The sequence below is a fragment of the Sporosarcina contaminans genome, assembly GCF_042679045.1.
Taxonomy (GTDB): domain Bacteria; phylum Bacillota; class Bacilli; order Bacillales_A; family Planococcaceae; genus Sporosarcina; species Sporosarcina contaminans.
The window spans coordinates 1-49,515 of the sequence record NZ_JBHTLT010000019.1; the positions used below are offsets into that span (position 1 = coordinate 1).

The window sequence follows — 49,515 nt, forward strand, 5'->3', positions numbered from 1 at the left end:
TAAAAGAGAAATTCGAATAGCTCGAGTTTCTTGCTGGCATCTTGTTAAGATGTCAATTTTGAATCCGAAGATTCGTTTTGTCTCTTCCGCCGACGGGGTCGGCTTCGAGACTTTATTTGTTGACGTTTTGCTGTTCAGTTTTCAAGGTTCATTTCGTTACCTCTCAGAGAAGCAACTCTTATATAATACCATCTTGCGTTTTTCGTGTCAACAACTTTTCTAAAAAACTTTTAAAGTTGTTTGCGTTTGTTTCGTTTATCGGAAACGCAACATTATTTACTTTAACAGCTAACTGACTATATTGCAATACTTTATTTCATCTTTTTTAATTTTATCTCCCAAAAAGAAGCCTAACTATATAAATAAGGCTTCTCATCAATACTATTCAATGATTTTTTCTATCGCTATAGATCGATTATTCGTTAAATCAAGGGTAGAACCGCTATATAATATCTTGACTATCGGACGTAAAGGCGTATCTCGATGGAGGAACATAACTTCTCCTATTTCGCCGGATGTCAATTTCACTCGCATTCCTATAGATAAATTACCAATCAATTTGTGGAGTGCTTCAACTACTTTTATGTCGAATTTGCCAAATTCCTCTTCTTTTATCATTTCAATCACTTTATATGGAGAGTGTTTGGATCGATAAAGTCGTTCAGATGTCATGGCATGAAACACATCCGCTACTGCTAAGATTTGAGCATAAGTTGAAATTGTATCCAGTTTATCTCCACGAGGATACCCGCTTCCATCTAAACGTTCATGGTGTTGCAAAATCGCCATTTTCATTTCTTGCCTAAGCAACGGTGAACTTTGAATCATTTTTACACTAAATAAAGTATGTTTTTTTACTTCGTTATACTCTTCTTTCGTTAAAAATGCTGTTTTTTCTATAATCTCAGGATTTATTTTTGCCATTCCGCAATCCGCCAGTGTTCCTGCTAAGCCGATTTGAAGGTTTTCTCCTTTAGAATTGCCCATTTGATTGCTTATGGCAGCTGATAGAATGCCAACTGCAATAGAATGATGATATATATAGTCCTCAGGGTCAGATAATTCGTTCAGCATTGTTAACATCCGTTTATTCGAAATGAATTTTTCTAATAAAGGAATGATGAGCTCCCGAATTTTTGTAATGTCTGGTTGCTTTCCCGCACGCCAAGCTATAAATTCCTTTTTATATTCACGAACTGTTTCATTATATTGCTTCCGCAAGATGTACATATTGACCGGAATATGATCAAGCACCGCATCAACATCAAGATGGGGAATTTGCTCGTCTTTTGGCATTACCTTCTTGGACACACGTTCTTCCACTTTGACCCTTTTGACACTGAATGCTTGGAGTACTTCCAAATGTTCAGGTGAAAGTTCGGTATCTTTTCGTATGAGCGGATATTTTGTATTCACAAATACATCTTCCTTCAGTAAAATACCAGCACGCAAGTCACTAACATTTTTATATACTTCCATCCTGAGACCCACCGCTTTCTAAATTATCGTAGAACTATTATACTCCATTTCTTTCGGATAGACGATAAAAAAAGTTATTGGAACCGCAATTATGCCGTCCCAATAACTTTTATCATTCTTCGATATCTGTTTCTTCTATTTCAACTGATGTGGTTGTTTCTTCAGCTTTTTCAACCGTTTCCTCTTCAGTCTCTTTTTCGACCTTCGCAACTGTAGCAACCAATTCGTCCTCTCCTAACCGGATAAGGCGAACGCCTTGCGTTGTACGGCCAATTGAAGAAATATCTTCGATGTCCATACGGATTAATATGCCATGAATCGTGATCAGCATTAAATCTTCAGTTCCATCTACTGTTTTCATGGCGACAAGCGGTCCATTGCGGTCTGTTACATTCAATGTTTTCAAGCCATATCCGCCACGAGATTGGACTCGGTATTCATCTTCGGGCGTTCGTTTACCGAAGCCTTTCTCAGTAACGACAAGCACTTCATCGCCTTCTGAAACAGTATCCATTCCGATAGCATAGTCTCCTTCTCGCAAACGGATCCCACGCACGCCACTGGCAACTCTGCCCATTGCGCGGATTTCCTGCTCATCAAACTTAATGAGCATGCCGTTTCTCGTACCAATCGCTATCTTCTCTTCTCCGCTCGTCATTTTTACGCCAATCAATTCATCATCGTCACGTAATGTCAATGCAATCAAGCCATTCGACCGGATATTGGCAAATTCAGATACGGAAGTTCGCTTGACGACACCACCGCGTGTAGCAAAGAAAAGGAATTTATCTTCCTCAAAGCCCTTCACTGGAATCATTGCTGTCACTTTTTCTTCCTTATCGAAGTCCAATAGGTTGATGAGTGGCAATCCTTTTGCAGTCCGATTATATTCCGGAACCTCATATCCTTTTTTACGGAATACCCGTCCCTTGCTCGTAAAGAATAAAATCGTATCATGTGTAGACGTGTTTAATAGATGTTCAACAAAGTCGTCATCATTTGTTCCCATTCCTTGGATGCCTCGTCCGCCGCGGCGTTGGCTACGGTACGTATTTGCAGGCAGGCGCTTAATATAGCCATTATGCGTTAACGTCAATACAGAGTTCTCTTCTGGAATGAGGTCTTCGTCTTCCAGCATTTCAGTGCCGCCGATTGTGATTTCTGTCCGGCGTTTATCCGAAAATCGCTCCTTCACTTCAAGCAATTCTTCTTTAATAATATTCAACACTTTTTGATCATCTGCCAAGATTTCTCGCAGTTCGGCAATAAGCTTGAGCAGTTCTTGATATTCATCTTCGATTTTATCTCTTTCGAGTCCTGTCAACCTTTGCAAACGCATATCCAAGATCGCCTGTGCTTGCCGTTCTGACAAGCTGAAACGCTCCATTAGGCCACTTTTTGCTTCATCGGTTGTTTTAGAAGAACGAATTAAAGTAATGATTTCATCAATATGATCAAGAGCGGTCCGCAAACCTTCCAAAATATGTGCACGATCTTCTGCTTTATTCAATTCGAATTGTGTTCTGCGCCGAATGACCACTTTTTGATGTTCCAAGTAATGATACAAAATCTCTTTCAAAGAAAGGATTTTCGGCTGGCCATCAACAAGAGCAAGCATATTAATGCCGAAGCTCGATTGCAATGCAGTATGTTTGTATAAATTATTTAAAATGACATGAGCATTTGCATCTCTGCGAACTTCGATGACGATTCTCATGCCTGTACGGTCAGACTCATCCGCCAAATGTGTAATCCCATCAATCCGCTTGTCTCGTACAAGCTCAGCTATTTTCTCGATCAATCTTGCCTTATTCACCTGATACGGTAATTCTGTAACAATAATTGTCTCTTTGCCGTTGGAATGCGTCTCAATTTCCACTTTTCCTCGGATGATGATGGAGCCTTTCCCTGTTTCATAGGCCCTACGAATGCCACTGCGGCCTAAAATGATCCCGCCAGTCGGAAAATCAGGGCCAGGTACGATTTCCATCAGTTCTTCTGTCGTAATCGCAGCATTGTCAGCCAATGCCAAGACCGCATCAATTGTTTCACCTAAATGATGTGGGGGTACATTAGTAGCCATACCGACTGCAATACCTGAAGTACCGTTCACAAGCAAATTCGGAAAACGGCTCGGAAGAACGACGGGCTCTTTTTCTTGGCCATCATAGTTATCTTGATAATCAATTGTATCCTTGTTTATATCACGCAATAATTCCATAGCAATGCGGGACATGCGTGATTCAGTGTAACGCATTGCCGCAGCTGCATCACCATCAACGGAACCAAAATTCCCGTGGCCATCAACTAACATATAGCGATAGTTGAAATCTTGCGCCATCCGCACCATCGTATCGTAAACAGCGCTATCGCCATGCGGATGATATTTACCGATGACATCTCCGACGATACGAGCAGATTTCTTATGAGGCTTATCCGCAGTATTCCCAAGATCCTGCATCGCATAAAGGATACGGCGGTGTACCGGCTTCAATCCATCCCTTACGTCAGGCAACGCACGTGAAACGATAACACTCATGGCATAATCCAAGAAGGACGTTTTCATTTCTTGACTGATATTGATCCCTTGGACACCACGTTTCGACATATCTGCCATTAGGTATAGCTCCTTTCAACTCTGTTGCATCAGCTTGCATTACATGTGCAAGTCTTATAAAAACATCAACTGGATTGATCTGTTCGATTAAGTATCCAAGTTTTTCACATACATCGCATTTTCTTCGATAAATTTACGGCGTGGTTCAACTTCATCACCCATCAACTGTTCAAATGTTGCATCCGCATCAAAAGCGTCTTCAAGATGAACTTGCAGTAAGGTCCGCTGTTCAGGGTCCATCGTTGTATCCCATAATTGTGTCGCATCCATCTCACCAAGCCCTTTGTAGCGAGTAATGACCGGTTTTGGATTCGGCGACAGCCGTTCAAGTATTTCTTGTAGCTCTTCTTCATCGAAACAATATTCCTCATGCTTTCCTTGTTTCACGCGATAAAGAGGTGGCTGTGCAATATAGACGTAGCCTGCTTCAATCAAAGGGCGCATGAAACGGAAGAAAAATGTAAGCAACAATGTACGTATATGGGCTCCATCAACGTCCGCATCCGTCATGATGACAATCTTATGATATCGGGCTTTTGAAAGGTCGAATTCCTCTCCAATTCCCGTACCTAAGGCTGTAATCATCATACGAATTTCCGCGTTTCCTAAAATACGGTCTAAGCGTGCCTTCTCGACGTTCAAAATTTTACCGCGCAATGGTAGAATCGCTTGGAAATGGCGATCACGACCACTTTTTGCGGATCCTCCCGCTGAGTCTCCCTCAACAATATATAATTCGCTAATTTCAGGGTTCCGCGAAGAACAGTCAGCTAATTTGCCTGGAAGGCTGGAAACTTCAAGCGCAGATTTACGGCGTGTGAGTTCCCTTGCATTTTTTGCAGCAACCCGTGCGCGAGCAGCCATTAAGCTTTTATCTACAATCAATCGTGATGTTGTTGGATTCTCAAGCAGGAATCTTTGAAAACCTTCAGCAAATAAAGAATTCGTAATGGTACTCACTTCAGAGTTTCCTAATTTCGTTTTCGTTTGTCCTTCGAATTGAGGATCCGGATGCTTGACAGAAACGATAGCTGTCAGCCCTTCTCGAACATCATCGCCAGATAAGTTCGGCTCGGATTCCTTCACCAAACCGTTTTTTCGAGCATAATCATTCACAACGCGGGTAAGTGCCGTTTTAAAGCCAGCTTCATGAGTTCCGCCTTCATACGTATTAATATTATTCGCAAAAGAAAGCAGGTTTTCGGCATAGCCAGCATTGTATTGCATCGCAATTTCAATTGAAATGCCGTCTTTTTCTCCTTCAATGAATATCGGATCTTCATGAATTGGTTCTTTGTTTTGATTTAAATGCTCAACATATGATTTAATGCCGCCTTCATAATAAAACGTGTCGGTGCGCTGCTCTTCTTCACGCTCATCTGTAATAGAGATACGCAATCCACGGTTCAAATAGGCAAGTTCCCGAAGACGATGTGCTAAAATCCCATAATCATAAACAGTTGTTTCTGTAAAAATTTCGGGATCTGCTTTGAACCGTGTACGCGTACCAGTTTCATCCGTTTCTCCGATTACTTGCAGCTCCTGTGTCAAAATACCGCGCTCAAACTCTATGAAGTAGATTTTGCCATCCCGTTTTACATACACTTGGGTTTTCTCGGAAAGCGCGTTGACGACGGACGCACCTACACCGTGCAATCCGCCCGAAACTTTATAACCTCCGCCTCCGAACTTACCGCCTGCATGAAGTACAGTCATAATGACCTCAACAGCCGGTCTTCCCGTAGATTCCTGGATGCCTACTGGAATGCCTCGTCCATTATCGTCCACACGAATCCAGTTATCTTTCTCGATAGCAACTTCTATATGATCACAGTATCCAGCTAAAGCTTCGTCGATACTGTTATCTACAATTTCCCATACTAAGTGATGAAGTCCGCGCGCACTTGTCGTTCCGATATACATGCCGGGACGTTTACGGACAGCTTCTAAACCTTCCAATACTTGTATCTGATTGGCATCATAAGCTGTCTGCAATTCTTTCTCTTCCATCGCCAAAGTATTCACCTTTCCTTTCTGAACATCTATCCTTTTTCAAGGCATGTGTAACTTACCTGAAAGTCCAATGCGGTTACCTAAAGCACAATTATAAATTAGGCACCATCATTCGATCGCAATGGCTATTTGTCAATCTTCTTTTACTACATGGCCAGCAGACACCTCGAACATCTTTGCTTTCCGGATCGTCTCGTGATCGATCCCTGCGATATTCGTCGTTGTGACAAATGTCTGCACTTGGCCTTGCATCGTATTTAGCAAGTGAGATTGACGGTAATCATCAAGTTCAGAAAGAACATCATCCAACAGAAGTACAGGCGTTTCTCCGACTTCTTGTTTAACCAGTTCAATCTCCGCTAATTTCAAGGACAGGGCCGTTGTCCGTTGTTGTCCTTGAGAGCCGTATGTTTGAATATCATACCCATTCACAAAAAAATGGAGATCGTCACGGTGCGGGCCAATCAATGTCATTCCCCGCTCCAGTTCACGACGTCTCACTTCATGCAATCTCCGGCTGAGTATTTCTTCCATTTGCTCCACAGTCTGCCCAGATTTTAGGTCTTTTAAAGTACCATAAGTGATTTTAAGTTGCTCCAATCCTCTTGAAATTCCTTCGTGGATCGGCTCGGCCCATTTCTGCAGCAATTCTATGAAATGGAATCGTTTACGGATAATTTGCACAGATAGTTGGATATATTGTTCTGTATATATATCGAACATGACGTCCGTTAACTCTAATTTGCCGCGATTATCTTTTAAAATCGCATTGCGTTGCTTTAAAATTTTTTGGAAGGTCAGCAAGTCATGTAGATAGACAGGGGAAATCTGACCAATTTCCATATCTAAAAATCTCCGTCTCACTTGCGGACTTCCTTTAACAAGATTCAAGTCTTCAGGCGCAAACATGACAACATTCAGCTGACCGATATAATGACTTAATCGGTTCTGTTCCAAATGATTGACTTTCGCTTTCTTGCCCTTTTTTGAAATAATCAATTCAAGTGGTAGTTTTCCAAATTTGCGTTGAATGTCCCCTTCTATTTTACCATACTCTTGTTCCCAACGTATCAATTCACGATCATTTGATGTTCGATGAGATTTCGCCATCGAAAGCACATAGATCGATTCCATGATATTTGTTTTCCCTTGTGCGTTTTCACCGATTAAAACATTGATTTGAGGAGAGAAGGAAAGGTCAAGCGCTGCATAATTACGATAATCCGTCAGTGATAACCGCTCAATATACATCCGCTTGACCGTCTAAAGATGTGGATATTTTAAATCTTCCTATTCCGGGGATGTTGATAATATCGCCATCAACAAGTTTTTTGCCTCTACGATTTTCTTGCTCCCCATTCACAAAAACGGCATTTTCACTTAAAAACCATTTTGCCATGCCCCCTGAGCTAATTGCATCGGTCATTTTCAAGAGCTGGCCTAATGTGACGAATTCCGTATCTATTTTCAGAATTTCCATCTGCTTCAACCCTTCACAAATTAGTCTGTCCTTCTATTTTACCGAACTTTAGGCATTAAGTAAAAAGGATAGTCCGTTATAGACTATCCTTTCACCATCCATTGTTAAAAAGTTCGAACCGGCAAAATGAGCTGCAAGATTGCCTCGCTGTCGACTGCTTTCAAGATGAAAGGTCTCATAGCGCCAGTAAATTGGATAACAATGTTTTGACCTTCAATGGCCTTTAATGCATCCATCATATATTTTGCACTAAATGATATTTTTAAATCTTCACCAACTACTTCAATCGCTTCAATTGACTCTTCAACTTTACCAATTTCTGGTGAATTAGACGTAATTTCGATGATGTTACCTTCATTTGCAGAAAAACGGACAATATTGTTTCTTTCATCTCTCGCGAGCAATGAAGCCCGGTCAATCGCTTGCAACAGCTGTTTTCCATTTACTGTTACTGAGGTTTTATGTTCTGCTGGTATCAATCTTGAAGTATCAGGATAATTCCCTTCTAAAAGACGTGAGTAAAATTGAACATTGGCCGTTTTAAACAAAATTTGCTGATCGGCAATAACAATTTCAATTAAGTTGGAGTTGTCAGCGAGAATTTTATTTAATTCTTGAAGGCTTTTTCCTGGAATGACAACGCTAAATGGAATTTCAGACATCACTTCTGGTGTGATTTCCCTTTTTGCAAGCCTATGGCTGTCTGTAGCTACGCAAATAAGTTTATCATCTACTGTTTCCCAATGAACACCTGTCAAAATTGGTCTAGTTTCAGCTTGAGATACGGCAAATACGGTCTCTCTAATCACTGATTTTAAAAGATCTGCCGGCAATGAAAAGCTATGATCATCTTTTACAGATGGCAAAATCGGATAATCATCTGCATTTGAACCGATCAAATGGAATTCGGATTTTCCAGAACTAATATGTGCATGTGTTCCATTTTCAACTACAATTGTCACTTCGTTTGTTGGTAGTTTCCGAACAATTTCATTAAACATTTTCGCTTGCAGGATGATGGAACCTGTTTGTTTAACATTGATAATTTGTTCGCCGTCTTTTTCACTTGGAATGAACGTACAGATTGTTATGTCTGAATCACTTCCTGTCATCGTCATTCCTTTATCTTCAACTGCAATTTTCACACCAGTTAATATAGGGTTCGCTACTTTTTGGCTAATTGCTTTCATCACATCATTCAATCCATCAAGCAAACTATCCCTCGTGATTTCAAAATTCATTTTGGATCCTCTCTTCCCTCGCTTATATAATAATAATTAATAAAGATTTATAGTAATAATAGTAATAGGGGCTGTGGATATGTTAATAACGCTGAAAAAGCCTTATCTAACAAAGATATACACATGTGCATAACGTGTTTGTAAGCTGTATTTTTTATTCATAGCTATTCACAGCTTCAATTTATCCACGGCCTAACGCATTTCGGATTTCTTGGATATCTTGCTGCAAATTTGGATCTTCCTTTAATTGCATGGAAATTTTCTCATGCGCATGAATGACTGTTGAATGGTCTCGACCGCCAAATTCAGATCCGATTTTCGGCAATGAAGCATCCGTAAGCTCTCTTGATAAATACATTGCAATTTGGCGAGGGAATGCGATAGCCCTCGTCCTTTTTTTTGCAGAAAAATCCTCTAACCGGATATTGAAATGCTCCCCAACTGATTTTTGAATATCTAAAATCGTCACGGTGCGTGGCCTTGAATTCGGAATGATATCTTTTAACGCTTCTGCAGCTAAATCTGTCGTAATATCCATATTGACTAGTGAGGAATAGGCGACCACTCGAATAAGCGCACCTTCTAACTCTCTAATGTTCGTATCAATTTGATTGGCAATATAGAGCATCACTTCATCCGATATATCAACTAATCCATCTGCCTTTGCCTTTTTACGCAAAATAGCTATTCGCGTTTCCAAGTCAGGCGGCGCGATATCTGTTATGAGTCCCCATTCGAAGCGAGATCTTAGACGATCCTCCAATGTAGGAATTTCTTTTGGGGGACGGTCGCTTGAGATAATAATTTGCTTTGATGCTTCATGCAGCGTGTTAAATGTATGGAAAAATTCTTCTTGAGTCTGTTCTTTCCCAGCGATGAATTGAATATCGTCTATTAAAAGCACGTCAACATTGCGGTATTGATTTCTAAAATCGCCCGCTTTGTTATTCATGATCGAATTAATAAATTCATTTGTAAACTTTTCGGAAGATAGATAGACAACCTTTGCATTAGGGTTTTGTTCCAAAATATAATGTCCGATTGCATGCATTAGATGCGTCTTTCCTAAACCGACTCCACCATAGATGAACAGCGGGTTGTAGGACTTCGCTGGTGCCTCTGCGACAGCTAACGACGCTGCGTGGGCAAAGCGATTGCCAGATCCAATGACGAATGTGTCGAATGTATACTTTGGATTCAGCATGACAGATGCTGAAGGGACTTGAATTTTTTCCGATTGCTGGACAGCTGGTTTTGGAAGCTGGAAATCATTCTCTTCCATTTCTTTAGGAACGACGAATTGGATAAGCCGGTCTTCCCCCGTTAATTCGGATAGAATGCCAGTTATCAAATGAACGTAATGATTTTCAAGCCAATCTTTGGCGAATGAATTCGGGACGGCAATCGTCACATTTTCATTGCCATAGGACATGAGCTTTGTCGATTTTAGCCATGTTTCAAAACTGGGCTTGGAAATGCGTTCTTCAACTTTCGACAAAACTTCATTCCATAAATTACTTAGCTGATCCACTTTTTTCCCTCCTTTACACATAAAAAATAAGACATGGAAATATGTATTATACACAGAATCCAGCCATGTGGATATCTTATATCCAAAAGTGTTGAAAAAATTATCCACAATATATCAACAATTGTGGATAAGAATTTTATCTCTTAAATTTATTCACAGCAAAATCTTTTTAATTGTAACAGGAAACTATTATAATGACAAGGGATTCTATGAGTTATAAACAGGACCCGCAACTGTGGAAAACTGTTTTATCCACAGGTTTTCATATGTGTAGAAGCTGTAGATAAGACTTGTGAATAAAAAAATGAGCGCTATTTCCTATGAACAAGATATACATGTCGAATGTTGTTCAATTGTGGATAAGAATTTTGTCGAAACGAGATAGATAAAGCTGTAGACGATCAAAGGATGGCGAGTTTGTCTTTATAAAAAAGATTGACATTCATGAAAATGACCTTTATACTGTTCAAGACTGTCACATAGCAAAGGGACAATGCAGGAGGTGTCTTTAACATGAAACGTACATTCCAACCAAATAAACGTAAACGTAGTAAAGTTCACGGCTTCCGCGCGAGAATGAGCTCAAAAAGTGGTCGTAAAGTTTTAGCGGCTCGTCGACGCAAAGGAAGAAAAGTGCTTTCAGCATAAGGCCACTGTACCTCAGTGGTCTTTTTTTTCGTTAAGAGATAGTCATATTGCTGAGAGACGGAAACAAAGTATGAAATAAAGCGGGTGAGCTACTTGAAAAAAAGTCAAAGAATCAAAAAGAATGCTGATTTCCAAAAAGTATTTAAAAGTGGTAAATCCGTCGCCAATCGGCAATTCGTTGTTTATTCCTATATAAAAGAAGACCAACAGGAGTTCAGGATCGGATTGTCCGTTGGCAAAAAAATCGGGAACGCTGTGACGAGAAACCAAGTGAAACGCTATATTCGGCAAGCCTTTTTAGAAATGAAGGACGAGTTACGCAATGATAGGGATTTTGTTATTATCGCCAGACATCAGGCGGCCACAATGAATTTTCATGAAACGAAAAAAAGTCTGCAACATGTTTTAAGAATTGCAAGGGCATTCAAGAAGAGTGAAATGAAGAGAAAAAAGACAGACTGAATGTATATTTTGCCTATCCAACCAATTAAGAAGTAGAACGTACTAAATGTTCGTGATAAACTGACAGTAATGCTTTCTTCACGGAACAGAACAGATTTGGGGGAAACAAATTGAAGAGAAAAGCCGGAATACTATTTATGCTGACAATCTTGACAGTATTTTTGTCAGGGTGCTCACAGTTCAATGAACCAATTTATTCAACGAGTGAAGGATTTTGGAATAAATATATCGTTTGGCCGATTGTTTCCTTAATCAGCACGTTCAAAGAACTGTTAGGAACATACGGACTCGGTATTATTGCGGTAACGATTATTATCCGCCTCATTTTATTGCCACTCATGATCAAGCAGGCACAAAGCTCGAAGCGCATGCAAGAGATCCAGCCGGTCCTGAACCAATTAAAAGAGAAATATAAGTCAAAAGACGCGGTTACTCAGCAAAAGTATCGTGAAGAAATGCAAAGAATTATAACAGAAGAAAAAATCAACCCTGCGGCCGGATGTTTGCCTGTTATTATTCAAATGCCGATTATCATTGGCCTTTACCATGCGATCAGCAGAATGAACGCAACCCCTGAAATTGAAATTGGGAATTTCCTTATTTTCGAACTTGCAACGCCAAGCATCACATTAGCGATCATTGCAGGCTTAATGCAATTTATCGTCTTGCGTACAGGCCCTGCGATGGACAACCCACAAATGAAAGTAATGATGTATATCATGCCTTTCATGATTATGATTTTCGGTACATTCTTACCTGCAGCACTTGCGCTTTACTGGGTTATCGGTAACATCATTTCAATTATCCAAAACATTTTCATTTACAAACCATTTAAGAAAAAAGAAGCCACACCTGCAAAAGTGGGAGGGAAAAGAAAATGAACAAGATAACGCGAAAGGGAGCGACTGTAGAAATTGCGATCTCCAAAGCGCTGCAAGAGCTCAATGTAACGCGTGATGAAGTGGAAATTGATATCGTGGATGAAGGTAAAAAAGGATTTTTAGGAATTGGTGCTCGGGATGCTGAAGTAAGCGTTTCGCTTAAGCAGCAAAATAGTTTATTAAAAAATGAAGAGATGCAGCCAGAGGAGCCTGTTCAACCTTCCGATCCGGTCATAGCAGAGCCTATTGAAGAGAGCAATCCTTTAGAAGAAACGATAGAGGAAGATAGGTCAGCCGGAGAGATGAACGTTAACGGTGATGAGGAAGCGATCCGTGACACTGAAGCTTATTTGACGGCAATTGCAAAAGATATGGGTATTCATGATTTAAAAATCGAACATGAAATGGAAGGGAAATATATTTCATTTCAAATGCAAAGTGAAAAGGCAGCATTTCTAATTGGCAAGAGAGGGCAAACGTTAAACGCGTTACAGCAATTGGCTCAGCTTGTAACAAATAAAAAAGCAGGTCAATTTAAAGTTGTTCGTCTCGATGTCGGTGACTATAGACAGCGACGCGAACAGTCGTTGGAGCAGCTTGCAGAAAGAATGGCTGATCAAGCTGTCAGAACAGGCAGGAAGGTACAGCTTGAACCGATGCCATCTTACGAACGTAAAGTCATTCATAATGCCTTATCAAACCGTTTAGATATTGAAACGTATTCAGAAGGAACGGATCCAAATCGCTATTTAGTTATTGAACCGCTCTACTGAAACAAATAGTTGGCCCCGAATGTTATGCAAAACATTCGGGGTTTTTTAGTATGTTTTCATGAAATTTTGCTTTCAATATTTGCAGAAAACAATTTAAGGAAGTCCCACGTATACATCATTAGGGCCATCGAACGTCGAAGGATGGACTTGGCTAGTCCGTTTGATTGCCAGTCAATCGCTAAACGCTTCTCTAAAAAACTTTTATACGTATTCAAAAAGTTATCCACATTTTTAGTTCCCTGTGCTATGAGAATAGGATGATTTATGTTATTATATGTTGTCAGATAGTCAAGTCAAAACGGTTATCCACATGTGGGTAACAAATTAGGAAGGATGAACGAACGTGCATGAAGATACAATAGCTGCCATTTCCACTCCCATAGGGGAAGGGGCTATCGCCATTGTCCGGCTAAGTGGTGACAAGGCTATCGACGTTGCAGACCGCATTTTTCGTTCTCCGTCGGGCAAACGCCTTGCGGATGAACAATCACATACAATCCATTATGGACATTTAGTCGATCCCTCGACGGATGAAGTCGTTGAAGAAGTTATGGTTTCAATTATGAAGGCACCGAAAACATTCACAAGGGAAGATGTTGTGGAAATCAATTGCCACGGGGGACTTGTGGCGGTTAACAGGGTGTTAAGTTTAACACTTCGAATGGGTGCACGACTTGCAGAGCCAGGCGAATTCTCTAAACGAGCTTTTATGAATGGAAGAATCGATTTATCGCAAGCTGAAGCCGTCATGGATTTAATTCGTGCAAAAACGGACCGTGCCATGAATGTTGCACTCAACCAAATGGAAGGAAAGCTTTCCAGATTGATTGGTGATTTAAGACAAGCGCTTTTGGAAACATTGGCCCAAGTCGAAGTCAATATCGATTACCCAGAATACGATGATGTTGAGGAAGTAACGATTCCCCTTATGACGGAAAAATGTACGTGGGTGAAGAGAGAAATCGAAAAGCTGCTTCGTACATCTTCTCAAGGGAAAATTTTGCGCGAAGGACTTTCCACCGTCATTATCGGTAGGCCGAATGTCGGTAAATCTTCATTGTTAAACAGTTTGGTTCAAGAGAATAAGGCAATCGTAACAGAGATTGCAGGAACGACCCGTGATATTATAGAAGAATACGTTAATGTCAGAGGTGTACCACTTCGTCTAATAGACACAGCTGGTATCCGGGAAACAGAAGATATTGTGGAACGGATCGGTGTCGAAAGATCAAGACAAGTTTTAAAAGAAGCTGATTTGATTTTATTAGTGTTAAACCATTCAGAGGAACTATCGGATGAAGATATTCGTTTATTTGAAGCAACTGAAGGAATGGACCGAATCGTCATCGTCAATAAAACGGATCTACCTCGTAGAATTGATATACAGCAAGTAGAGAACATCGTTGGCGAAGGGCAAATTGTCACAACTTCCTTACTGAAAGATGAAGGAGTTGAAGAGTTAGAAGAAGCCATTGCTAAGCTGTTCTTCGAAGGAACGATTGACTCTGGAGATATGACATACGTCTCGAATGCAAGACATATCGCATTGCTTCACAAAGCGCACCAAGCAATTGAAGATGCGCTGGCCGCTGCAGAAGCAGGCGTCCCAGTAGACATGATCCAAATCGACCTAACCCGTTCTTGGGAATTATTAGGCGAAATCATCGGAGACACCGTCCAAGACAGCCTCATCAACCAACTATTTTCCCAGTTCTGTTTAGGGAAGTAATAAAAGCGGAAAGCGCCGATAAGCTCCGACAGGCGTTGGAAGATAAGAAACTAAGGCGCATTATGCCTTAGCTTCTTATCTGAAACGACCCAAGGAGCTGGCGCTTGGAGTCTGGATAGTAATAAAAGCGAAGCCCGTAACGAAGAACGGGCTTTGCGAGCAAAAGCGCAGCGTTGGGAGCACATTTTAGCCTTAGCCCGTAACGAAGAACGGGCTTTGCGAGCAAAAGCGCAGCGTTGGGAGCACATTTTAGCCTTAGCCCGTAACGAAGAACGGGCTTTGCGAGCGAAAGCGTTAGCGCTGCGAGCACTAAGCGCCGTAAAGCTCCGACAGGCGTTGGAAGATAAGAAACTAAGGCGCATTATGCCTTAGCTTCTTATCAGAAACGACCCGAGGAGCTGGCGCTTGGAGTCTGGATAGTAATAAAAGCGAAGCCCGTAATGAAGAACGGGCTTTGCGAGCAAAAGCGCAGCGTTGGGAGCACATTTTAGCCTTAGCCCGTAACGAAGAACGGGCTTTGCGAGCAAAAGCGCAGCGTTGGGAGCACATTTTAGCCTTAGCCCGTAACGAAGAACGGGCTTTGCGAGCAAAAGCGTTAGCGCTGCGAGCACATTTTAGCCTTAGCCCGTAACGAAGAACGGGCTTTGCGAGCAAAAGCACAGCGTTGGGAGCACATTTTAGCCTTAGCCCGTAACGAAGAACGGGCTTTGCGAGCACTAAGCGCCGATAAGCTCCGACAGGCACTGGAGGCATGAAACCTAAGGCGCATATTGCCTTAGATTTCATGCCGAAGTGACCAGAGGAGCTGGCGCCCGGAATCTGAAGTAATAAAAGCGAAGCGTTGGAAGCGGAGAATACCTTTTAGCTCATACGTTGGAAATCATTGTCCAACAAAAACCGATTAGTTGAAACAGTATCATGAAATTGACTTCATAGACACGGAATAAAGCAACATCATTCATAAAATAGGAAGGATGAACGAACATGCCACAATTTGAAGCAGGCACGTTCGATTGTATAGTCATCGGAGCAGGGCATGCTGGCGTTGAAGCGGCTCTCGCCTCTGCAAAGATGGGTGCATCGACATTGGTGCTGACAATGAATTTGGATATGATTGCTTTCATGCCATGCAACCCTTCTCTTGGAGGTCCTGCGAAAGGGATCGTCGTCAGGGAAATAGACGCACTCGGCGGAGCAATGGGGAAAGTAATCGACAAAACGCATATTCAAATGCGGATGTTGAACACAGGGAAAGGGCCTGCAGTTCGCGCATTACGTGCGCAAGCGGATAAAGTCCTTTATCAACAAGAAATGAAACGCATTTTGGAAGAACAAGACAACTTGACACTTCGTCAAGGTGTTGTAGAAGAATTGATCATCGAAGAGAATGAAGTAAAAGGTGTTATTACACAAATTGGCGCGATTTATCGTGCTAAAACGGTAATCATTACTACCGGAACATTCCTCCGAGGGGAAGTCATTATCGGTGATTTAAAATATTCAAGTGGACCTAATAACCAAATGCCAGCCATTAAATTAGCTGAAAATCTTAGAGAACTTGGTTTTGATATGGTTCGTTTTAAAACGGGGACACCTCCACGCATCAATAGCAAAACGATCGATTACAGCAAAACGGAAATTCAGCCGGGTGATGAAGAGCCAAGAGCATTCAGTTATGAAACTACAGAGTTCATTACAGATCAATTGCCTTGCTGGTTAACGTATACGACACCTAAAACACATGAAATCATTAATGAAAATCTTCACCTTTCTCCGATGTATTCAGGCATGATCAAAGGGAAAGGGCCAAGTTATTGCCCATCCATCGAGGATAAAATCGTCCGCTTTGCCGATAAATCACGACACCAAATATTCTTGGAGCCAGAAGGCCGCAATACGAAAGAAGTATATGTGCAAGGTTTGTCAACAAGCTTGCCTGAACATGTACAAAGAAGATTGATTGAAAGTGTACCTGGACTTGAAAAAGCGGAAATGATGAGAGCTGGTTATGCGATTGAATATGACGCTGTCGTTCCGACTCAGCTTTGGCCCACTTTGGAAACGAAGAAAATTAAAAATCTGTACACTGCAGGTCAAATTAACGGAACTTCAGGCTATGAGGAAGCAGCGGCTCAAGGCATTATGGCGGGCATTAACGCTGCATGTAATGTATTAGGCAAAGAAGAGGTCGTTTTAGGCCGTGCAGATGCATATATCGGTGTACTGATTGATGACTTAGTTACAAAAGGGACGAGCGAACCATATCGTCTGCTAACTTCAAGAGCGGAATATCGTTTATTGCTGCGCCATGATAATGCCGATTTGAGATTAACGGAAATTGGCCATTCATTGCAAATGATCAGCGATGAAAGATATGAAAAATTCCTCGTGAAAAAACAACAGATTGAAGAGGAAATTGAACGACTACGAAAAGTGACGATTAAACCTAATGAAGCAGTTCAAGAAATTATTCGTGAATCAGGCGGAACAGAGCTTCGTGAACCGATGAAAGCTGCAGATCTTCTAAAACGACCAGAAATGAAATACAGCCAAATTATTCGTGTCGTTCCTCCTAAAGAGGAAAAATCCGATGAAGTTGCGGAGCAAGTTGAGATTTTCATTAAATATGAAGGTTATATCGAAAAATCGATGCAACAAGTCGAGCGTATGAAAAAGATGGAGAACAAAAAAATACCGGAAAACATCGATTACGATGCAATCTCCGGCATTGCCAAAGAAGCGAAAGCTAATTTGAATGCAGTTCGCCCACTATCCATTGCGCAAGCATCCCGTATTTCAGGTGTGAACCCTGCCGACATTTCAATTTTGCTCGTCTACATCGAGCAAGGAAAAATAGCTAAAATATCTGGATAATACTAAGTGACTGATGTGGCGATAGTCCGCATCAGTCTTTTTACTAAGGAGGATTTACTTGAACGAAGAACAATTTATTCAAGCAATGAATGAGATGGGCATTCAATTGACTGAATTACAGATTGCACAATTTAGGGATTACTACCAAATGTTGGTTGAATGGAATGAAAAAATGAATTTAACGGCGATCACTGATGAGCCATCTGTTTATTTAAAGCATTTTTATGATTCCATTACTGCTGCTTTCTATGTTGATTTATTAGGAGAAAAATCACTTTGTGACGTTGGAGCAGGGGCAGGGTTCCCAAGTATCCCATTAAAAATTTGTTTTCCGGATTTGTCTGTTACGATTGTTGATTCATTAAACAAAAGAATTACTTTTTTAAATGAACTATCAAAAAAACTACAGCTAAAAAATGTTCATTTTGTCCATGACAGAGCAGAAGATTTTGGTCAAAATCCTTTGTACAGAGAAAAATTTGATATTGTAACGGCAAGAGCAGTTGCAAGATTATCGGTACTTTCGGAGTTATGTGTTCCTCTTGTTAAAGTAGGGGGCACTTTTGTTGCTATGAAAGGGGCAGCTGCTAAAGAAGAACTATCCGATGCCAAAAAAGCTATTCAAGTTTTAGGCATTGAAATGAAAGAAAAGCATTCATTTCATTTACCAATCGAAGAAAGTGAACGTAATATTTTTGTCTTTGCAAAAAAGAAAACAACACCAAAGAAGTATCCCCGCAAAGTTGGCGTTCCAAATAAATCGCCAATTCAATAAATGTTTCACGTGAAACAAAATAAAGTTCGTATTTGGTTATTCGACATACGTTTGTAATCCATTTGTAATGAACCCTTTCATAAGTAATCGAGAGGATATATAATGGATATAACGAAAGAGAAGATTACAGACGAGCAGTTTTGTAAAGGTGGTGCCGGGATGAAAAATACGTTTTCGCGTTTTTTTGGTAATGCTGAAAAGGAGCCTGCTTTAGATATAGAGGAAACGAGCCCGCAAGAGAAAGTAGAGCAAGTTCAAATAGAATTAATTAAGCCGAATAAATATCAACCTCGTACAATTTTTTCTGAAGAGAAGATTGAGGAATTAGCGCGGACAATTCATACGCATGGTGTCATTCAACCAATTGTTGTTCGCAAGTCTGAAGAAGGATATGAAATTATTGCAGGGGAACGAAGATACCGTGCGATGAAAAAATTAGGTTGGGAAGAAGTACCAGCCATTATCCGAAATTTGGATGACAAGGAAACTGCCTCAATTGCACTTATTGAAAACTTGCAACGAGAAGAATTGACAGCTATAGAGGAAGCGTATGCATATGAGCAATTGTTGGAGCTGCACTCGTTGACGCAGGAAGCGTTGGCGCAACGTTTAGGGAAAGGGCAGTCCACGATCGCAAATAAGCTACGTTTATTAAAATTGCCGGAACCAATAAAAGAAAAGATTTTATCGAAAGAGCTTTCGGAAAGACATGCTAGGGCGCTCATACCGATAAAAGATAGTGAGATTCAAATGAAAGTGTTCCAAGAAGCGTTAGATGAGCAACTTAATGTAAAACAACTTGAGGAACGAATTCATGAAATAATGAATCCTGTCGTTGAAGAAGAAAAAGAGAAGAAGAAACCTGTTCGTCGCAAATCCGTCAGTAAAGATGTAAGAATTGCAGTTAATACGATTAGGCAGTCTTTAGCTCTTGTATCTAAAAGTGGAATCAACGTAAAAACTGAAGAAGAAGATTCGGATGATTTTTATACGATCACGGTAAAAATACCGAAAAAAAAATAATGAACTAGTCAATAACAGTTTAACAAAGAAGCTCCATCCCATGTGAGTCGACTCTTGCTTTACCCAGCAGGAGTTTTTTGTGCTATAACGATACCATGCAACTTCTTTTTTTGATAAAATAGAAGTGTGTAAAAAGCATGGCTGAAATTGTTATAACAAGATTAATAGTTACCCGGTATGTATATGCATGGCGGTGAACAAGTTCGATTGAAATAAAAGCAGTACAAAGAGTGAGAAAGCAGGTGCAAGCGTGGGTAAAATTATTGCGATCGCCAATCAAAAAGGAGGCGTCGGGAAAACAACAACTTCAGTTAATTTAAGTGCTTGCCTTGCACATATTGGCAAAAAGGTTCTTTTGATCGATGCAGACCCGCAAGGAAACGCAACGAGCGGGGTAGGGGTCAATAAGGGCGATGTCCATCAGTGCATTTACGATATGTTAATAGATGACGTGAATATTAACGAAGTAATCCATAAAACAAAAATGGAAAACTTAGATATCGTTCCAGCTACTATTTCATTAGCAGGTGCAGAAATTGAATTGGTTTCGACAATTTCAAGAGAAGTCCGTATGAAACATGCGATACAGGATGCTAAAGATTCGTATGATTATATTATAATTGATTGCCCTCCGTCATTAGGATTACTGACAATCAATTCCTTAACAGCAGCCAATTCAGTAATTATACCTGTGCAATGTGAGTACTATGCATTAGAAGGTTTAAGTCAACTACTGAGCACCATCCGGCTCGTCCAAAAACATTTAAATGAAAATTTAATGATAGATGGTGTGTTGCTGACAATGTTCGATGCAAGGACAAACTTAGGGATTCAAGTGATTGAAGAAGTTAAAAAATATTTTCAAGATAAAGTGTACAGTACGATTGTTCCAAGGAATGTACGGTTGAGTGAGGCACCAAGTCACGGCGAGCCAATCATTCTTTATGATGCGAGATCCAGAGGTGCTGAAGTATATTTAGAGCTGGCAAAGGAAGTGGTGCATAATGGCTAAAGGCCTTGGTAAAGGGTTGAACGCTTTATTTCCTGACGAGTCTTTAACAAAAGCGGAAGCAATTGAACATGTACGATTAAAAAGTATTAAAGTAAATCCGTATCAACCGAGGAAGATATTTGATGAAAATGCGATTCAAGAATTGAGCGAGTCTATTAAGGAACATGGAATTTTACAGCCGATTATTGTCCGTAAAGTCGGTACAATGTATGAAATTGTAGTTGGAGAAAGGCGTTTCCGAGCTGCGAAGTTAGCAGGGTTGGTGGAGATTCCTGCAGTGGTTCGTCAATTGACTGATGAAGAGTCAATGGAAATGGCTATTTTGGAAAACTTGCAACGTGAAGATTTAACACCAATTGAAGAAGCAGAAGCTTACCAAAAACTAATGGATAACTTAAATTTAACTCAGGAGCAATTGGCATTCCGGTTAGGAAAGAGTAGACCACATATTGCCAATCATATTCGTTTGCTAACTCTTCCCGAAAAAATTAGAGGTCTTATTACAGATGGTAAACTTTCAATGGGGCATGGACGTACATTATTAGGGCTTCGAAAAAAAGAACAAATTATTGCAGTTGCAGAAAGAACAATTAAAGAAAACTTGAATGTTAGACAACTCGAAAAATTAGTACAAAAATTGAACGAAGATGTTCCACGTGAAACAAAGAAAGAAAAGAAAAGCATCTTTATCGAAGAACAAGAGTCGAATTTGCGTGAATACTTCGGCACGAATGTAACGATTAAAAAGAGTAAAAACAAAGGTAAAATAGAAATTGAATTCTTTACCGAAGAAGACTTAGAAAGAATATTAGAGTTGTTAAATGAATAATTTGACTCCCTCTTGTAGTAAGTGATCACAAGTGAAAAGAAGTATAGATAACTTACACATTGCATGAAAAACAGTTAATCGGGGAATTTACGCACAGCTATAGACGTACAGTATGTCTTAGTGAACATTTCTATAAAATTGATCTACCGAAAAGTTTTTATCTACAGTAGAGAAATTCGCCGTATAGGAAATAAAACTGCATATTTTGCAACCTATTAAGAAATGTTTTTAGGTGGCGCTTGCTTACAGTATAAAAGTATTTGCTAAATAAAGATGATACCTATTTTGCTAAAGCGTGCAAAATAGGTATTATTTTTAGTGATTGGAAGTGAAGGAAAATGATATTATTCGGCTCGATTGTCAATTTCCTTTTAATCATAATGGGTTCATTGACAGGCAGGTTTTTAAAAGAAATACCGGAAAAAATGAAAGAAACCGTTATGTACGGAATAGGTTTAGCTATTGTAGCGATTGGCATTCAAATGACATTCGACAGCACCCAATTGTTAATCGTCATTATTAGTATTGTGGTAGGTGCTGTCATTGGCGAATGGTTGGATATCGAACATAAAATTAATGCGTTAGGAATGTGGATTGAAAAAAAGATGCCCGCCCAAAAAGAACAGCAAGGAATTGCTCAAGGATTTGTCACTGCAACGCTCATATTTGCAGTAGGGTCGATGGCTATCATTGGAGCGATTGACAGTGGCTTGAGAAATGATCATGATGTGCTGATCATGAAAGGAATTGTTGATGGCTTCACTTCAATCATTCTTAGTTCAACATTGGGAATCGGTGTGCTATTTGCTGCATTTCCTGTTCTGATATATCAAGGACTTATTAGTTTATTAGCTACACAGATTAATAAATTTGTCCCAGATGATCTTATCCAATTATTCATAACGGAAATGACCGCAACCGGCGGTTTAATGATTATCGGAATCGGATTAAATTTGATTGGCTTAACGAAAATTAGGGTGGCTAACCTTATACCGGCTATTTTTGTTGTAGGGATTATCGTTACGATTGTTCATTTATTTTGAAATCTGCTATAGCTTAGCTGCAAAGCACGAGAAATTACACGGCTCATTTCGAATGAAAGATGAAGACGAGTGCTTTGCAAGACAGCTTGCTCCATGAAACCTGCTACATTGACTACACCTTTTATTGAAATATCTCCAATAGGAGGCAAGTCTTTTCCGACAGCTTTACCGGGGTATAGAGGACCGCTTTGGATAAGTAAATCTCCAATTGAATCACTTTTTCCTAAACATGCATCAATTGCAACGATATATGTTGATGGATTGATCGTTAACGTATCGTCTAATCGTTGTTGCAAGTTTAATGCATGCAAAGGATCTTCCAATGTGCCGATAACCGGAAATGGAAACAAAATTGATTCTGATAAAAGAGAACCTGTCAAAGGACCCAACGCATCTCCAGTAGAACGATCCGTCCCAATGCAGAAAAAGGAAATTGCCTCTTTTTCAAAAGGGATATTTTCTAAGAGGTAAGTGCTTAATTTCCATACGGCTCCTAAATCTTTATGATGCATACGAAATTCATAGTCATTTAATAAAGTAGATTGCATGCACAATGCTCCATTCTATTAGTATTGATCCTATAGAGTTGTAATAAGGCATCGCTGTTGTTTTGAACTGATTGCATTTAGACCGGCATAGATGTTGTGGTAGAAAGAAACACTAGTTTGGTTTGATTTCGCCAAAGTTCAAAGGGGATACATTGTTAAGCAGTATACGCTTAAGCCGAAGGATTTATACGACATGAAAGGAGATTGCAAGTGACAACGAAAATTGTGGAAAAGCTGAAGGAAATCGTGTTGAATGAAGATACCGAGAAAATAGAGAAGTTCATTTTCAATAATGAAACATGGATTGAAATCGCTGTCGTCGGAGTACGAATCGTTTTTATTATTTTGCTGTCCATGTTTTTGGTGAAGCTTGGGAAATCAGTTATTCGTAAGGTCTTTAAAATTAAATTCAAAGGGCCGCTACGAAAAGAGGAACGGCGTGAGCGTACACTACTGAAGCTTTTGGAAAATACATTGACGTACGTCATTTACTTTTCAGCCATGCTTTCAATCCTCTCGGAGTTTTCAATAAATGTGCGAGGTTTATTGGCTGGGGCGGGAGTATTAGGGCTTGCGGTTGGCTTCGGTGCCCAAAGCCTTGTAAAAGACGTCATATCCGGTTTTTTCATTTTATTTGAGGACCAATTTTCAGTAGGTGATTACGTCCAAATCGGTACGGCAGAAGGTATAGTAGATGAAATTGGTTTAAGGACAACAAAAATAAAAAGTTCGACCGGCGAGCTGTTCATCCTTCCAAACGGAACAATCGGGCAAGTTGTTAATTTTTCAGTGAAAAACTCCTTGGCAATTGTAGACGTCACGATCCCATTTGAAATAAAATTAGAAGATGCTGAAAAAGCGATCGATGAATTTTTAGAAAAAATGAAAGATGAGGACCCTGATTTAATGGGTGTTCCTAAATTAGTTGGAGCAAGGGATTTTACTGATACAGCGGCAATTGAACGTGTGATAGCAGAAACGAAACCGATGAGGCATTTTGACGTTGCGCGTAAAATTAGTATAGGGTTAAAGCAATATTTAACGGAGAGAGATTTGGCAATTCCGTATCCGACAATTGTGTCCAAATCATTGGATAATAAATGATGGAGAAAGGGAAGATGCATGATGGTGGGGAAAGAATTTCATTTGCATGATATTGTAGAGATGAAAAAACCGCATCCATGCGGATCAAATGCTTGGAAAATCATCCGAATGGGTGCAGATATTCGCATTAAATGTGAAGGCTGCGGCCATAGCGTCATGATTCCAAGAAATGAATTTGCGAAGAAAATGAAAAAAGTCATCGTATCTGCCGAATCGGAACAGTAAATAGACAGATGACCGAACTATTCCTATAATGGAAGAGTTGAAATTGTTATGGATGAAGTACATCGATCGTAATATGATTGGAAAATGGACCTATAATGAAAGGTTGGGAAATAAATGGCGTTAACGGCTGGGATTGTCGGTCTTCCGAACGTAGGGAAATCGACTTTATTTAATGCAATTACGAAAGCAGGAGCGGAAGCGGCAAACTATCCATTTTGTACAATTGACCCGAACGTCGGGATCGTTGAAGTACCGGATGAGCGTTTGCAAAAATTAACTGAATTGGTTGTTCCGAAAAAGACAGTGCCAACTGCGTTCGAATTTACAGATATCGCAGGGATTGTTGAAGGGGCAAGCAAAGGTGAAGGGTTAGGAAATAAATTCTTATCTCATATTCGTGAAGTGGATGCGATTTGCCAAGTTGTCCGTTGCTTCAACGATGACAACATTACGCATGTTTCTGGTAAAGTTGATCCGATTTCAGATATTGAAGTCATCAATTTGGAACTGATTTTGGCAGACATGGAAAGTGTTGAAAAGCGGCTTACTCGCGTTTCGAAAATGGCGAAGCAGAAAGACAAAGATGCAATGGCTGAAGAACCTGTGCTGCTGAAGCTGAAAGAAGCGTTTGAAAATGAAAAGCCGGCACGATCAGTAGAATTGACGCCAGAGGAATACAGCTTGATTAAAGGCATGCATTTATTAACAATTAAACCGATGCTGTATGTCGCAAACGTATCTGAAGACGAAATCGCCAATGCAGATGAAAATGAATATGTGAAAACGGTTCGGGATTTCGCAGTGCAAGACAATGCAGAAGTTATTGTCGTTTGTGCGAAAATCGAAGAAGAAATGGCTGAACTTGATGACGAGGAAAAAGCAATGTTCCTTGAAGAGTTAGGAATTAAAGAATCAGGGTTAGATCAGCTGATTAAAGCAGCATATCAATTATTAGGCCTCGCTACATACTTTACGGCAGGCGTTCAGGAAGTGCGTGCTTGGACATTCCGTAAAGGGATGAAGGCACCTCAATGTGCTGGCATCATCCATACGGATTTCGAACGTGGTTTTATCCGAGCGGAAACTGTTTCTTATGATGCGCTTGTAGAGGCTGGTTCGATGGCAGCAGCTAAAGAGGCGGGGAAAGTGCGTCTGGAAGGTAAAGACTATGTCGTCCAAGATGGAGACGTTATGCTGTTTAGATTTAACGTATAAGGTGAATAGATGTAAGAAGATGCGGTAGGCGATTGTATATTGCCTGCTGCATTTTTCAGTTATACGAGAGTTCGATCAACATTGTTCACTGCAACTGAAGTGAGAAAATAAAAAAGCCATTTGCACGAGGCATGGCTCTTCAAATTCGATTTGGCTTGTACATATATAACTTTGGCGCTTCTGGGTCATCTTTTACCATCCAATCATCCGGAAGCTCCTTCAGCTCTTTGTACATTGCAAAATCACCTGCCGCACCGCCGATTAGAAAGGCAGCTAACCCTAATACTATTCCGTTGTCTAACAACAAACCAACAAGAGCCGGGAAAATACCGGTCGTCCAAAATGGCAGTAGTAAAGCTTTTCGAATCGCTTTATTCGTCATTGGCTTATCCGTCGTAGCGTAGGCGACACCCATTTTTAAGTTCACGCCTACAATCATACTCTTCCACGGAACATTGCCAAATACTCGGAAGCCAAGTAAATGAAAAAGTTCGTGCAGTACGATGAGAAGCAAATAACCTACAATGAATAAAATGACCGATGTAATAGAGAATGAAACACGAAGTTCGCCAGCAATTAAAGATTTGATTACCATAAGAAAGACAAGGCTACCGATTGAAAGATAGATGCTTGTCAATGATACTTTGCGCAAATCGATTTCGATGATTTTATCGGGTTCTCTCTGAATTTCCATGCAACCACCCTTTCGTTGTTATTATACACAATAAAATTGTTGTATGTTGGGAATCACTGTGATAAAATATGATGATGTGAGTAATAGAAATTTACTTACTCCTTGCCCGCAGTTATGTGGGCCAAAGTCCATAAGGAGGTGACTGAAGATGAGAAAGTACGAAATCATGTACATTATCCGTCCAACATTGGAAGATGAAGCTAAAAAAGCATTGATCGAACGTTTCGATGGGATCCTTACTTCTAACGGAGCGGAAATCATCGAGTCGAAAGAGTGGGGCAAGCGCCGTCTTGCATACGAAATCGACGATCTGCGCGAAGGCTATTACCAATTGGTGACAGCTAACGCAAGTGCTGAAGCAATCGATGAATTCAATCGTCTAGCGAACATCAACGAAGATATCATTCGTCATATGGCTGTTCGTCTTGACAACTAATCTATATAGAACGAAAAGATGAGGGAGGTTGCATTCTGATGATTAACCGTGTCGTTTTAGTTGGCCGATTGACAAAAGATCCTGAACTCAAATACACGCAGAGCGGAATTGCCGTTACACGTTTCACATTAGCTGTAAACAGAACATTCTCTAACCAGCAAGGTGAACGTGAAGCGGATTTCATCAACTGTGTGACTTGGAGAAAACAAGCGGAAAACACTGCGAACTTTTTACGTAAAGGAAGTCTTGCAGGCATCGAAGGCCGTATTCAGACGAGCAGTTTCGATGGACAAGACGGCAAGCGTGTCTTCATGACGGAAGTCGTGGCAGACAGTGTACAATTCCTTGAGCCGCGTAGTGCTAATTCCGAAAGATCCGGAGCTGCTTACGGTGCACCGCGGAACGAACAGCCTTATTATCAGAACCAGCAGCCTAACCAACAATATCAACAACCAAGCCAACAAAATTATTCACGTACTGATGAGGATCCATTCTCAGTAGGCAGCGGTCCAATCGAAGTATCGGATGACGATTTGCCGTTCTGAAAGGTCCAATCATACGTAAAAAGTAAGGAGGGGAATCATTATGGCACCACGTCGTGGAGGACGCAGACGTCGTAAAGTTTGCTATTTTACATCAAATAACATTACACATATCGACTATAAAGATACAGATCTACTTAAGAAATTTATTTCTGAACGTGGAAAAATCTTGCCTCGCCGTGTAACTGGTACAAGCGCGAAATATCAACGTAAATTAACGACTGCTATTAAACGTGCGCGTATTATGGCACTTCTTCCGTTCGTTTCGGAAGAAAGATAATGTAAATAACATGTAACCGCCTTGTGATACCGGGTTTCCGGAGAATCAAGGCGGTTTTTTCATTGTAGACGCTGCTGTGTTTTTGGTTAATCGGGGGCAATCATGATACAATTGTAACAACTATTTATTTAAATTCTGTAGTTGCGTTAGACTTCTATAAGTGACGGGATCGAGCCGATATCCTTCATAAGTTAGGAGGGGGAATTTAAATAATGCTTCCGGCGGATGTCATGTATTGAATGAGGTGAAGGAGTAAAATCGTTCACACAACATATAATCTCAAAAAAACTGACGCAATTACGCCGAGGAGTAATTGATGGATAAGGAAATTGTCCATTATCCGGATGGAGGAACTGAAAGATGCAAGACCCTACTAAGAAAATAACCTACGGTGCAATGATGAGTGCGTTGTTCACAATACTGCTTGTAGGTTCTTTTTATTTACCGGTAATTGGTGTACTGATGATGCTTTTCGTCCCGATTCCAATGATCCTATATCGTTTGAAGCATGACCGGACATCGTCAATATTTGTTGTATTGATTGCCATAGTGCTTTCTCTCATTCCGGGTGGGTTGCTCATATTGCCGACAGCAATCATATTTGGCTTCTTAGGATTCATTATCGGTGAACTTATCGTATTGAAAAAAACGAAGCTCTACATTTATATGGCTTCAGGTTTGTTCATGCTCGTGTCTCTGATCCTGTTATATATCGGATCGATATTCCTTTTCAACATAAATCCGATTGATGGATTAATGGCGTCAATGGATTCTGTCCAGCAACGTATGATGGAGATTTTCACTCTATATGGTGAGCTTCCAAAGGACTATGAGGAAGTCATTGAATCGGCATTTCAAACCTATAAGGCTGCTATACCAGCTCTATTCATTACATCTACCTATGTTTTTACATTCATGATCATTATGCCAAGTCTCGAGGTCGTTCGAAGAATGGGATTCGATGTACCGAAATTCCCACCTTTCAGAGAAATGAAGTTGCCTGTAGTAACAATTTTTGTTTATGGATTGCTTATATTATTGCCGTTTATAATGGATATGAAGGTCGAATCAACTATTTATTTGATCTACATTAATGCGACAATCATATTAAGATTACTTTTTTTACTGCAAGGGATTGCGCTCATCCATTACTTCATGCATAAGATGAAATTACCGGGTGTTGTCACGTTCTTTACAACTGTATTGGCGATACTTTTAAATCCCATTACTACTTTGTTAGGGATTGTTGACATAGGAATGAATATTCGTGCATGGATCGGAAAAGACAACTTGAAGTAAGGGGATGAGACAATGAGGTCATTTTTCAGAAAAAGAGCGATTCGCTACCCATTGGCTGTTTTATCTCTCCTTGGAATGATTGCAGCTGTCCTTTTATTTCTATCGAATTTTTGGGCGGGGCTTTTTTTTACAGTTCCATTCATAATGGCTATGGGGATTGCTTGGAAGCTTGAAGATCAGACCTATGTAGAAACAGAAAAACATATTGAATCGTTATCCTACCGCATGAAAAAGGTAGGGGAAGAAGCGTTATTAGAATTGCCGATTGCAATCATATTGGTAAATGAAAAGAATGTGATTGAATGGGCAAACCCATATGCAGTCGGGATTTTTGAAAAAGAAACATTGATTGGGGAAGAGTTGTTTCAGCTTTCCGAAACGTTTCAAGAAATTATAAACAAAGAAGAGGGAGAATTACCGCTTTTGAAAGTTGGTGATTTTTCTTATAAAGTGATTTATAGATCGGAAGAGCGATTGTTCTATCTATTCGATGTAACTGAAAAAGTAGAGATGGAATCACTTTATTATGAAGATCGGACCGTATTAGGCATTTTGCTTATCGACAACTACGATGAAATTGTCCAAACGATGGATGACCAGACAAGAAGCCAAATCAATTCGTTAGTAACGTCTCTCGTTAATGGTTGGGCGAACGAAAATGGCATTTTTGTTAAAAGGGTTGCATCGGACCGATTTTTAGCCGTTCTTAATGAGGCAATCCTTTCGAAATTAGAAGCGTCGAAATTCACCATTTTGGATGATATGCGTGAAAAAACAAATAAGCAAAGCACTGGCTTGACTTTGAGCATCGGGATAGGGACCGGTTCAGAACAGTTAACCGAATTAGGCGAATTGGCTCAGTCGAGTTTGGATCTTGTCTTAGGGCGTGGGGGCGACCAAGTTGCCATTAAACGTCCAGATGGCAAGCTGAAGTTTTTCGGCGGTAAAACGAATCCAGTCGAGAAAAGGACGCGCGTACGAGCACGTGTCATTTCACATGCCTTGCGCGATTTGATTCGCGGCAGCGATAAGGTTTTTGTTATGGGTCATAAGATGCCGGATATGGATGCAATTGGTGCTGCTATCGGCGTTCGTAAAATGGCCCGCATGAACAATGTGGAAGGCTATGTAGTGATTAATCCTGACGAGCTCGATGGAAGCGTTACAAGGCTAATGGATGAAATTAAGTCTGAGCCTGAATTATTTGAGCAATTCATTGATCCGGAAACCGCTATGGGCATGGTGACAGACAAATCGCTTCTTATTATCGTTGATACGCATAAGCCGAGCTTGGTGATTGATGAAAGATTGATCGGCAAAGCCGACAAGATAGTCGTCATCGACCACCATAGGAGAGGCGAGGAGTTTATTAACAATACAGTTTTAGTCTATATGGAACCGTATGCATCTTCGACAGCTGAATTAGTTACCGAACTGATCGAGTATCAGCCGAAGCATAAGAAGCTGACGATGTTAGAGTCGACTGCGTTGCTTGCCGGCATAGTTGTCGATACGAAAAGCTTCACGCTTAGAACGGGGGCAAGGACGTTTGAGGCGGCATCCTATTTGCGAACAAATGGAGCAGATACAGTATTAGTTCAACGGCTCTTGAAAGAGGATATTGAAACGTATATTGCTCGTTCGAAATTAGTGGAGACGGTAGAGTTATCACCTTCCGGCGTGGCAATTGTTAAAGGGGAGAATGACGTCGTATATAACCCAGTTCTAATTGCGCAAACCGCCGATATTTTATTGACAATGCAAGGCGTCATCGCTTCATTCGTCATTGCTCCACGTTTGGATGGCAAAATAGGCATCAGTGCGAGGTCATTAGGTGAATTGAATGTTCAGCTCATTATGGAGGAGTTGAGCGGTGGAGGTCATTTGACGAACGCAGCTTGCCAGTTAGACGTCGATACTGTAGAAGAGGCAGAAGAAAAACTGAAAGCAGTCATAGCAGATAAATTGGAAAGGGGAAATTGAAGATGAAAGTAATCTTTTTGAAGGACGTCAAAGGAAAAGGCAAAAAAGGCGAAGTGAAAGATGTATCTGTAGGATATGCACAAAACTACCTTTTGAAAAATAAATTGGCTGTTGAAGCAACACCAGGTAATTTGAGCCAATTGGAAGGACAGAAAAAACGTGCTGAAAAAGATGCTGCTGAAGAGCTAGCATCTGCGAAAAAACTAAAAGAGCAAATTGATAACATTACGGTTGAGATGAAAGCGAAGTCAGGCGAAGGCGGACGTCTATTTGGATCGATTACGACGAAGCAAATTGCCGATGCATTGGAGAAAAGCGAGAAGATTAAAGTGGACCGCAGAAAAATGGAATTACCGGATGCCATTCGATCTTTAGGCTATACAAATGTGCCAATTAAATTACACCCGGACGTTACAGCAACATTAAAAGTGCATGTGACGGAAGAGTAATGGGAAGCAGGGGCATAAATGGAACAAAGTTTTGATCGGGTTCCGCCGCATAATAACGAAGCGGAACAGTCTGTCATTGGTGCGATCTTTTTAGAGCCGCAAGCTTTGATTACGGCATCGGAAATTCTTTTGCCGGATGATTTCTATAGAACGGCCCACCGTAAGATTTTTGATACGATGCTCATTTTAAGCGATCGGGGACAAGCGATTGACGTTGTCACCGTAACGGAAGAGCTATCCGCCAAGAAAGAGCTTGAAGACGTAGGAGGCATTTCCTATTTGACGGAAATTGCCAATGCAGTGCCGACTGCGGCGAATATTGAATACTACGCTAAAATTGTTGAAGAGAAGTCGCTGCTAAGACGGCTCATTCAGGTGGCAACTTCCATAGTCGAAGATGGCTTTACAAGAGAAGATGAAGTAGAAGCTGTCTTATCCGAAGCGGAAAAAAAGATGATGGAAGTATCCAATCGAAAAAATGCCGGTGACTTCAAGCATATTAAAGACGTGTTGGTCGAAACGTATGACAATATTGAGCTTCTTCATACACGCAAAGGTGAAGTGACAGGAGTTCCGACAGGATTCCGTGATTTGGATAAAATTACTGCGGGTTTTCAACGCAATGATTTGATCATCGTTGCAGCCCGTCCTTCTGTCGGTAAAACGGCATTTGCATTGAATGTAGCACAAAACGTCGCAACGAAGACGGATGAAAATGTTGCGATTTTCAGTTTGGAGATGGGTGCTGAACAGCTTGTCATGCGGATGCTTTGTGCGGAAGGCAATATTGACGCACAAGTATTGCGGACAGGTAATTTGGAAGCTGAGGATTGGCGTAAGCTGACGATGGCGATGGGCAGTCTATCCAACGCTGGCATTTTCATTGATGACTCGCCAGGGATCCGCATTAACGAAATTCGTTCGAAATGCAGACGGCTCCAACAAGAGCACGGCCTTGGAATGATTATGATCGACTATTTGCAGCTCATTATGGGAAGCGGGCGCTCCGGCGAGAACAGGCAACAGGAAGTATCTGAAATCTCCCGTTCCCTTAAAGCGCTTGCCCGTGAACTAAAAGTACCTGTCATCGCACTTTCACAGCTTTCTAGGGGCGTTGAGCAGCGACAAGACAAGCGGCCAATGATGTCGGACTTACGTGAGTCGGGAAGTATTGAGCAAGATGCGGATATCGTTTCCTTCCTATATCGTGAGGACTATTACGATAAGGAAACAGAAAACCAAAATATGATTGAAATTATTATTGCGAAGCAACGTAACGGCCCGACAGGAACTGTAACATTAGCGTTTGCGAAAGAGTATAATAAATTCTTAAATATCGATTGGAGCCAACATCAAGCTCCTGTTCATGCATAAAGTAAAAGGCCTTCTCAACGGAAGTAAGTTATCCGTTCAGAAGGCTTATTATTTTGTTGAAAATTGTTTACTTTATACCAACATATGTAAGTTTTTTAAAATAATTGGTTGCAATACTACAAGTTTATTACAAATAGTTACAAAGCGCCAAGTAGGTATATAGATATGTTAAATTAAAGAGGCGTGAAAAAGCAGAAACATTGATAAACTGCTCTAATGATGTAGAACAGAAGGAGTCTTTAATCATGTCTTTCAACAAGGAAGTAAAAGAAGGAAACAGGAAGAGATGTAACTTCTATAGCACTATAAAAAAAATAGGGGTCGCTTCGGTATTATTTGCCGGTCTTGGCATTAGCTCTGGTTTTTCCGGTGAACAGGAAGGCATCCAAACGATCTATCATATCTATTCAGACGGGCAATATGTTGGTGAATTGGCAAACATTGATGATCTTGAAAAAATAAAAGAAGAGAAGATGAAAGAAGCGGTCTCCGAATATAAGAATCTTCCTCTGACAATCGGTTCGGATTTGTCTGTCGTCGAGGAAAAGGTGTTTTCAGTCGGAACGGATGACAGCCAAGTTCTTGGACAACTTCAAGATATGCTATCCGTGGAGGCGGAAGCAATGGGCATTAACATCGGCGGAGAAAGTGTACTTTACGTTAAAGACAAAGCCGCCTATGATGAAGTGATCAAAGAACTCAAATTGCAAACCGTTTCAGAAGAAGAACTAACTGAATTCGAAGCCCGCAAGCAATCTACTGAATCTTTACCACCTTTGAAAGAAAATGAAACACGTTTAGTCAATATTGAATTCAGTAAAGAACTACAAGCCGAGGAAGGCAAAACAGCGCCAGATGAAGTATTAGGCGTAGAAGATGCGTTGACTTTACTCAATAAAGGAACGCTGGAAGAAAAGAAGTATACAGTGCAGGCTGGGGATGTACTTGGGAAAATCGCCTCTGCACATAATATGAAGACGCAGCAATTGTTGGATTTGAATCCGAACATTACAGAAGACACACTTCTGCAAATCGGCGATGAATTGAATGTAACTGTTTTGGAGCCTTTCGTTGAAGTCGAAGCTCATTATGAAACGAAGAAAATAGAGCCGATTCAATATAAAAAGCTTACCGAGAAAGACGAAACAAAGTTTAAAGGTGAACAACGGGTTAAGCAGGAAGGAACAGACGGCAAAAAAGCAGTCACCCAAATTGTAAGGAAGAAAAACGGGACTGTAATCGGGAAGTCTGTTGCAGAGGAGCATGTCATAGTTGAACCTGTGCATGAAGTGACAGTGGTAGGGACAAAAGTAATTCCATCAAGAGGGACAGGCAACTTCGTCTGGCCTGCAGACGGCGGATATATTTCCAGCCAAATGGGCAAACGTTGGGGCAGAGTACATCAAGGGATCGATATCGCACGCCCGTCATCCCGTTCTATTTTTGCAGCGGATAATGGTGTTGTTACGCAAGTAGGTTATCATGGCACATATGGCAACCGAATTGTCATTACTCATAACAATGGCTATGAAACGTTATATGCCCATCTGTCATCGATTGAAGTGAAAGTAGGACAAACAGTACCGCAAGGGACGAAAATTGGTGTGATGGGGTCTACAGGCCGTTCTACAGGTATGCATTTACATTTTGAAGTGTTGAAACATGGCTCTAATATTGATCCACTAAGTTTATTAAGATAAATAGAAAGGGGACGACAGTGTTGAGGTCGTCCCTTTTCGTATTGTTTTGGCGAAAATTGCCCGGGAAATATTTTATGCTTACGTAATGAAGGGGTTCATTCCGATAGCGGAGAATAGTAATAAGATGCAGTAGAGAAAACCGAGAAACGATAAGGTATCTACTGTATGGGAGGATAACTGTGTAGTGTAGTGGAATGAGGTATGATAGGTATGTGTCAAAGTTATGCATGTATTGAGAGGCATTGTGCGCTTACTCAACTTTTATGAGTTAAGAAAGTCATGTTATGCTTGAACTAATGAGATGATGTGCGATCGTTGGACTTTAGCATAGTTAGAGTAAAGATAGCGAGTTCTATTGACTTTATGTGTTTTTGGATAATATTTTTGTGTAAGCACTGAAGTATCTCACTACACGATGCAGTTTAGATGTTTTTATATCAATTTATGAGTTCAAGAATCGTAGAACCGATTGGATTGGAAGACTTTGTTTTTACCGCTATCAATGCGCGGTGTTAATAAAAATGATAAAGTAAAAAGAAAATGACGAAGCGCCATACGGGCGGGAAAGGGAATTGATCATGATAGATAAAACGATTTTAGTCGTAGATGATGAAAAACCAATTGCTGATATATTAGAGTTTAATTTGAAAAAAGAAGGGTTCACAGTCCATTGTGCATATGATGGCGAAGAGGCTATTAAAAAAGTGGAAGAGGTACAGCCCGATATTATGCTGTTAGATATTATGCTGCCAAAACAGGACGGCATGGAAGTATGCAGGGAAGTGCGTAAAAAATATGATTTTCCGATTATTATGCTTACAGCGAAAGATTCGGAGATCGATAAAGTATTAGGATTGGAATTAGGTGCAGATGACTATGTGACGAAACCGTTTGGTACACGGGAGTTAATTGCACGTGTGAAGGCGAACTTGCGCAGACATTCTAAAACTTTGTCGGATGAACAGGAAGAATCGAACGAAATTACTGTCGGAAGCCTTGTCATTCAACCGGATGCTTATTTAGTCCAAAAGAGGGGCGAGTCGATTGAATTGACTCATCGAGAGTTCGAATTGCTTCATTATTTGGCAAAGCATATTGGACAGGTGATGACGAGAGAGCATCTTCTCCAAACAGTTTGGGGATATGATTATTTCGGCGATGTTCGGACAGTGGACGTTACGATTAGAAGGTTAAGAGAAAAAATTGAAGATACACCGAGCCATCCGACGTGGATTGTAACGAGACGCGGAGTAGGCTATTATTTGCGTGATCCAGAACAGGAGTAAAATTATGCAAAAGGTCGGTTTTTTTAAGTCCATCCATGTGAAATTTGTATTGATTTTCATCATGCTGATTATCGTGGCAGTGCAAATCATTGGGATCTATTTCGCGAGCAAATTAGAGCAGACGCTGAAAACGAATTTTACAAACTCCGTTATTGACCGCATGAACCTTGTAGAGTTTAGTGTGAGGGAAGAGTTATTGAAAGAACGGTCACCGGAAGATCCTACCCCTGAACAAAGTTTGAGGAGTATCCTTTCAGGGTTCAAATCAGATAACAACGACATTAACGAAATTCGAGTCATTAACCCTAAATATCGTATTTTAGCTACGTCCGTTTTAGAAAACCAATCTTTGGTTGGACAACGTTCAATGGATGATATCGTTCGGCGGTCAATTTCATCTGAATCATCCTATGACATGATCAACTATGACCCATCGACTGGAAAACGTGTCATGGTGCAAGTTCATCCGATTATGAACAACTCCGAAGTAATCGGAACACTATATGTGGCAGCGAATATTGAAACAGTCTATAAACAAATCGATGAAATCAATAAAATTCTTGCGGCAGGGGTACTCTTCTCCTTGTCTATTACAATTATTATTGGAATTTTCATCGCCCAGACATTTACAAGGCCGATATCAGATATGAGGCGGCAGGCGCAAGCGATGGCTCAAGGCAACTTTTCAAGGAAAGTGCATGTTTATGGGAACGATGAAATGGGGCAATTGGCGATTGCATTTAATCATTTAACGAATCAGCTGCAAGAATCTCAATCAACTACAGAAGGAGAGCGGCGTAAATTGGCTTCCGTGTTGGAAAACATGACGGACGGTGTCATCTCCACGGACCGAAAAGGGCGTGTCAGCCTTATTAACGATTCGGCGCTCGGCATGCTGCGGGTGACAAGAGATCTTGTATTGAACCGGCCGATTACGAGCATTTTAGGTTTGGAGCAAGAGTATACTTTCGAAGACTTAATACAAGTGAAAGATTCGATTGCACTCGATTTCAGTACGGAAGACGAGCCCTATATTTTAAGAGCTACATTTTCCGTAACTCAAAGGGAGACCGGCTTCGTGAATGGGCTTATCGTCGTGTTGCATGACAATACGGAACAGGAAAAAATTGATATGGAGAGACGGGAATTCGTTTCCAATGTTTCGCATGAGTTGCGCACGCCGCTAACGACGATGCGTAGCTATTTGGATGCATTGGCGGAAGGTGCTTGGAAAAACGAGGATATCGCACCTTCCTTCTTGAATGTAACGCAAAACGAAACCGAGCGAATGATCCGGCTCGTCAACGATTTACTGAAACTATCGAGAATGGACAGCAAAGAGTATGAATTGAATACTGAATGGGTTGAATTTAACCATTTCTTTAATTCCATTATTGAGCGATTTGAGTTTTCAAAATCACAAAATGTCCATTTTAGACGTCTATTGCCACAATCAGATTTGTTTGTGGAAATCGACACGGATAAAATGACGCAAGTAATCGACAATATTATTTCCAATGCGCTGAAGTATTCGCCCGACGGAGGAGATGTCCGTTTTGGTGTAACAACTTCTGGTTCGTTCATTAAAGTGATGATTTCTGATGATGGGTTAGGAATCCCGAAAGCGAATGTCAATCGCATTTTTGATCGATTTTACCGGGCAGACCGTGCAAGATCGCGTGCAATGGGAGGTACGGGATTAGGACTTGCTATTGCGAAAGAAATGATTCTAGCGCATGGTGGGGATATTTGGGCGGAAAGTGAAGAAGGGAAAGGAACGACGATATTCTTCACTTTGCCGTATGAACAACAAGAGGACGGTGAATGGGATTGAAATATATAGAGCCGATCAAATCGATCATTCTACTGTTGCTCGTCATTATGAGCATAACCTTCACCTTCTCCATTTGGACGTATAGCCCTCATCTTGAACCGATTGGAGAATTGCCCACTGTTGACATTTCAATCGGTGAAAGACTGCAAATAAAAGATATTATTAAACCTTACAAACTCACGATTCAATATGAGGATGGTTTAAAAGGGACAACCGATCTTCAGGATATCGAAAAAGTTACCAATGAAATGAGCAGATGGAAAATATCACAACTCACTTTAGTGGATAATGAAATGAATCGGGAAAAATTCAAGTCCTTCTTGGAGCAACCCAATCAATATACATTGTATTTTCATGGGCAAGTGCCGCTTCCTGTATATGATGAAATTTTAACGATTGAAGAAACCGATGTTCCCGAAAAGACCTTTGACTATATCGTTGTAACATGGGATCCAAAGAATATCGGGTTTGATGTGCATTTTATTAACCGGGAAGCAGGAAGTCATTATGAAGGAAAAGTTGTTGCCAAAGAACTGTTACAATCTTATCAGACAATTGTTACGGAAGGACAAGGGTTTCCAGAATACGAACAGCTGCAATTAAATGAACCGGTGTATATTGCTTTGCCATCGGAAGGCATACAAATGAAGAAAAGGACTTTCTATCAGGAAGAGATCAGCCCAACGCGTTTCCGGGATGCATTGTTTAACGATCCATATGCGGTTAGGAGAACTCAAGTAGGCTCCAATATCGAGGAGTTTGGTGATGATCATGCGTTAATGACGGTACACACCGACACAAAAACATTGAATTTTGTCCATCCTGCCGCAGAGAGCAGGGAAATGATAAGTGCAACAGAACTGTTGTTAGGTGTTTTCGATTCAATAAATGAACACGGTGGCTGGACAGACCAATTCAGATATACCTATATGAACCCTTATTCGAGATATGTGAAATTCCAGCTCTTCAGCAACGGTTATCCTGTGTATAGTGATAATTCAGGCTTAACTACTGAAATTACACAGACATTTGGAGAAGGGCGTGTTTTCCATTATATTCGTCCTTACTATACGTTGGACGGCCCGTTTACCGATGAAGACTACACTATGCCTTCCGGTACGGCAGTTGCTCAAATGTTAATGGAATCCGATAAATTGGATTTCAAGATGGTAGAGGAGATTACGGTTGGATATTATATGACGTATGACGCGGAAAGAAGAATTTTCATAATGGAACCGTCTTGGTATTATTTATTTAAAGGAGATTGGATCCGTTTCTCTCCAGAAAGTCTTGGAGGTGATCAAATTGGATTGGAGTAAAACGAAAACAATTTTCATTGTTGTATTTTCCATTTTGAACATCTTCCTTTATTCTTTATATTTGAGCCAGCATACAGAAGCGCAAAATTTGCAAGTTGCAGGCAAAACTTCGGTTGAAGAATTATTAAAGCAGGAGAATATTACATATAATCTCCCGCAGGTAGTCAAAAATAATTTCTCTTACGTCTCTGCCAATTCAGTTTCATTTTCAGCTGAAGATTTGGAATTACTTGAGGGACAAGATATTGAAATCGTTGACAGTACGAAATTGGAATCGACATTTCATATAGATGTCCCGATTCAAAATGCTAAAGGTGAATATATATTTGACGAGTTTAAAACGAAATATGTATGGCAAGGCGCCGAGTATGAGCTTTGGGAAGTTAATGAAGATGAAAAGAAGGCGCTCTTTTTTCAAAAAGCGAATGGTGAACCAATCTTTTATAGCTCAAACGCTATGTTGGTCATTCACTGGGATAATGACTATAAAGTGACTCATTATGAGCAGCGGCTATTGGAAGAGTTCATTAACTTCAACCGTAAAAAGGATTTGATCACACAGGATGAAGTGATCGGTTCATTAGCAACGCGCGGGTATTTAAAGCATGGTTCCGAAATAATTGGTGTCACTTTAGGTTATTCCACATTAGTCCAATTAACGGAAACCCAAGTATTTGCCCCGACTTGGAATATTCGTGTAAAATTAGAAGATGGAGAAATTGAGGATTACTTCATAAACGCAATTGAAGGTAAAGTGATCGATTTCCAGATGGATAGAGGGCAAGAGGAAGAAACGGATGAAGTCGAAGAATAAGGAGTTTTTATAAATGCGCTTTAGTGTTTTGGCGAGCGGGAGTACAGGGAATTCCGTTTATATCGAGACAGAGCAACATGCTTTTTTAGTGGATGCGGGACTTAGTGCAAAGCGGATGGAACAGCAACTTGAAAGCATCGGTCGATCGATGAAGCAAGTGAACGGCATCCTCGTTACACACGAGCATAGTGACCATATAAAAGGGATTGGCGTATTGGCGCGGCGTCACAAAGTACCCATCTATGCGAATGAAAAAACATGGCGAGCAATGGATGGACTCGTCGGAGAAATTCCGATGGAACAGCGATTTCACTTTGATATGGAGGCAACGATGTCATTCGGCACGTTGGACATTCAATCTTTTGCTGTATCACATGACGCAGTGGACCCTATGTTTTATGTATTCCATGAAAATGGCCGCAAGCTATCGATCATTACAGATACAGGTTATGTGAGCGATCGCATGAAAGGTCATATTGCTGGATCGGATGCATTTGTCTTTGAGAGCAACCATGATGTCGGCATGCTGCAAATGGGGCGCTATCCTTGGTCCGTCAAGCGGCGCATCTTAAGCGATGTTGGGCATGTGTCCAATGAAGATGCAGCGGTAGCGATGAGCGAAGTCGTTGCGCAAAAAGAAACGATGATCTACTTATCACATTTAAGTAAGGATAATAATATGAAAGACTTGGCGAGGATGAGTGTTTCGCAAACATTGGAAACATGCGGCATCCGTACAGGCGAATATGTCCATCTGTTTGACACCGACGCAGAAAAGCCGACTGAACTTGTACCTGTCTAAGTAGGAAGAAAAGTAATCGCACCATTGAATGTTAGACAGGCCTAACATTCGGTGGTGTTTTTTGATTGTTGGATAGTGGGAGAATCAGTGGTGCTTGTAGATGTGCATCTTCAAAGAATTGATTTGCGTCAGTATTTATTGTGTTTACTCCAAAAACAGATCAGTTCACGCCAGTATTTATTATATGTGCGCCAGAAAATGAGTAGCTTGCGCCAGTATAGTAACGCTAAAAAGGCATTCCTAAACGTTTTGGACATGTAATGTTTCGCTTGCAATAAGTAACGCTGCACTTATCTACATAAAACCTGTCCTTCATTACAACCTAAAGCAAGATCTTCACAAATCTTTTTCTGGATTATGAATGAAATGACGGCAAATATAATTGAATTACAATTTAAATGGGTAAAGTAAAAGTAACTGTCTACAGAAAGGGAGAGGAAAATGGACGAATACAACAAAGAGCCGCGTCGGGAGGAAGAACCTGTTGTTCCTGAACAAGATTCTGAACAAATTTCAGAACATAATTTTGAACAAAAAAACCTTGAAAATGAACCAAATCATATGAGAGAGAGACCGGTGAAGCGGCGCGGTGGTTTTTTGCCTTCTCTCCTTGGCGCCGTTATTGGAGGATTGCTTGTCTTTTTATTAATGAATGCAATTGCGGGAAATAATGAGGAGACGCCTTTAGTTGATAATGTAAAGAGCAATGAAAATGCGCTGCAAAAAGAGCAGCTGTCTGTCGATATTAATACAGATATTACGGAAATCGTCGGAGAAGTGACGGATGCAGTCGTCGGTATTACGAACTTGCAAACAGTCCGTGATTTTTGGTCGTCCTCTGAAATGACGAGAGAGACAGGCTCAGGTTCAGGAGTCATTTATAAGAAATCGGGAGATAAAGCTTATATCGTTACGAATCATCACGTCGTCGAAAATGCACAAGAGCTTGAGATTACTTTTGATGACGGAACGAAAGTGGATGGGAAATTAATCGGAAGCGATTTGTGGACAGACTTGGCTGTTGTCGAAATTGATGCGAAGCACGTAAAATCTGTCATACAATTTGGCGATTCAGATGCATTGAAAAGAGGAGAAACAGTCATAGCGATCGGAAATCCATTAGGTCTTGGTTTTGCAGGATCCGTAACAGTTGGCGTTGTATCCGGTAAAGACCGTTCCATCCCGATTGATTTCGATAATAATGGCAGTGTAGATTGGCAGGCGGACGTTCTGCAAACTGATGCAGCCATCAACCCAGGAAACTCTGGCGGCGCGCTCATTAATATGGCTGGACAACTTGTTGGCATCAACTCCATGAAAATTTCAGAAGCTACTGTTGAAGGAATCGGTTTGGCAATTCCAATCAATATTGCTATCCCGATTATCGACCATCTTGAAACGACAGGCACAGTAAATCGTCCGACAATGGGTGTCAGCTTGTTGAATCTTCAAGATATCCCAACGCACCAGCAACAAGAAGTATTGCACTTGCCAAAAAATATAACGGGCGGTGTAGTCGTAACGGAAGTTTTCCAAAACACGCCTGCACAAGCAGCGGGAGTGCAACGATACGACGTTATAGTGGAAATGGATGGAGAGAAAATCGAGGATATGGTTAGCCTTCGCAAACATTTATATAATGAAAAAGAAGTTGGTCAAACGATGAAAATGAAAGTTTATCGAAACGGCAAACCGTTGGACATTGAAATGGTACTCAAAGACGGCAATACTTTTTAAAAATAGAGCGTTCATGTTACAATTTTTACACACACTCTACAAAAAATTATCCACATTGGGCAGGGTAGCGGAACATCGGCTCTCCTGCCTGTTTTTTTGCCCTCCAAAAAGCAATGTGGATAAAAAACCTGAATTTGTGCATAACTTTGTGTAAAAAATAAAAATGGAAAGAAGGAGTTAAAATGAAAACATATAGCTGTCAAACCCATATAAATCATGCACTTGACGTTTTCGTCGCAAACTATGAAACATTTCCAATCATGAAAGAGTTAAATGAAGACGAAAAGTTATCCACAAAGTGTAGCTACTGTGAGGAGCTTGCTTTGTATATTGTGGCGAACGAATAATCGGACACAATATGTAGATAAGTATTGTGGATATGTGCATAAGTCCTGTTTATAACTTTTAAAAAGGAGTGGACAACCTGTGAATATTACAATTGTTACAGTAGGCAAACTAAAAGAAAAATATTTAAAAATGGGCATCGATGAATATGCCAAACGATTAGGCGCCTACGCCAAAATCGACCTCGTTGAAGTCCCTGACGAGAAAGCACCCGAATCGTTAAGCGAAGCAGATATGGAAATCGTTAAGAAAAAAGAGGCCGACCGCATCTTGGCGAAAATTAGCCCCGATGCATACGTCATAGCGTTAGCGATTGAAGGAAAGATGAAAACAAGCGAAGAATTGGCTGAAGGAATGGAATCGTTAATGACATACGGCCGAAGCAAAGTCGTTTTTGTTATCGGCGGATCTCTCGGATTACATAAAGACGCACTGAAGCGGGCGGATGAATTGCTGTCGTTCTCAAAAATGACGCTTCCGCATCAGCTGATGAAGTTGGTATTGTTGGAGCAGATTTATCGTGGGTTTCGGATTATGCGGGGGGAACCGTACCACAAATAGAGGCAAAAACTTTTGTAAATAAGGTGGTAATTCATTGTCAGAGGCGGGTATTGAAAATGTATGTTCATTATCCGTTTCTCGATATAGCAAATGGATAAGTATAAAGCTTTTGGATATATTCATTTCAGTAAAATCAAATTCAAGTTCTATATTTTTAATTGTTCTGAATCTTTCTTTTTGTTTGATTGTAATATTATCAAAAGTTAATACTCCATTTCCTTTATTCGTTATAGAGTTATACTCATAACATACAATCCACTCAGCAAGATGACCTTTCCACTGGTTATAGTTAAATTGGAATTCCTTATTGGTTCCTAAGTATTTGAATGTATCCAAAGTGAGGTTACCTTTCTACCATCCGATTAAGTGTTTCTTCAGAATGCGCTTATACGGTTGAGCATAACGATTAATTGCGGTCTTTACAATATCCCTAAACTCAATCGGGATTGTATATGAAAAAGTAAATAAATCGTATAATTCATTTATATCCAGACTAGCTATTTTATCATTCACCCAAAACCCCTCCTACCATTATTATACATTTGTTTTTTAATAATTCATTAATTAAAACATATGGATCTATTAATCAGAAAAAAAGGCCCCATTTAAATTAGACTATCTTTTGAGATCTTGGCAAAACACCTTTATCTATATGGCTTTTCATTTGTCTTCTCTTTTAGTATTATAAATACAATAATTCCTGAGTCATAAATATTTTAAAAAAGAATTATAAATACCCTTTACAAGTATTGGTGATTTGTGGTATAACTATTTTAGACAGAAAAATTAAGTTAAAACTTTATAAAATATTGGGAGGGTTTCTATTATGAATAGAACAATTGCAGAAAGAAGTAGAATAGCGACAAATAATCAAAGAATGTTTCAACGTGATTTATTTTCGGAGGAACAAAAAAGGAATTTAAAATACCTTTCTGAAGTATTCAAGGAAATTGGGTTTATCGTTGACACTGTAGAAATAGATTCAAGAGCAATATTTGCACCAAATGTTAAATTCGTTAACCATGAAAAGAAAGCAGTAAAGCTCAATACCCTATTAAGCATAATGGGATTGAATAACTTTAGGATCACTCCTAGAGGGAAATTAGTAAAATTTGAGACAGTCCTGAAAAAGAATGTTAACAGAGAAGGTAATACAAGAAAACAACACATTAGTAGAATGGCAAAGGTAACACCTTCAGACGTTAAGTTACTAGCAGACCTATTAAGTAGTAAACGTCAACAGATTACTACATATTTAAATGTTACTAGGGAATTAGAAATTTAAGAGATGGAGTGAGTAATATGAAAAAGGTAGCCATTATTGGTGGTGATAATAAAAAAGGATACGAGAACAAGTTAAAGACATTAAATTTTGAGTTAAAATATCATGATGGAAGAATAAAAAGAAAAGGGACCGAAAATTATTTCAGCAACTTATTAAAAGATGTTGAATGTGTTATAGTTATACTATCAGCCGTATCTCATGGTACAATGTATGCAGTTAAAGATGCTGCAGAGAAATTTGGAATTAAAGTGGTTTATCACCGTAGTAAAGGAATTTCTAGTGTTATAAATGCTGTCCACGAGAATGTGGCTTTTTATTAAAAGATGATTAAAAGGAATTTAAAATACCTTATTAGAATACAGTTAATACATTGACGAGGAGTTGTTACTTATATGGATAACATTGAGTTAAGAGCAAATAAAGCAAGTTGGGCAATTGGCGAACGCCTCAGAGGAGAGGTGCAGTCCTATCAATATCATGAAGTAGGGAGTAGAATTTTTACAGCAAAATTCTTGTTAGTAAATAAAAGTCATTCAATAACTATACCAGATGATATATCGTGGGAAAGAATCAGTTCTTCTCACTATAATATAGGAAATCTGATTGATGAGTTATTTTATAAGATCGTGCATAATAATGAGTTTAATCTAGATTTACTAAGTAATTTTTCTCTTTCAAAGATAGGAGACCACGTACTGTATGATTGCCTAATGATTATGGACCGAAGTTCTTTAACAATAGAAGAGTTTCAAGATACAAATTTAACTGGTCAATATTTCTTACATCTCATACAACGACTTATGGAGAATGAAGGAAAAGAGTTGGGAACATCTGTAACACCAGAAGGGTTAAATAAACTTATGATAGAAATATTAAATCCTTCTAATGGTAGTGTGTACGACGGAGCAGCAGGAATTGGAGGATCGTTAATTGAAGCTTATCGTTTCAATAATGATGACATATCAATGTTTGGGCAAGAGATAAATGGATCTAATGTTGCTCTAGCGTACATGAACGCAATTACAAATGGTATAGATTTATCACGATTTCAAATTGCAAAAGGTGATACATTGTTCTCTCCCGCATTTATAGAGAATGATAGTAACTTAATGCAGTTTGATTACATTGGGATGAATCAGCCCTTTGGTTTGAAATTAAACAATATACAAATGATGGATTATGATCCTTATGGTCGTTTTAGCGGTAGAATGGGAAAAATCAGTAGAATGCATGGTGACTTAGCGTTTTTACAACATACAGTTGCATCTTTGAATGAAACAGGAAAAGCCGCTGTAATAGTTCCTGTAGGAGTATTATCAAGAAGCTCTCATGCTGAAAGGGCATTTAGAGAATATATTGTCAACAATGATATTATCGAGGCTATTGTATTATTACCAAATAAACTCTTGTCGTATACTGCGATTCAAACTGTGTTGCTGGTATTAAATAATAAGAAGAAATCAAGTAGAAAGCAGCAAGTTTTATTTATAAATGCTGAAGAACAGTTTACAAGCAAAGGTCGCTCACAACATTATTTAACACAAGAAAATATTGATTCGATTGTTGCTATGTATGAACAATCTTCAACAAACACAGAAGATGTGAAAGTTGCCACCCTAACAGAGATTATAGAAAGTGAATTTAATCTAAATCCAAACCACTATTTTACAAGCCAAACAGTGGAAACCCAATTTGGTGATGTCATTATAAATAAAGCTGTATATGATGAAAAGGTTAAAAATAAGAGGACTTTAAAAGAAATAGCCCAATTATCGCGCGGAGTTAACTTACCATCAAAGAATACAATTAAAGAAGGCCAAAAAGGATATAAGGTTATCCAACTAAAGGATGTAGAAGATGGTAAAATAGACTTAGAAAGTATTGAAGTAATTCCAGTTAATAATGCCGAACGTTATATGGTTGAAAGTGGTGACATTATTATAGCTAGTCGTGGAACGGCTTATAAAGTGGCAATCGTTCCCGACCATTATGAACCTTTAGTACTATCTAATATGTTTATAAGAATTAGAATTATGGATAAGGCATATAAGCCGGAGTACATTAAAATCTTCCTTGAAAGCCCAGTTGGTGTTGCTCTCATTGAGGGCATGAAAAAGGGTGGGACGGTAAAAGCATTAACTACACGGGATATTGAGGATATTGAGTTTCCTGATATTGAAATAGATGAGCAAGAGAAAATAAATCAAACAGTTAATGATGCCGAACAGAAATATATAGATTTGATAAAACAAGCAGAGGAAAAATTAAAGCAAGGAAAATTAAGTGCCTATAGTAAAATGGGAATTGAAAATGTAATTGAAATATTAGATTAAAATATTAAGTCAGCTCATGATAGGGCATGGGCTGACCAACTAAATTTATTCATAAAATATTGGTCATGTAAGAGCGATAGGAGGCTATACAAATGGCAAAAAATAATCAAGTAAAAGAAAAAAGTATGGAAGAAACTCTATGGGATTCTGCCAATAAACTACGTGGTTCTGTCGAGCCATCCGAATACAAGCATGTTGTTTTAGGGCTTATCTTTTTAAAATTTGCGAGCGATAAATTTGAAGAACGTAAAGAAGAGCTAATTTCAGAGGGAAAAGAAAAATATGTAGATATAGTTGAATTTTATACCATGAAGAATGTGTTCTACTTGCCTGAACTTTCACGGTGGAGTTACTTAGTAAAGAATGCGAAACAAGAAGATATTGCTTTAAAAATTGATACTGCACTTTTTACTGTAGAGAAAAATAATCCATCACTTAAAGGAGCATTACCAGACAATTATTATTCTCGCTTAAATTTTGATGTGAGTAAGCTAGCATCTCTAATAGATACTATTAATAATATCGACACCCTAAAAGATAAAGAACAAGACATCGTTGGACGTATTTATGAATACTTCCTTAGCAAATTCGCATTAGCAGAGGGTAAAGGTAAAGGAGAGTTCTATACTCCCAAGAGCATTGTAAAACTAATCACTGAATTGCTTGAACCATATAAAGGTAAGATTTATGACCCCGCATGTGGCTCAGGTGGTATGTTTGTACAGTCAGTAAAGTTTATTGAATCACATCAAGGAAATAAAAAAGATATCTCGATTTATGGTCAGGAATATACAAATACAACTTATAAACTTGCGAAAATGAACCTAGCTATAAGAGGGATTTCAGCTAATCTTGGAGAAACAGCTGCTGATACTTTTTTTAATGATCAACACAAGGACTTGAAGGCAGATTTTATAATGGCAAATCCCCCATTTAATCAGAAACAGTGGAGAGGTGAAAATGAGCTGACAGATGACCCGCGTTGGACTGGTTACGAGGTGCCTCCTAGAGGTAATGCAAACTATGCTTGGATTTTAAATATTGTATCTAAACTATCTGAAAATGGTGTAGCTGGATTTTTATTAGCTAATGGTGCATTAAGTGGTAGTGGCGATGAATACAAAATACGTAAGAAATTGATTGAAAATGATTTAGTAGAAGCCATCATAGTATTACCGAGAAATCTCTTTTACACAACTGATATAAGTGTTACTCTTTGGATCCTGAATAAAAATAAGAAAGCTCGTACAATTGAACAAAATGGCAAGTTAAAAAAATATAGAAATCGCACCGATGAAATTCTATTTATGGATTTAAGACAAAAGGGAGTCCCATTTGAGAAAAAATATGTTCAATTTTCTGATGAAGATATAAAAAATATCGCGACAATCTACCATAATTGGCAACAAACTAGTTATGAAAATGATTATAGAAATATTGGAGAACTATGTTATAGTGCAACCTTAAAAGAAGTGAAGAAAAACGACTTCTCACTAGTTCCAAGTAAATATATAGAGTTCATTAACCGAGATGAGAATATTGATTTTGATGAGAAAATGACATCACTACAATCTGAGTTTACTGAATTACTTAAAGCTGAAGGAAAATCTAAAGATGATTTACTTAGCGTTTTTAAGGAGTTAGGTTATGAAATCAAATTATAAGCGGCTAGGAGACTATATAAGGGAAATAAATATTCGTAATGTGGAACTAAAAGAAGTTATTTTGCTTGGAGTTAGTATCCAAAAGGAGTTTATCCCATCAATTGCTAATACTATAGGTACAAATATGAAAACATATAAGTTGGTTAAAAGAGGACAGTTTGCTTATGGTCCAGTAACCTCAAGAAATGGCGATAGGATTTCTATAGCATTATTAGAAGACTATAAAGAGGCAATGATATCACAATCGTATACTTGTTTTGAGGTAATTAATAATAATGAACTTTTACCTGAATATTTAATGATGTGGTTTAAGCGACCAGAATTCGATAGATACGCAAGATATATTTCTCATGGGAGTGTTCGCGAAATATTTAGTTGGGAAGATATGTGTAATGTAGAACTACCTATTCCCTCTATTGAAGAGCAAAGGAAAATAGTAAAAGAATACAATGTAATAGAAAATAGAATAAAGTTGAACAACCAATTTGTTTTAAAGTTAGAGGAAACTGCACAGACCATATACAATCAATGGTTTGTTAACTTTGAATTTCCTGATGAAAATTGTATGCCATATAAATCTAATGGTGGAAAAATGGAGTTTAATGAAACTATAAATAAGGAAATTCCTAAAGGTTGGAAAGTTGGCAGTTTAAAAGATATTTCGCAGTATATAAATAACAAAATCCTCCTTGAAAAGTTAACTACAAAAAACTATATTTCTACAGAAAATATGTTACCAAATCGGGGCGGAGTAGTTGAAAGCCAAAAAATCCCAAACGTGAACAAAGTTAACGAATTTAAGACAGGTAATATCCTAATTTCTAATATTAGACCGTATTTTAAAAAAATATGGATGGCAACATTTAATGGTGGTTGTTCAAATGATGTATTATGCTTAGGGACAAATAATGACATATTTTCTAAATTCCTATACTATACGCTTGAAAGAGATGACTTTTTTGATTATGTTATGGCTGGAAGTAAAGGTACAAAAATGCCTAGAGGGGATAAAGATTGGATTATGAATTATCCATTGATATTGCCCGATGAAAAGGTGTTAAACCATTATAACAAAGTCATTTCTTCTTTTATTACCATACAAGAGAGTAAGAGGAAGGAAAATAATCTATTGGACAATTTTAAAACTGTGCATTTATCAATACTAGCAAGAAAAGCCCAGTGGTAATAAGTCAAGGACCAAAATCGAGTGAATTGGAAATTTAATTGTATTAGTTTCTGATATCCATGTTTTTTAGGTATGGCAAATAAACCTCGC

The 49,515-nt window shown here is 39.5% G+C and carries 45 protein-coding genes; 36 read left to right on the forward strand and 9 right to left on the reverse strand.

What is annotated here, in order from left to right:
* Nucleotides 1-381: 381 nt before the first annotated feature.
* The 7 genes from ACFQ38_RS03800 to dnaA form a co-directional block, all read right to left on the reverse strand.
* Entirely contained in the window at nt 382-1,479 is a 1,098-nt protein-coding gene (locus ACFQ38_RS03800; RefSeq protein WP_381479824.1) for an HD-GYP domain-containing protein, read from the reverse strand.
* A gap of 112 nt (nt 1,480-1,591) precedes the next feature.
* Nucleotides 1,592-4,096 (reverse strand): DNA gyrase subunit A, encoded by a 2,505-nt coding sequence (gene gyrA, locus ACFQ38_RS03805; RefSeq protein ID WP_381479825.1) that lies wholly within the window; start codon nt 4,094-4,096, stop codon nt 1,592-1,594.
* Nucleotides 4,097-4,183: 87 nt separating this feature from the next.
* On the reverse strand, nt 4,184-6,106 hold the full coding sequence (gene gyrB / locus ACFQ38_RS03810; RefSeq protein ID WP_381479842.1) for a DNA topoisomerase (ATP-hydrolyzing) subunit B: 1,923 nt from the start codon (nt 6,104-6,106) through the stop codon (nt 4,184-4,186).
* A gap of 135 nt (nt 6,107-6,241) precedes the next feature.
* Nucleotides 6,242-7,360 (reverse strand): DNA replication/repair protein RecF, encoded by a 1,119-nt coding sequence (gene recF / locus ACFQ38_RS03815; RefSeq protein WP_336824528.1) that lies wholly within the window; start codon nt 7,358-7,360, stop codon nt 6,242-6,244.
* Nucleotides 7,350-7,589, reverse strand: coding sequence for a S4 domain-containing protein YaaA (gene yaaA, locus ACFQ38_RS03820; RefSeq protein WP_336824529.1), 240 nt, complete (start codon nt 7,587-7,589; stop codon nt 7,350-7,352). The genes recF and yaaA overlap by 11 nt, the downstream gene beginning before the upstream one ends.
* Before the next feature lie 104 nt (nt 7,590-7,693).
* Nucleotides 7,694-8,830: a DNA polymerase III subunit beta gene (dnaN, locus tag ACFQ38_RS03825; protein WP_381479826.1), complete on the reverse strand. Its 1,137-nt coding sequence runs from the start codon at nt 8,828-8,830 to the stop codon at nt 7,694-7,696.
* 181 nt (nt 8,831-9,011) lie between these two features.
* Nucleotides 9,012-10,361: a chromosomal replication initiator protein DnaA gene (gene dnaA / locus ACFQ38_RS03830; RefSeq protein WP_336824531.1), complete on the reverse strand. Its 1,350-nt coding sequence runs from the start codon at nt 10,359-10,361 to the stop codon at nt 9,012-9,014.
* A gap of 513 nt (nt 10,362-10,874) precedes the next feature.
* Here dnaA and rpmH point away from each other — a divergent pair.
* The 12 genes from rpmH to ACFQ38_RS03890 all read left to right on the forward strand — a co-directional run bounded on the left by rpmH (nt 10,875) and on the right by ACFQ38_RS03890 (nt 22,410).
* Nucleotides 10,875-11,009, forward strand: coding sequence for a 50S ribosomal protein L34 (gene rpmH, locus ACFQ38_RS03835; protein ID WP_224654211.1), 135 nt, complete (start codon nt 10,875-10,877; stop codon nt 11,007-11,009).
* Nucleotides 11,010-11,102: 93 nt separating this feature from the next.
* Complete coding sequence (gene rnpA / locus ACFQ38_RS03840) at nt 11,103-11,471, forward strand: ribonuclease P protein component (RefSeq protein WP_336824532.1); 369 nt, start codon at nt 11,103-11,105, stop codon at nt 11,469-11,471.
* A 137-nt stretch (nt 11,472-11,608) separates the two neighbouring features.
* Nucleotides 11,609-12,352: a membrane protein insertase YidC gene (yidC, locus tag ACFQ38_RS03845; protein ID WP_381479843.1), complete on the forward strand. Its 744-nt coding sequence runs from the start codon at nt 11,609-11,611 to the stop codon at nt 12,350-12,352.
* Nucleotides 12,349-13,125 carry an RNA-binding cell elongation regulator Jag/EloR gene (gene jag / locus ACFQ38_RS03850; RefSeq protein ID WP_381479827.1) on the forward strand — a complete coding sequence of 259 codons (777 nt, stop codon included), beginning with the start codon at nt 12,349-12,351 and terminating at the stop codon, nt 13,123-13,125. Before yidC ends, jag begins: the two co-directional genes overlap by 4 nt.
* A 343-nt stretch (nt 13,126-13,468) precedes the next feature.
* On the forward strand, nt 13,469-14,854 hold the full coding sequence (gene mnmE, locus ACFQ38_RS03855; RefSeq protein ID WP_381479828.1) for a tRNA uridine-5-carboxymethylaminomethyl(34) synthesis GTPase MnmE: 1,386 nt from the start codon (nt 13,469-13,471) through the stop codon (nt 14,852-14,854).
* A 153-nt stretch (nt 14,855-15,007) separates the two neighbouring features.
* A complete protein-coding gene (locus tag ACFQ38_RS03860) occupies nt 15,008-15,226 on the forward strand; it encodes a hypothetical protein (protein ID WP_381479829.1) in 219 nt (72 codons plus the stop codon).
* Between the two features lie 612 nt (nt 15,227-15,838).
* Nucleotides 15,839-17,728 (forward strand): tRNA uridine-5-carboxymethylaminomethyl(34) synthesis enzyme MnmG, encoded by a 1,890-nt coding sequence (mnmG, locus tag ACFQ38_RS03865; protein ID WP_336824536.1) that lies wholly within the window; start codon nt 15,839-15,841, stop codon nt 17,726-17,728.
* 58 nt (nt 17,729-17,786) lie between these two features.
* Nucleotides 17,787-18,503, forward strand: a complete 717-nt coding sequence (gene rsmG / locus ACFQ38_RS03870) for a 16S rRNA (guanine(527)-N(7))-methyltransferase RsmG (protein ID WP_336824537.1) — start codon at nt 17,787-17,789, stop codon at nt 18,501-18,503.
* A 159-nt stretch (nt 18,504-18,662) separates the two neighbouring features.
* Nucleotides 18,663-19,526 (forward strand): nucleoid occlusion protein, encoded by an 864-nt coding sequence (gene noc / locus ACFQ38_RS03875; RefSeq protein WP_336824564.1) that lies wholly within the window; start codon nt 18,663-18,665, stop codon nt 19,524-19,526.
* A 250-nt stretch (nt 19,527-19,776) separates the two neighbouring features.
* Nucleotides 19,777-20,538, forward strand: a complete 762-nt coding sequence (locus ACFQ38_RS03880) for a ParA family protein (protein ID WP_336824538.1) — start codon at nt 19,777-19,779, stop codon at nt 20,536-20,538.
* Nucleotides 20,531-21,367, forward strand: coding sequence for a ParB/RepB/Spo0J family partition protein (locus ACFQ38_RS03885; RefSeq protein ID WP_336824539.1), 837 nt, complete (start codon nt 20,531-20,533; stop codon nt 21,365-21,367). Before ACFQ38_RS03880 ends, ACFQ38_RS03885 begins: the two co-directional genes overlap by 8 nt.
* Nucleotides 21,368-21,705: 338 nt before the next feature.
* Nucleotides 21,706-22,410 carry a DUF554 domain-containing protein gene (locus ACFQ38_RS03890; protein ID WP_336824540.1) on the forward strand — a complete coding sequence of 235 codons (705 nt, stop codon included), beginning with the start codon at nt 21,706-21,708 and terminating at the stop codon, nt 22,408-22,410.
* Here ACFQ38_RS03890 and yyaC read toward each other — a convergent pair.
* Nucleotides 22,398-22,958 carry a spore protease YyaC gene (yyaC, locus tag ACFQ38_RS03895; protein WP_336824541.1) on the reverse strand — a complete coding sequence of 187 codons (561 nt, stop codon included), beginning with the start codon at nt 22,956-22,958 and terminating at the stop codon, nt 22,398-22,400. The two genes, ACFQ38_RS03890 and yyaC, sit on opposite strands and share 13 nt — an antisense overlap.
* A 210-nt stretch (nt 22,959-23,168) precedes the next feature.
* On the opposite strand from yyaC, the gene ACFQ38_RS03900 reads away from it, so the two are divergent.
* From ACFQ38_RS03900 to ychF, 3 genes are all read left to right on the forward strand, one after another.
* Entirely contained in the window at nt 23,169-24,062 is an 894-nt protein-coding gene (locus ACFQ38_RS03900) for a mechanosensitive ion channel family protein (RefSeq protein WP_336824542.1), read from the forward strand.
* A 21-nt stretch (nt 24,063-24,083) separates the two neighbouring features.
* The gene (locus ACFQ38_RS03905) at nt 24,084-24,287 is read left to right on the forward strand and encodes a DUF951 domain-containing protein (protein ID WP_336824543.1); all 204 of its coding nucleotides are present in this window, start codon (nt 24,084-24,086) and stop codon (nt 24,285-24,287) included.
* 114 nt (nt 24,288-24,401) lie between these two features.
* The gene (gene ychF, locus ACFQ38_RS03910) at nt 24,402-25,502 is read left to right on the forward strand and encodes a redox-regulated ATPase YchF (RefSeq protein WP_336824544.1); all 1,101 of its coding nucleotides are present in this window, start codon (nt 24,402-24,404) and stop codon (nt 25,500-25,502) included.
* A gap of 139 nt (nt 25,503-25,641) precedes the next feature.
* On the opposite strand, the gene ACFQ38_RS03915 is transcribed toward ychF, so the two are convergent.
* Nucleotides 25,642-26,196: a DUF3267 domain-containing protein gene (locus tag ACFQ38_RS03915; RefSeq protein ID WP_336824545.1), complete on the reverse strand. Its 555-nt coding sequence runs from the start codon at nt 26,194-26,196 to the stop codon at nt 25,642-25,644.
* 148 nt (nt 26,197-26,344) lie between these two features.
* Between ACFQ38_RS03915 and rpsF the strand changes: the two genes are divergently transcribed.
* The 21 genes from rpsF to ACFQ38_RS04020 all read left to right on the forward strand — a co-directional run bounded on the left by rpsF (nt 26,345) and on the right by ACFQ38_RS04020 (nt 49,425).
* Nucleotides 26,345-26,632, forward strand: a complete 288-nt coding sequence (gene rpsF / locus ACFQ38_RS03920; RefSeq protein ID WP_336824546.1) for a 30S ribosomal protein S6 — start codon at nt 26,345-26,347, stop codon at nt 26,630-26,632.
* Between the two features lie 38 nt (nt 26,633-26,670).
* Nucleotides 26,671-27,177, forward strand: a complete 507-nt coding sequence (gene ssb / locus ACFQ38_RS03925) for a single-stranded DNA-binding protein (RefSeq protein ID WP_336824547.1) — start codon at nt 26,671-26,673, stop codon at nt 27,175-27,177.
* A gap of 34 nt (nt 27,178-27,211) precedes the next feature.
* Nucleotides 27,212-27,454: a 30S ribosomal protein S18 gene (gene rpsR / locus ACFQ38_RS03930; protein WP_336824565.1), complete on the forward strand. Its 243-nt coding sequence runs from the start codon at nt 27,212-27,214 to the stop codon at nt 27,452-27,454.
* 360 nt (nt 27,455-27,814) lie between these two features.
* A complete protein-coding gene (locus ACFQ38_RS03935; RefSeq protein ID WP_381479831.1) occupies nt 27,815-28,753 on the forward strand; it encodes a YybS family protein in 939 nt (312 codons plus the stop codon).
* Between the two features lie 12 nt (nt 28,754-28,765).
* Nucleotides 28,766-30,736, forward strand: a complete 1,971-nt coding sequence (locus ACFQ38_RS03940; protein WP_336824549.1) for a DHH family phosphoesterase — start codon at nt 28,766-28,768, stop codon at nt 30,734-30,736.
* 2 nt (nt 30,737-30,738) lie between these two features.
* Nucleotides 30,739-31,185, forward strand: coding sequence for a 50S ribosomal protein L9 (gene rplI, locus ACFQ38_RS03945; RefSeq protein ID WP_336824550.1), 447 nt, complete (start codon nt 30,739-30,741; stop codon nt 31,183-31,185).
* Nucleotides 31,186-31,203: 18 nt separating this feature from the next.
* Nucleotides 31,204-32,559: a replicative DNA helicase gene (dnaB, locus tag ACFQ38_RS03950; RefSeq protein WP_336824551.1), complete on the forward strand. Its 1,356-nt coding sequence runs from the start codon at nt 31,204-31,206 to the stop codon at nt 32,557-32,559.
* Nucleotides 32,560-32,804: 245 nt separating this feature from the next.
* Nucleotides 32,805-34,259 (forward strand): M23 family metallopeptidase, encoded by a 1,455-nt coding sequence (locus ACFQ38_RS03955; RefSeq protein ID WP_336824552.1) that lies wholly within the window; start codon nt 32,805-32,807, stop codon nt 34,257-34,259.
* A 581-nt stretch (nt 34,260-34,840) separates the two neighbouring features.
* The gene (gene yycF / locus ACFQ38_RS03960) at nt 34,841-35,545 is read left to right on the forward strand and encodes a response regulator YycF (protein ID WP_336824566.1); all 705 of its coding nucleotides are present in this window, start codon (nt 34,841-34,843) and stop codon (nt 35,543-35,545) included.
* A gap of 4 nt (nt 35,546-35,549) precedes the next feature.
* The gene (walK, locus tag ACFQ38_RS03965; RefSeq protein ID WP_336824553.1) at nt 35,550-37,379 is read left to right on the forward strand and encodes a cell wall metabolism sensor histidine kinase WalK; all 1,830 of its coding nucleotides are present in this window, start codon (nt 35,550-35,552) and stop codon (nt 37,377-37,379) included.
* A complete protein-coding gene (locus ACFQ38_RS03970) occupies nt 37,370-38,698 on the forward strand; it encodes a YycH family regulatory protein (RefSeq protein ID WP_381479833.1) in 1,329 nt (442 codons plus the stop codon). Before walK ends, ACFQ38_RS03970 begins: the two co-directional genes overlap by 10 nt.
* On the forward strand, nt 38,685-39,512 hold the full coding sequence (locus tag ACFQ38_RS03975) for a two-component system regulatory protein YycI (RefSeq protein WP_336824555.1): 828 nt from the start codon (nt 38,685-38,687) through the stop codon (nt 39,510-39,512). The genes ACFQ38_RS03970 and ACFQ38_RS03975 overlap by 14 nt, the downstream gene beginning before the upstream one ends.
* A gap of 13 nt (nt 39,513-39,525) precedes the next feature.
* Nucleotides 39,526-40,314, forward strand: a complete 789-nt coding sequence (locus ACFQ38_RS03980) for an MBL fold metallo-hydrolase (protein ID WP_336824556.1) — start codon at nt 39,526-39,528, stop codon at nt 40,312-40,314.
* A gap of 441 nt (nt 40,315-40,755) precedes the next feature.
* Nucleotides 40,756-42,051, forward strand: coding sequence for a S1C family serine protease (locus ACFQ38_RS03985; protein WP_381479834.1), 1,296 nt, complete (start codon nt 40,756-40,758; stop codon nt 42,049-42,051).
* Between the two features lie 182 nt (nt 42,052-42,233).
* Nucleotides 42,234-42,398, forward strand: a complete 165-nt coding sequence (locus ACFQ38_RS03990) for a CxxH/CxxC protein (RefSeq protein WP_336824558.1) — start codon at nt 42,234-42,236, stop codon at nt 42,396-42,398.
* A 79-nt stretch (nt 42,399-42,477) separates the two neighbouring features.
* Nucleotides 42,478-42,957, forward strand: coding sequence for a 23S rRNA (pseudouridine(1915)-N(3))-methyltransferase RlmH (gene rlmH, locus ACFQ38_RS03995; protein WP_381479835.1), 480 nt, complete (start codon nt 42,478-42,480; stop codon nt 42,955-42,957).
* 826 nt (nt 42,958-43,783) lie between these two features.
* Nucleotides 43,784-44,242, forward strand: coding sequence for a hypothetical protein (locus tag ACFQ38_RS04000; protein WP_381479836.1), 459 nt, complete (start codon nt 43,784-43,786; stop codon nt 44,240-44,242).
* Nucleotides 44,243-44,259: 17 nt separating this feature from the next.
* Nucleotides 44,260-44,562: a DUF2325 domain-containing protein gene (locus tag ACFQ38_RS04005; protein ID WP_381479837.1), complete on the forward strand. Its 303-nt coding sequence runs from the start codon at nt 44,260-44,262 to the stop codon at nt 44,560-44,562.
* Between the two features lie 72 nt (nt 44,563-44,634).
* Nucleotides 44,635-46,575 carry an N-6 DNA methylase gene (locus ACFQ38_RS04010; protein WP_381479838.1) on the forward strand — a complete coding sequence of 647 codons (1,941 nt, stop codon included), beginning with the start codon at nt 44,635-44,637 and terminating at the stop codon, nt 46,573-46,575.
* Between the two features lie 92 nt (nt 46,576-46,667).
* Nucleotides 46,668-48,239 (forward strand): type I restriction-modification system subunit M, encoded by a 1,572-nt coding sequence (locus ACFQ38_RS04015; RefSeq protein WP_381479839.1) that lies wholly within the window; start codon nt 46,668-46,670, stop codon nt 48,237-48,239.
* Nucleotides 48,223-49,425, forward strand: a complete 1,203-nt coding sequence (locus ACFQ38_RS04020) for a restriction endonuclease subunit S (RefSeq protein ID WP_381479840.1) — start codon at nt 48,223-48,225, stop codon at nt 49,423-49,425. The genes ACFQ38_RS04015 and ACFQ38_RS04020 overlap by 17 nt, the downstream gene beginning before the upstream one ends.
* Nucleotides 49,426-49,515 lie beyond the last annotated feature (90 nt).

What these genes read in the sequence shown, in the direction of transcription:
- ACFQ38_RS03915 (WP_336824545.1), bottom strand. Translation starts at nt 26,196, where the DNA reads ATGGAAATTCAGAGAGAACCCGATAAAATCATCGAAATCGATTTGCGC.
- ACFQ38_RS03885 (WP_336824539.1), top strand. Translation starts at nt 20,531, where the DNA reads ATGGCTAAAGGCCTTGGTAAAGGGTTGAACGCTTTATTTCCTGACGAG.
- ACFQ38_RS04005 (WP_381479837.1), top strand. Translation starts at nt 44,260, where the DNA reads ATGAAAAAGGTAGCCATTATTGGTGGTGATAATAAAAAAGGATACGAG.
- dnaN (WP_381479826.1), bottom strand. Translation starts at nt 8,830, where the DNA reads ATGAATTTTGAAATCACGAGGGATAGTTTGCTTGATGGATTGAATGAT.
- ACFQ38_RS04010 (WP_381479838.1), top strand. Translation starts at nt 44,635, where the DNA reads ATGGATAACATTGAGTTAAGAGCAAATAAAGCAAGTTGGGCAATTGGC.
- ACFQ38_RS03940 (WP_336824549.1), top strand. Translation starts at nt 28,766, where the DNA reads ATGAGGTCATTTTTCAGAAAAAGAGCGATTCGCTACCCATTGGCTGTT.
- gyrB (WP_381479842.1), bottom strand. Translation starts at nt 6,106, where the DNA reads ATGGAAGAGAAAGAATTGCAGACAGCTTATGATGCCAATCAGATACAA.
- recF (WP_336824528.1), bottom strand. Translation starts at nt 7,360, where the DNA reads ATGTATATTGAGCGGTTATCACTGACGGATTATCGTAATTATGCAGCG.
- walK (WP_336824553.1), top strand. Translation starts at nt 35,550, where the DNA reads ATGCAAAAGGTCGGTTTTTTTAAGTCCATCCATGTGAAATTTGTATTG.
- ACFQ38_RS03985 (WP_381479834.1), top strand. Translation starts at nt 40,756, where the DNA reads ATGGACGAATACAACAAAGAGCCGCGTCGGGAGGAAGAACCTGTTGTT.
- ACFQ38_RS03905 (WP_336824543.1), top strand. Translation starts at nt 24,084, where the DNA reads ATGGTGGGGAAAGAATTTCATTTGCATGATATTGTAGAGATGAAAAAA.
- ACFQ38_RS03970 (WP_381479833.1), top strand. Translation starts at nt 37,370, where the DNA reads ATGGGATTGAAATATATAGAGCCGATCAAATCGATCATTCTACTGTTG.
- ACFQ38_RS04000 (WP_381479836.1), top strand. Translation starts at nt 43,784, where the DNA reads ATGAATAGAACAATTGCAGAAAGAAGTAGAATAGCGACAAATAATCAA.
- ACFQ38_RS03955 (WP_336824552.1), top strand. Translation starts at nt 32,805, where the DNA reads ATGTCTTTCAACAAGGAAGTAAAAGAAGGAAACAGGAAGAGATGTAAC.
- ychF (WP_336824544.1), top strand. Translation starts at nt 24,402, where the DNA reads ATGGCGTTAACGGCTGGGATTGTCGGTCTTCCGAACGTAGGGAAATCG.
- jag (WP_381479827.1), top strand. Translation starts at nt 12,349, where the DNA reads ATGAACAAGATAACGCGAAAGGGAGCGACTGTAGAAATTGCGATCTCC.
- ACFQ38_RS04015 (WP_381479839.1), top strand. Translation starts at nt 46,668, where the DNA reads ATGGCAAAAAATAATCAAGTAAAAGAAAAAAGTATGGAAGAAACTCTA.
- ACFQ38_RS03935 (WP_381479831.1), top strand. Translation starts at nt 27,815, where the DNA reads ATGCAAGACCCTACTAAGAAAATAACCTACGGTGCAATGATGAGTGCG.
- ACFQ38_RS03800 (WP_381479824.1), bottom strand. Translation starts at nt 1,479, where the DNA reads ATGGAAGTATATAAAAATGTTAGTGACTTGCGTGCTGGTATTTTACTG.
- rplI (WP_336824550.1), top strand. Translation starts at nt 30,739, where the DNA reads ATGAAAGTAATCTTTTTGAAGGACGTCAAAGGAAAAGGCAAAAAAGGC.
- ACFQ38_RS03890 (WP_336824540.1), top strand. Translation starts at nt 21,706, where the DNA reads ATGATATTATTCGGCTCGATTGTCAATTTCCTTTTAATCATAATGGGT.
- ACFQ38_RS03980 (WP_336824556.1), top strand. Translation starts at nt 39,526, where the DNA reads ATGCGCTTTAGTGTTTTGGCGAGCGGGAGTACAGGGAATTCCGTTTAT.
- yidC (WP_381479843.1), top strand. Translation starts at nt 11,609, where the DNA reads ATGCTGACAATCTTGACAGTATTTTTGTCAGGGTGCTCACAGTTCAAT.
- mnmG (WP_336824536.1), top strand. Translation starts at nt 15,839, where the DNA reads ATGCCACAATTTGAAGCAGGCACGTTCGATTGTATAGTCATCGGAGCA.
- dnaB (WP_336824551.1), top strand. Translation starts at nt 31,204, where the DNA reads ATGGAACAAAGTTTTGATCGGGTTCCGCCGCATAATAACGAAGCGGAA.
- ACFQ38_RS03990 (WP_336824558.1), top strand. Translation starts at nt 42,234, where the DNA reads ATGAAAACATATAGCTGTCAAACCCATATAAATCATGCACTTGACGTT.
- rpmH (WP_224654211.1), top strand. Translation starts at nt 10,875, where the DNA reads ATGAAACGTACATTCCAACCAAATAAACGTAAACGTAGTAAAGTTCAC.
- gyrA (WP_381479825.1), bottom strand. Translation starts at nt 4,096, where the DNA reads ATGGCAGATATGTCGAAACGTGGTGTCCAAGGGATCAATATCAGTCAA.
- yaaA (WP_336824529.1), bottom strand. Translation starts at nt 7,589, where the DNA reads ATGGAAATTCTGAAAATAGATACGGAATTCGTCACATTAGGCCAGCTC.
- ssb (WP_336824547.1), top strand. Translation starts at nt 26,671, where the DNA reads ATGATTAACCGTGTCGTTTTAGTTGGCCGATTGACAAAAGATCCTGAA.
- ACFQ38_RS04020 (WP_381479840.1), top strand. Translation starts at nt 48,223, where the DNA reads ATGAAATCAAATTATAAGCGGCTAGGAGACTATATAAGGGAAATAAAT.
- yyaC (WP_336824541.1), bottom strand. Translation starts at nt 22,958, where the DNA reads ATGCAATCTACTTTATTAAATGACTATGAATTTCGTATGCATCATAAA.
- rpsF (WP_336824546.1), top strand. Translation starts at nt 26,345, where the DNA reads ATGAGAAAGTACGAAATCATGTACATTATCCGTCCAACATTGGAAGAT.
- noc (WP_336824564.1), top strand. Translation starts at nt 18,663, where the DNA reads ATGAAAAATACGTTTTCGCGTTTTTTTGGTAATGCTGAAAAGGAGCCT.